The following is a 46,461-nucleotide window of genomic DNA, read 5'->3' on the forward strand; positions in this document are numbered from 1 at the left end:
CTAATCGCCTAAGCCCTATAAGTGGGCAAAGCGGTATGTGGTGACAAACACCGAATTAACAAGTAGCCGTGTGCGGTGAAAAGTCGCAAGCACGGTTTTGAATGGGAGGGTAGAGGGGTGACTCTCTACTCGACCCCTAACATAGCTAGAGAAAAGTCTTTCTTAAGTGTGGTGAAGAGTGAAAAAGCTACAGATGTCAGGACGTTTTATCAAACGTTTCTACATCTGAGGTAAACGATGTTTATTTGTAGCACAAATCAATCCAACCAATATCACACCAGAGAAACAAGCTATGCAAACTATCGCCAAAATTGCTTCCCTTCTGGGAATGTCTGCTTTAATTGTAGGGATTCCTCTTGTTGCTGATGCACAGGTTGTGCCAAGATCGAGAATTCAAATCGATCCCGCAGTTGTAGAGGATTTGGAAATTAATCGATATAACTTTAGTCAATTTAGTGAAGCTGAGGTTACTTACGGTATTTATCAACCCGCTTATGGTGCTATTGCCTATAGCACTCAAACTTTACCTATAGGTGTTGGAGGCCCTGATTTAGAAGCAACTTGGCCTGACACTTTTGTTGTTAAATTAGGTGAAGGACAAGTAGTAACCCAACCAAATTACAGACAAGGAGACAATTTCCTGCAAGTAGAGTTGTTAAGATTTTGATCTCTTAAGCTAGGTAGGAAACCCCTAAATTGATTTCTCTGATTACTGGGGTTTCCTGTTAATTTTTGGTTCTGGCATTTTAGTTGTTTGATTATCTTGTCTATCTTGGGAATTTTTTCGGAAGATAATTAGATAGAAGATGATGGCTGCGATCGCACTACTTACTAAAGTGTATAAAGGATTTAATGTATAATTAAAAACTGGATAAGCAGGTAAAGCAGAATTAATGGGATTAACTAACAAAATAGTAAATAAGTTATTCGCCGCATGAACTCCTAAAGCTAGTTCTAAACTATTATCTTTAACAGTAATGAGCGCTAAGAAAAAAGCTAACCCTAAGTAAAAAAGAGCTAAAATAAAAAAATTTGATTCTACTTCGGGATTTCCTAAATGGATAGCTGCGAAGATTAACGATGAAAAGCCAACAGGAATCCAGCGTATACGAGTAATTAAGCTAGCTGTTTGCATTAGATAGCCTCTAAAAAAAAGCTCTTCAACGCTAGTTTGAATGGGAGTTAAAAGTAAGGCAAAAGGGAGAAATAGGAAAAATTTACTTGGGTTATAACTAAACTCATAACTCTGGGGAAACAGTGCATATTCGATCGCGCAAGCAATACCTAAAAGAATAAACCACAGCCAAAATCCCTGGACAATTCTGGAAATCTTAACTTGACTTCTGGGAGTAATTAAACTAATGAATTCTCGCTGATGTATAAACCTAACTGCAATATACAAAGCAAGTAGAAAAACCATAAAAGCAAAATGAATTACTAAATAATTCCATAATAAATCTATTCCGTCAAACCGATTTAGTTCCGAGTCAAAACTTGTGCGATCGTTACCATCATAAAATACTAAAAGTATTAAAGCTAAAGCAGGTATATTACCAATCACTAACCAGGAAAATAAAATCAAAGATATTGCTGACAGGTAACGCCACCATTGGTTTTTGCCGCGCTTAGCTAAAAATAAGTATGTATTTGCCATTATTTTTACAAGTATGTTTTACCAAAAAATATCATAACTAATAACATTTTTCCATATCTATAATAGGATTGATGTAAGATTATCTGTGTGATCCAAAATGAAAATCAATTTGGCTCGGATAGTTTGCCAATTAGTTAATGGGACATTAGGGGGAGTTTCGCTAATTTTATTACAGAGTCCGTCCCTATTAGCAAATACTATCCCTGATCAGGTAACTAACGGTTTATATCGTTCTAATTCTGAAGATTTCTTTCACCAAGGAAAGCGTCAATTTGAAAAAGAAATCCAGATCTTAATGCGACAACTACTGAGCGAACCTGAGTCACTGTTAAATATTAGTGATGAAGTCCAAATCAAAGAGGAAGAGGTTTTAGAAAACCATAATTTATCCCCAAATAATTCTGTTAATAATAAAAGTGAGAGGTAGTCTGATGTTTAATGCAATCATGGTAATTTTTCCCTACAAATATGAACAGACATGGGTTTTTGATGACGAAAGAGTAGGACTAGTAAAAGAACCTTTTGTTAGCGGTATACCCCAAATGATTGATGTTTTAGTACAGGATATTCCCCTGGCTGAAAATGGGTTTCGCTTATTATTTTCTAGTAATCCTTTTCCGGGATATCAAGCAGAATTAAGTTGGTTAAAAGAGGAATATGGGGGTAACTGGTATATTTGGGAAACCAAAGATATGGAAGGTTGGTTATGTCCAGCATTATTTAAATATTTTACAGAAACACCGCCAAAGATTTACTGTAAAGCCGAAATAATTTAATAATTTGTATTGGCGTAAATTTAGACGATCGCGCCAACCAGATGATTAATCTTTCGGTTCATCTCCCTTAATTAAAGCTTCTAAGAGGCGTTTCTTTTGATCGGTCTCTACTAATGCTTCCAAGGTAGTGGGAATTCCTAAAGTGGTAATTACTCCTTGAGTGCTAATGGTGAAACTATTAATTAACCATTGATTTTCTCGCCTGATAATTTGCATTTTTATTGTGGCTGAGCCTTTTTCAAAATCTGCTTCAGCAACATAGTTACCTAAAGCGATTTTGCCAAATTTCTGACTACTACCTAGATACATTTCTTTGCTTGATTCTGGGGAATGCCATCCTCCTACAGCACCTTTATAGGATTCTAGTTTGCCAAGTTGACGACAAAAAGCAACAATTTTTTCTGTTTCTTCCGAGTGGGATAATTCTAAAAATTGGGGTGTAGCTCTGTCGTAAAGCTTTTTAAAGTTCCAATCATTGACTGTTTCTAAAATTGCTGTATTTACATAGTCCTGTGCTTCCTCGTTTAACTCCATTGTTTGAGGCAGAGATTTAAGATATTTAGGTAGGAAGATAAATACAGCAATGACTATAGCTAAGACCGTTACTGCAATTAAAGCTATTAAAATTAAGAAAATCCCACCAGAGATCATTAAGAATTCTTTCATGGCACCCCCCTCTAATTGGACATGGTAGGGGAAAATAATAATGTTAATGGCTGACTACTTCAACGCCCAAGCTGCGATCGCCAGACAACTCCATCCTACTATAAAAGCTGCACCCCCAACGGGTGTAATTGCTCCTAGCCACTTGATCCCGGTTAAACTCAAAGCGTACAAGCTGCCAGAAAAAATTATTACACCCAAAATAAAAGCCCAACCAGATGTTAGCAGAAACGGTGTGGGTTTTTCAAATCGAGTCAGCAGCAACGCCACCAACACCAAAGCCAAAGCATGATACATTTGGTAACGAGCGCCTAGTTCAAAAATAGCGATCGCTCTTTCTGTAAGTTTTTCCTTCAAGGCATGGGAAGCAAAAGCGCCAGCAGCTACAGACACAGCCCCAAAAATTGCCCCAAACATTAAAAAAATCCGCATCATATTTTTTACTCACCAAGAAACGACTTCAGTCGTTACAACAGACTTGTTCGTTGTGACGACTTTAGTCGTTCTATTCTGACAAAGGAACGACTAAAGTCGTTACAACGAACTTAAATTAAGTTTATTTTATTTACGAGTTGCTTCTAGGATGCGAGAGAAGTAAAAACGAGTCTTAGTCATTGCTTGTCTTTCTATGGAAAATCCGCAACTTTCCAATATTTTCACAATCTCAACTTCTCGGTGCAAATAAGCGCGAGTTGTTTTACTAGGCCCTGGGAAAAAACTGCCTATTTTCTTCAACAAACTGAGACAAAGAGTTTTTGGTGCAAAGCTAATTATTAACCTTGATTCTGATAAAGAACTGAGATGATTAATCATATCAGCCGCTTTTTCTTGAGGATAATGAATTAATACATCCAAGCAAATTACAGTGTGATACTTGCCGCTTAATGATTCCAAATCTTGAACAGCAAAGGTGAGATTATGATTATTTCCTAGAACTTGTTGTGCTCTATCTTTAGCTTCACCGACCATTTTTTCGGAAATATCGCTAGCATAAACTTTAGCGCCAGCTTGTGCTAGGGGAATGCTGAGGCTACCCACACCACATCCAGCATCGCAGATAGATAAATCAGTTAAATTATCATCTGCTTTTAGCCAGCTAATTACCGTATCTACAGTTTGTTGGTGTCCGTTGCGAATGTCCAGTTGGACTTTGTTAACTTCACCATCCCCGTAAATGCGTCGCCATCTGTCAAAGCCAGTAGAATTAAAGTAGTTTTGAACAATAGTTTTGTCGTCAGCTGCGTTCATGAATTTGGGTTTGCCTAACAAGTTGCCAAAATTTAATTTAACATAATTGTGGTCAGCCAAAACCATAATATAAAATCTTGGTTAACAGTTAATCAACTTCAAGTAAATTTTATGGCAGATATCAACAGCAATCTATTTAAAATTCGACCCATGACTCTGGCTGATTTAGAATTATCCTTAGAATGGGCAGCAGCAGAAGGTTGGAACCCAGGAATTTACGATGCAGAAGCATTTTATGCAGCCGATACTGGTGGTTTTTTAATAGGTGAAATTAATGGCGAACCTATTAGTAGTATTTCTGCTGTTAGATATGATGACACATTTGGCTTTATTGGTTTGTATATTGTTAAACCAAATTGGCGAGGTCAAGGTTTTGGTTTACAAACTTGGAACGCAGGTTTAAAGCTATTAGAAAATAGAAATGTTGCTTTGGATGGAGTGTTAGCGCAAGTTGAAAATTATCGTAAATTTGGTTTTCAGTCAGCTTATCGTCATGTACGTTATGCAGGTTTGGGAATGGCTACAGATTATAATAAAAGTATTGTACCTTTATCCAATGTACCAATAGAAAATTTACTGAATTACGATCGCCAATGCTTCCCCACTCCCCGCCCGCAATTTCTGCAAAAATGGATTAATCAACCGGAAAATTCTGCTTATGGATTCCTCAAAAATGACAATTTATCTGGTTATGGAGTTTTGCGAAAATGTCGCAATGGTTTTAAAATTGGGCCTTTATTTGCCGATGATTTAGAAATAGCAGAGTCGCTGTTTCTAGCTTTGATTAACCATGCCCAAAATCAAGCAATTTTTCTGGATACACCAGATGCAAATCCCCAAGCTATTTTCCTAGCGCAAAAGTATCGGATGCAGCCAGTATTTGAATGCGTGAGAATGTACACTGGTGGCATACCAGAGTTTGATATTACAAAGGTTTTTGGAGTTACAACTTTAGAGTTAGGTTAAGAGTCTTTGCCAACGTAAAAGAGGTTCATTAGTTGCTTGGGATTGACTAGTTTGCCAGCGTAATAATTGATAGCCAGATTGCCCAATTATAGCTGGAATTCCCATTGCTTTGCGGGGAGAAACGGTGGCTAATGCGATCGCTTTTTCCTGAACACAAATCCCCCACCTTACCAAATTTTGTACTCCCGCTAATAACGGCAAAGTAGTCCCCGCTAGAACACCATCTGGCAACTTAGCGGTGCTATTTTTCACTTCAATTTCTCTGACATCCCAAGGATAAACACCATCAGGTAAACCTAAAGGCGAAAGTGCATCACTAACTAAAAAAATTCCCTTATCGTAATCACTAGCACGAAGCAATATTTGCATCATCGCTAAAGAAACGTGCTGTCCATCAGCAATTAAACCACATCTTACATTAGAATCAAGAATTGCTGCCCCTAATAATCCAGGTTCGCGGTGATGTAAACTTGGCATAGCATTAAAAGCATGAGTCACCATTGAAGCACCCAATTTAAAAGCCTTTTCTGCCTGATTGAATGTCGCTTGAGAATGTCCTAAACTGATGATAATTCCTAAGTCTTGTAAATAAGAAATTACTTCATCCGTTGGATCTAATTCCGGTGCTAAAGTAATAACTTTTACAACACTTGGGTAATCGCCCAAAACTCGCTTGACATTTTCCAGAGTTAAAGGCAAAAGATACTCAACCGGATGTGCCCCGCGTTTTTGGGGATTTAAAAATGGCCCTTCTAAATGAACACCCAAAACTTTGGCTGTAGGTTTATTTTCTGATTGGGAACTAACAAAATCTGCGAAAATTGCTAAACTTTGGTGAAAATTTTCCAGAGAAGTTGTCACCAAAGTTGGTAAAAAACTATCAACTCCTTGATGCCAAAGAAAATCACAAATTGCCGGAAGTTTGTCGCAATTGTCCGAATTTAATTCAGGAAATGCTAAACCAAGCGCCCCATTAATTTGTAAATCTACACCACCTAAAGAAACCCAGTCACCTGCAACATCTATAATATGTTGATTTGCTGTAGAACTTTGGGAATTAACGACACCCATTTGCTGAATTTTGGTAATCTTGCCTTGGGAGTCGATCGAGATTTTTTGTAGACCTTTGTACCCTGGAAATCTAACGTTAGTAATCTGCACCGGAAAAATCATTGGTTCTGTTTGCTACAACCTCTGTCAGAATAACTAATAACCTTTTGACTTGTCGAACTTTTGTACAATGACTGACCAACCATTAGTTGGTATTATCATGGGCAGCGATTCCGATTTACCAACTATGCAGGGAGCGATCGCCATTTGTGAAGAATTCAGTGTAACCTGTGAAGTTGCCATCGTCTCCGCCCATCGCACCCCTGAACGCATGGTAAATTATGCCCAAACAGCCGCCCAGCGTGGCTTAAAAGTTATTATCGCTGGTGCTGGCGGCGCTGCTCACTTGCCCGGAATGGTAGCTTCCCTAACTCCTTTGCCTGTAATTGGCGTACCCGTACCCAGTCGTCACCTCCAAGGCGTTGACTCGCTTTATTCCATTGTGCAAATGCCTGCAGGAATTCCTGTAGCAACTGTTGCTATTGGCAACGCCACCAATGCTGGACTCTTAGCAGTGCAAATTTTAGCGACTTATCAGCCTCAATTGCAAGAAAAAGTAGTACAATACCGCCAAAATCTCTCAGAATCCGTAATTAACAAACAAACCAAGCTAGATAATGTTGGTTACAAGCAGTATTTGCAAGACACACATTAGTTGGGAATAGGGAATAGGGTTTAGGGTTTAGGGTTTAGGGTTTAGGGTAAGTTTTCCATAATTTTCTCCCCTGCTCCCCTGCCCCCCCTGCCCCTGTGCCCCTCTGCTTACTGCCTTATGCAGGAAAATGTATAAATTGCTACAGAATTCTTGGACAAAAAGATTGACTATAGTCAGATTTGAAACCTAAAACGCATAGTTGTCCTAAGTAAAATTGGGGAAAAAATATCTAAAAATAATCCCCTCAAGTTACAATCACCAAACATTAGTCGAAAAAGTCTTGAGACGTTTTACACATCGGAAGAACAGCGCTTAAATCATGCCTAAATTAGTCCTCAGAAAGAAGAGGTCGAGAACGAAAGCTAGAAGACCATTTGCAAATAGACGGCTCGACCAAGTATTAAGTTCCAAATTTTTGCAGAAATTGCCAACGAGAGTAAAGAGGTTGTCTCCTAGTTGGCAAGCTTGTATTCCCTTAGCTTTAATGATTGTGTTGTCTTGGGGTTACATGGCGATCGCACAAGATGCCACACCCACTGCCACACCTACAGAGCCAGGAATTGTACAAGAAGCTACACCAACGGCATCACCTTCACCGGAAGGCACAACTGCACAGGATGGCACAGCCGTTCCATCGCCTGTACTTACACCTGTTCCGGTACCAGCGACACCAGCCGATCCCGCAGCCGCTAGCGCAGCGGTACCTGCTGCTGGCCCTACAACTGCCGAGTTAAAAGTAGCATTAGATACATTGTGGGTAGTAATCGCTGCCTTTTTAGTATTCTTTATGAACGCTGGTTTCTGTATGTTAGAAACTGGCTTTTGTCGGGAGAAAAACGCGGTTAACGTTTTAGCGAAAAACCTAATTGTATTCGGTCTTTCCACCCTGGCGTTTTGGGCAATTGGTTTTAGCTTAATGTTTGCCGACGGCAACGACTTCATTGGCGGACTAGGTGGAATGTTCCTCAATGGACAAGATAACAGTCCAGCCACAGGAGACGCTTACAAAGGCATTTTCAGCGCTTTGAACTGGACAGGTGTACCCTTAGAAGCCAAGTTTTTGTTCCAATTAGTATTCGCAGGAACCGCAGCCACGATCGTATCTGGGGCTGTGGCGGAAAGAATTAAATTCCTTGACTTCTTAATCTTTAGCATTTTACTTGTAGGTATTGCTTACCCAATCACAGGACACTGGATTTGGGGCGGTGGCTGGTTAGCAAAAATGGGATTCTTTGACTTCGCTGGCTCCACTGTAGTTCACTCAGTTGGTGGCTGGGCAGCGCTGATGGGTGCAGCATTTTTAGGGCCCCGGATTGGCAGATATCAAAGTGGTGGAACTGTGGCTTTACCCGGTCACAATATGAGTATTGCCACCTTGGGTTGCTTAATTTTGTGGTTGGGTTGGTTTGGATTTAACCCCGGTTCGACAATGGCTGCTGATGGTAAAGCGATCGCACACATCGCCCTCACCACCAACATGGCTGGTGCTGTCGGTGGCATCGCTGCTACTATTACCGCTTGGCTGTACCTTGGTAAACCAGACCTCTCCATGATCATCAACGGGATTTTGGCAGGCTTAGTTGGAATTACAGCCTCCTGCGCCTACGTCAACATGGGCAGTGCTTTAATCATTGGCTTAATAGCTGGGGTGATCGTCGTTTTCGCTGTTACCTTCTTCGATAATCTCAAAATAGACGACCCAGTAGGTGCTACTTCAGTTCACTTAGTTTGCGGGACTTGGGGTACATTAGCCGTTGGGCTATTTTCCGTTGGCCCAGGTGGTTATCCCTGGATGGTTGATCTGGCTGGTAAACCAATCGGCCCACATGGATTGTTTATGGGTGGCGGCTTCACCACACTCTGGCCCCAAATCGTCGGCATTCTTAGCGTCGGAGGCATGACCGTTTTAGTAAGTTCCCTCTTTTGGATAGCACTCAAAGCTACTTTGGGTATTCGTGTAACTCCCGAAGAAGAAATCGTCGGTTTGGATATTGGCGAACATGGCATGGAAGCCTACAGCGGCTTTGTTAAAGAAGCTGGCCCTTCCAATTTGGGAGGTAAATCTGGAGGAATTTCTAATAATCCTGGTGGCATAACTACTAACTATTAGTTAATGCTTAACTAATTGCAGCAACTACATTCACTAATTTGTTAATAAACTTACCGTCATAACTTCAGAAATTTTCTGAAGTTATGACGGTAATTTATGTTTATAATTGATGAATTATACTGAATTTCAATAAACTAACAACTAGAAAAAATTATAAAATTTTAAATTATTTCGGTTGAGAAAACACAGAAACCATATACTTATAACTCGTTCAATAAAATTCATTTCTGCCAAATGCTTGCTTGGTAATAGAAGGAAAAGGTAAATGTTGAAAAAATTTATTATTCCTTGTCTAATTTCGGCTTTGGTGTTGATTGGGCCAACGGCAATCCAATCTTGGGCGCAAACATCGCCTTCACCAAGTCCGACACTCACGCCGGAAGCATCCCCCACGTTAGTCTCTCCGAGTCCGGCAGTCTCGCCGGAAGCCTCTCCTACGTTAGTCTCTCCTACCCCGGCATCCCCAGCACCAGAATCACCTTTACCAGATGCCTCGCGTCAGGAAACAACCTCACCAGCAGCAGAGGAAGTCTCGAAAATCGACACAGGGGATAGTGCTTGGATGCTAATGTCCTCAGCATTAGTGTTGTTGATGACACCGGGATTAGCGTTTTTCTATGGTGGGTTGGTGCGATCGCGCAACGTCCTCAACACCATGATGATGAGCTTGATCTTAATGGCAGTTGTTGGTGTCACCTGGATTTTGTGGGGTTACAGCCTCGCCTTTGCCCCCAACGAACTGACACCAGGAGGCAATCCCCCTTACATCATGAATCCCATTTTAGGCAGCTTGAAATGGGCATTTTTGAATGGTGTTGCCTTCGATCAACCAGATCCCATTGGCTACACACCCACCATTCCCCATCAACTATTCATGGTCTACCAGATGATGTTCGCCATCATCACCCCAGCGATCATTTCTGGAGCAATAGTTGAACGAGTCAGTTTTAAAGCTTTCTTCTGGTTTATCATCCTTTGGTCTACCTTTATCTATTCCCCCTTAGCTCACTGGGTTTGGGGCAAAGGTTGGATCGGTACTATGGGAGCCTTAGACTTTGCTGGAGGAACCGTCGTACATATCAGTTCTGGTGTCTCTGCTGTAGTCGCTGCTTGGATTTTAGGCCCCAGGAAAACTTACCCCACCCAACCCGCTGCTCCCCACAACGTCCCTTATGTTTTACTGGGAATTGGTTTGCTGTGGTTTGGCTGGATGGGTTTCAATGGTGGTAGTGCTTTAGGTGCAGGCCCATTAGCTACCGTAGCTTTTGTTGCCACTACAGTAGCTACCGCAGCTGGAGGTCTAACTTGGACTATTGCAGAATGGGTATTAAGAGGCAAACCCACCGCGATTGGTATTGCTAGCGGTTTCCTCGCCGGACTAGTAGCTGTAACTCCCGCCGCAGGTTTTGTCACTCCTTTGGGAGCAATTTTGATGGGTTCGATCACTGCTTTCTGTTGTTTTTGGGCTGTGAGCTTGCGGGCGAAGTTGCAATTCGACGATTCTTTGGATACTTACCCGATTCACGGCGTAGGCGGTACTATAGGCGCGATTCTCACGGGTGTTTTTGCAACTAAGGCAGTTAACAGTGCGGGAAATGATGGGTTACTATATGGCAATCCCGGATTAATCGTTACCCAAGTAATTGGTGTGATAGCTACATATATCTTTGCTGCTGTTGGTACACTAATTATCTTGAAGCTTCTGGGTTTGGTGATGCCGTTGCGGGTGAAACCATTGGCAGAAGACCAAGGTTTAGATATCAACGAACATGGCGAAGAAGCTTATGGAGAAGAGTTTGCTTCCGGGTTGAGTCTAGGCGAGTAATTTATACTGTTTTGGATTTTAGATTTGCTCTATTCTGAACGAAAAAGGAAAATCTAAAATCTAAAATCTAAAATTTCTAATCGAATGACCGATCGCACTCTCAAATCAGAACCAAACACATTGAAATCGAATCGGGTATTAAATTCCCTCAAGAATTACCCGACTTGGGCTTTGCTGTCTCTAGCTGTTAATGCTTTACTTATACTGGTGGTTGGCTGGCTACTACGCGATAGTTGGTGGCCCGTTGATTATCAGATTAGTCCTTCTGTTGCTAGAGAAAGTCTGTTGTCAGAAGCTTCTTCTACCACTCCCGGTTTAGGAAAAAGACATCAATTGACTTATCAAAAGTGGATGAATATTTTGCAGCAGGAGGCGAAAGTTGCTGCCGAAAAACAGCCTGAACATTTAAATATTTTGTTGGGTGATTCCTTGAGTCTTTGGTTTCCGCCAGATTTGTTACCAACAAACAAAAATTGGTTGAACCAAGGAATTTCCGGGGAAGTTTCCCAGGGTTTATGGCGGAGGTTGGGGTTGTTCGATCGCACTCAGCCGCAAAGAATTTACATCATGATCGGGATTAATGACTTAATTCGAGGAGTGGACGATCGGACTTTGTTGCAAAATTACCGCAAAATTCTCCGACGGTTGCGACGAGTTCATCCCCAAACCCAAGTCATAGTACAGTCGATTTTACCTCATGGTGGGGAAGAAGCAACTTGGGAAGGGCGCGATCGCTTAATCGCAATTCCCATCACTCGCATTCAACAGCTTAACCAACAATTAGCTGTAATCGCCCAAGAAGAAGAAGTAAAATTTTTAGATTTATATCCTTTATTTACCAATGCTCAAGGTCATCTTCGCGCCGATTTAACCACAGATGGATTACATCTTAACCGCCAAGGTTATCTAGTTTGGCGATCGGCAATCCAAATGTACACACAGTTAGTTTTGGGGGAGTAGGGATCTCTCGGTGCAGGGGTGCTCTCGGTGCAGGGGAGAAAATTATTCAAAACTTATCCTACACCCTACACCCTACACCCTACACCCTATACCCTATCCCCTGTTCCCTGTTCCCTGTTCCCGGAAAATCGCATGACAATGGTGCCTATTTCCCGGTAGTCTGAAAACATCTGCACTTGGACTTTTCAGACAAGGGACAACAATGGATACAAAAGCTTTTAAACGTTCACTGCAACAATCAGAAAACTACCATCGTAAAGGATTCGGTCATCAAGAGGAAGTCGCTGGAGTTCTGAAATCCGAGTATGAAAGCAGTCTGATTCGGCAAATCCGCGAAAATAACTATACCCTGGAACGGGGAGATGTTACCATTCGGCTAGCTGAGGCGTTTGGCTTTTGCTGGGGTGTGGAACGTGCGGTAGCAATGGCTTATGAAACTCGTCAGCATTTCCCAACGGAACGAATTTGGATTACTAATGAAATTATCCACAATCCTTCGGTAAATCAAAGATTGCGGGAAATGCAGGTTGAATTTATTCCTGTAGAAAAGGGTAACAAAAATTTTTCTGGCGTTGGTAAGGGTGATGTGGTAATTTTACCCGCCTTTGGTGCTAGCGTCCAAGAAATGCAATTGCTTTCGGAAAAAGATTGCACAATTGTTGATACTACTTGTCCTTGGGTATCAAAAGTTTGGAACACTGTGGAAAAGCACAAGAAAAAGAGTTACACCTCAATTATTCACGGTAAATATAACCACGAAGAGACGATCGCCACAAGTTCATTCGCTGATAAATATTTGATTGTGTTGAATATGGCACAAGCTGAATATGTAGCGAATTATATCTTGAATGGTGGCGATCGCGAGGAATTTTTAGCTAAATTCAACCGTGCTTATTCTGAGGGTTTCGATCCCGATGTAGATTTAGAATGTATCGGTATTGCTAACCAAACTACCATGCTCAAAAGTGAAACCGAGCAAATTGGGAAATTGTTTGAACATACGATGATGAAAAAGTATGGCCCTGCTCAGTTAAACGAGCATTTCCAAAGCTTTAATACAATCTGCGATGCCACTCAAGAACGGCAAGATGCGATGTTTAAATTAGTGGATGAAAAATTGGATTTAATGGTAGTAATTGGCGGATATAATTCTTCCAATACTACGCATTTACAAGAGATAGCGATCGAAAGAAAAATTCCCTCTTATCATATCGATTGTGCTGAGAGAATTGGCCCCGGAAATCGCATCGAACATAAGATTTTACACGGTGATTTAGAAGTAGTAGAAAATTGGCTACCTGCTGGCAAAATTGTCGTGGGAATTACCTCTGGTGCTTCGACACCGGATAAAGTTGTGGAAGATGCGATCGAACAAATCTTCCAATTAAAAGCTGCCGTAGCAGTTTAAAAGCTCATCATAAAAACCAGATCCCCGACTTCTTGAAGAAGTCGGGGATCTATAGATCTAGCTATACGTAGGGTGCGTTAACGCCAGTGTAACGCACCATCCCACTGAATGAATTTAACTTTTACATAATATTTGAATGTAGCGATGAGCTTGATTAATCAGCTATATTCGTATCAATAAATTTATATTGAATCACCATTCATCTTATGACAGGAATAGAACTTTTAGCGGCACAAGCTATTAGCGGCATAGCAGTTCCAGTTTTCCAAACACTTTGGGGAGGAGGCGGAAAATTTCTGGGAATGTTTGGCAGAACTTTAGATGAAAAAACCAAACAGTTAATTTTTAATGCTTCTCAGCAATATGCTCAGAACTACAAAGAACGACATGGCATTTTAAAAGTTTTGGGAATGCGTGAATTTGTAGATTTGGAATCTATTTATACATCTGTACTATTTTTAGATGATTCAGCTATTCGTAGTTTTGCATCTATTGAAACATTAGAAGAAGCGTATCGCGAAGCTAAAAGCCGAAGATTTGAAAATAAAGAATGTCCCAAACAAGAAGGAATTAAAGTTGCTAATGATAAACAATATCTTATGGTACTTGGTGGCCCAGGTGCAGGAAAGTCTACATTTTTGCGAAAGATGGGATTAGAAGCACTGAAGGGTAAAAAAGGAAAGTTTAAACATAGCTGCATTCCTGTTTTTATTGAATTGAAATTATTTAATTCTGGCGATATCAACATTGAGCAAGTTATTAGCGAAGAATTTCGGATATGTGGTTTTCCAGACCCAGACAAATTTACAGCCAAGGCATTAGAACAAGGCAAATTATTGATTTTATTAGATGGACTGGATGAAGTACCAACAAATAACTTGAATCAGGCAATTACCGAAATTCAAAACTTTGTCGATCGCTAGGATAAAAACCGCTTCATTGCCTCCTGTCGCACAGCCGCTTATCACAGTGGTTTTCGCCGCTTTAGCGATGTCGCAATGGCTGATTTTGATGATACTCAAATTCAGCAATTTATTCAGAATTGGTTTCAATCAGATTCAGACAAACAAGCAAAAACCGGAGAAAAATGTTGGGAGTCGCTACAAAAACCAGAGAATGAAGCAGCGAAAGAGTTAGCCCATACACCTTTATTATTAACGTTTCTCTGTTTAGTTTACGATCGTTCGCAAAACTTTCCTGATAATCGCAGTGTTCTTTACCGCAAAGCACTGCGAATTTTGTTAGAAGAATGGGCATCAGAAAAACGGATTCTGCGAGATGAAATTTACCAAGGGCTGCATACAGAATTAGAAGAGATACTACTATCTGAAATTGCTTATACAGGTTTTGAAGCAGATCGGTTGTTCTTTCCTCAGCGAGAAATTGTACAGCAAATCAAAACCTTTTTAGCTGGTAATTTGAATGCACCTCAGCATTTGGATGGTGAAAAAGTTTTGAATGCCATTGCTATTCAACAAGGGATTTTGGTAGAACGAGCAGAGGATGTTTTTTCCTTCTCCCATTTAACGCTACAAGAATATTTAACCGCCCAGTACATTGATGACAATAGATTGATTAATCAACTGGTTAGTCAACACCTGAAAGATGGACGCTGGAAAGAAGTATTTTTGTTGGTGGCTGGGTTAATGCGTGGTGGCGCAGATGAGTTGTTGTTGTTGATGGAAAAGGAAGCACAAAATTACATTATTAGTCCGAAGTTGAAAGATTTATTGAGATGGGCAGAACAGGCAACAAATGGTTCACCAGCAGATCTAAAACCTGTGGTTAAACGTGCGATCGCCTACGCCAAAGCCTATGCCATCGTCTACGCAAAAGCTAACGCAAAAGCTAATGCCAAAGTTAACGCCAAAGTCTACGCCATCGCTTACGCCAACGCCATTGCCAACGCCAACCCCAATGCCAACGCCTACGCCATCTACGCCATCGCCTACGAAATCGCCTCCACCAACGCCAAACCCAATGCCTACGCCATTAATGAGGCTATTAAGCTTGCCGAGGAATTAAAACAAATGCAAATTTTTCATGCTTTAAATTTGACTACATTAATTGCTAGATTGAAAGCCCTAAAAGCTCAAAGTCCTGATGATAATGAACCACTTACAGTACGACAAAAATTTGTGGAACGTATTCTAGAAACTTGGCTAAATGCTCTCAATCTTAGGCCGGAACTAATAAATTTATCTGAAGAAGAAGCAGTAACACTCAAAAACTATTTCTATGCAAACAATCTAATTTTGCAATGCAAACAAGCCGCAGTGCGAGTCTCACCAAAAACCTGGGAAGGAATTGAAGAAAGAATGTTGTTACCGCCAAACAACTAAAATACTAAAATTCCACCTCAACACCAAAAAGCAAAACCAACGTGAAAACCGACTCCATATTCTACCGCCTATTCAAAACCTTCCCCCGCATCTTTTTTGAATTAATAGGACAACCAAACATCGATATCAACACCTATCAATTCGTCTCAGTTGAAATCAAACAAACCGCCTTCCGAATAGATGGCGTATTCATCCCCGTTCCCAACACCAACGCAGAAACAGTATATTTCACAGAAGTCCAATTCCAACCAGATACAACATTTTACCGCCGCTTATTCTCCGAAATCTTCCTTTACCTCCGCCAAAACGAAACCGTAAACCTTTGGCGTGCGGTAGTAGTTTATCCCACTCGCAGAATAGAAACAGCAGACACAATACCCTATCAAAGTTTGCTTTCCACTCCCCAAGTACAACGCATCTATTTAGATGAATTAGGAGAAGCAGCAAACAACACTTTCGGATTGAGAATTGTACAATTAATAATTGAAAGGGAGGAAACAGCAGTTACCAGCGCCAGAGAATTAATCTCTCAAGCGCGAGAACAAATAACAGATGCCACAACCAAGCGAGAAATTCTAGAATTAATAGAAACAATCTTAGTTTACAAATTCACTCAATTAAGCAGGGAGGAAATCCGCCAAATGTTTAACTTCACCGAAACCGAATTTAAACAAACCAGGGTTTATCAAAGTATTAAGCAAGAGGTTGAACTAGAAACCAAGTTGGAAACTGTATCCCGTTTACTAGCTTTGGGTTTAACTGTGGAACAAATCGCCCAAGCACTTGAATTAACTGTAGAACAAGTGCAGCAAGTAACTGAGAATCAAAATAACTAACTCAAGTTGCTAGTTACGTTTAGTAGGGTGCGTCAGAAGCCGAAATTTAGTGATCTCTCTCCAATTTTTTGCTATCTGACGCACCCTACAACTAACTCAAGTTACTAGTTACGTTTAGTGGGGTGCGTCAGAAGCCGAAATTTAGCGATCTCTCTCCAATTTTTTGCTATCTGACGCACCCTACAACTCAAAAATTGTTCACTCGCCAGCTTTTTTACCATTGGAAATAGCGACGTTATCGTTGTATTTTTCTTGGTCATAATAGTAAAGCGTGCGGATAGGATAGGGAATATTAATTCCTGCTTTATCGCACGCTTCTTTTAAGGCAATTATTACTTTGGTTCTAGTGCGGCGAACGTGGATTTTTTGCGGTAAAGTCCAATAACGCACGACAAAATCGATCGAACTTTCCCCAAAACCTAATCCATCTACTTCTGGTTTTGGTTCAGCTAAAACACCCTCGATTTCTGATACTGCTTGTAGCAAAACATCTACAGCTAAACGTAAATTAGTATTGTAATCTACACCTATTCCTAAATCTGTGCGCCGCTGACGTTGGGCGGTTAATACTTGTACTGGGTTAGTAAATAAAACAGCATTTGGGATTACGACTATTTCCCCTTGATAGGTGACAATTTGTGTAGAACGAATCGCAATATCTTCTACTGTACCTTCATAATCTTGGACAATTATTTGGTCGCCAATGCGAAAAGGTTCTTGCAATAATAGCAAGATTCCTGCTAAAAAGTTTTTGAATATATCTTGAAAAGCAAAACCAAATGCAACCGAACTTAACCCTAGTAAACCAATTAAATCTCCTAAGCGTAAATCAGGGAAAGCAATTACAGAAGCAACCAGAATGCCAACTACCCAAACTGTAACATAGCTGGTTTGGATGAGGAGCGATCGCAAAGATAAACTTTTAATAGTACGTGCCCCAATCCTTTTTACTCCCTGTCTGACTACATTAGCAATATAAGAAGTTAAACAAACAACAATAAGCGCCGTCAAAAAAGCGGGGAAAGCTTCCACACCATGACCAATTAGTGTTAACAGACTCTCTTTTACTTGCTGATACAATGCCTTCATAAACATACAAACAATACAACTGGAAATGTTTATTTTTGGGAAAAAATAGCTAAGACAATATTGTAACCATGAGTTTGGTTCTCAGTCATACCTCTAAAGGTACTTTTTTGTTACAATTTTTAAATAACGGCTTGACAAAAAGCAAATTTGAACTGATAAACTCTGCGTTTCTCCTACCTGCGAAAGATGACAACAATTACTAAACCCTCAACTCGGAAAGCTTGGGCAAATGCGATTTCCCAACCAGCACAAGAATTTCCTTTAACTCCCTTGTCAATTATTGCGGGTAAAATTCCCGCAGGTTTGCGTGGTACACTCTATCGTAATGGCCCCGCTAGATTAGAACGTGGTGGCGAAAAAGTTGGGCATTGGTTTGATGGTGATGGGGCAATTCTGGGCGTAAATTTCAGCGATAATGGCGCTACGGGAATTTATCGCTATGTGCAAACTGCTGGATATTTAGAAGAATCAAAAGCTGGTAAATACCTCTATGGTAATTATGGCATGACTGCGCCTGGGCCTTTTTGGAATCAGTGGTTTAGGTCGGTGAAAAATTCTGCTAATACTTCAGTTTTAGCTTTGCCAGATAAACTTTTAGCACTTTGGGAAGGCGGAAAACCTCATGCTTTAGATTTAGAAACTTTGCAAACTCAAGGATTAGATGATTTATCTGGTTTAGGTGAGAATTTAACTTTTTCTGCCCATCCAAAATGCGATGCTAAAACCGGGGAAATTTTCAACTTTGGCGTGAGTATAGGAAAGAATTCAACTCTCAATATTTATCAGAGTGATTCAACTGGTAAAATCCGGCGAAAGTCTAGTTGTCCTGTGGATGGAGTTCCTTTAATTCATGATTTTGTCATGGCAGGTAAATATTTAATATTTTTTATTCCACCAGTACGAGTAAACTTATTGCCAACCCTTTTTGGTAAGAGTTACAGCGATGTAATGGAATGGAAACCGCAGTTAGGAACTCAAGTTTTAGTTTTCGATCGCACAACTCTATCCCTAGTAAGTAAAAGCGAAGCTGAACCTTGGTATCAATGGCATTTTAGCAACGGTTATGTAGATAATAACGGAGAAATTGCGATCGATTTCTTTCGTTATCAAGATTTTCAAACTAATCAACGTCTCAAACAATTACCTAGTGGAGAAATTCAACTTCCTGCTAAATCAACCTTGTGGCAAGTGCGTCTCGATCCTGAAACTGGTAAGGTAAAATCAAGTGAAGAATTGCTCGATCGAGATGGTGAATTTCCTATTGTACCCCAGGAAAATGTCGGGGAATTTTCTCGTTACACTTTCATGTCTTTGCATGGCAAGAATTCGGACACTACTAGGGAAATATATAGTACGATCGCACGTTTCGACCATCAAACCAACACCCTCCAAGAAGCAAACTTAGGCGAAAATCACTATCCTGTAGAACCAATTTATGCACCTGATTCCCTACATCCTCATCAAGGTTGGGTGTTAACAGTTGTCTATGATGGTAACAACAATCAAAGCGAAGTTTGGGTATTTGATAGCGAAAGATTAGATGATGAACCTGTGTGTAAATTAGGATTACCTAGCGTTGTTCCGATGGGATTTCATGGTACTTGGAAAGCAGGGTAAGTGTTCATCAGTCTGGTTTTTCAGCAATAATTAACTAACCCTACTCAACAAAAATACAATGTACTGATTTAAGCTAACATTTTCCTGGGGCGGGGAGGGTTCCCCCCCCACAAAAATTACAACATTATTTTGGGGTGGGGCACCTGCCCGCCATAGTTTTTACTTTATTTACATCGACCTCCTTACTATCATACTAATCGAACCTCAGACAAATTTTACCAAAATGTGCCCCACTTGCCAAATATTCTAAAGCTTCCCTTGCTTCTGTAAAGTGAAAAGTGCGATCGACAATTGGTTTAATTCCATGTAATTCGATCGCCCGATTCATCTGGTCAAACATCTCACGGGAACCAACATAAACACCTTGAACAGTAACAGCTTTATGCAAAATAGGTAAAGGGTTAACTTCCGCCGTGTTACCCGTGAGAACCCCAATTAAACTAATATGTCCACCCACAGAAACGGCGCGGAAAGATTTAGGTAAAGTTCCCCCACCTCCCACTTCTACCACATAATCAACACCGACACCATTTGTTAATTGATAAACCTGTTCATCCCAATTAGGATTTGTTTTATAATTAATTCCATCAGTTGCACCTAATTTCAGCGCTTTTTCCAACTTTTCCTCACTGCTGGAAATAATAATAACTCGCGCCCCAGACATTTTTGCAAACTGCAAAGCGAACAGAGAAACACCACCAGTACCTTGCAAAAGTACAGTGTCTCCAGCTTTCAAATTACCACCAGTTATTAAAGCATTCCAAGCAGTGACAGCAGCACAAGGTAAAGTTGCAGCTTCTTCATCGAAAAGATGTTGCAAAACTGGAATTACTCCATTTTCATCTAACACAATGTATTCTGCTAATACACCATCTACAGGACTACCTAAAGTTGAGCGAAATACTTCTTTTGAGGGTTTTCCCGCTAACCATTTTTGAAAGAAGATACTGGCAACTCTTTCACCTACTTTAACTCGCGTTACTCCTTCGCCAACAGCAACTATTTCGCCTACGCCATCGGAAAGGGGAATTAAGGGTAATTTTTGTTTGGGATTATAACGTCCTTGTACTACTAATAAGTCTCGATAATTTAGGGAAGCAGCGTGTAATTTTAGTAAGACTTGTCCTATACTGGGTGTGGGGATTTGCCGATCGCACAACCGCAAACAATCTAAACCAAAGTTATTTTGTATTTCTATCGCTTTCATTTTTTCCGCCATTGTTCTAAGGAAACGTATTCGCCTGTGATTTCATCTTGCACGGTAATCCTTTCTTCTGGCATATTAACGCGAAACCAATAAAGTGTGACAATGCGATCGGGATGATCTTCAAAAAGTCTCACCGTGTAAAAAGGTTCAGTTTTAGTTGGTGTACTTTCTATCATTAATTTAACTCTTATTTTGCCATTTGATAACCTTCTGATTTCTGCCGCTTTTTGCTGTACTTCTGGAAGTCGCCAAACTAAATCCATTACTTTTTCGCTATCATTATTAGTAGCTTGTGTCATCAAGAAAGATTGATTAGCTAAAGCTTTGTTTTCTCTGGGCGAGGTTAGAGGGATTAAAAGGAAAAAAGCGAAACTTAGGACAATTGTTAACTTTTCCATTTGAAATATCTCAAGCTATTAGACAAAAGGTTTGTCCTGTGCGTCAGACTGTAAAATTTGGGCAAGTCACAGGAATTTTTAGTTCTGACGCACCCTACTTTATTTATTTACACCTACTTATCTCAAGTAGAGTGCGTCAGACTGTAAAATTTGGGCAAGTCACAGGAAGTTTTAGTTCTGACGCACCCGAAGGATGATAACTATACTCTGCACGGACACAAACAGTTATTTTGGATTTGTAGGGGCGAAGCATTCCGGCAAATATCTTTTGGTTCAACCAACAAATTACTACCGGAATGCTTCGCCCCTACTGGCTATGACCGTGAACAGTATAGCAACTTGCGTTATTAGACAATAGTGGGACAATTTGGTGAAGCAGGGGAAATCTTAACAGTGGGAAGTTCTGAGTTTTAATTCTTAAGTTTTGAGTTGGTAGCCCTATCAGATCCGTATTTCCAGGTATTATTGATCGTTAATAGTAATGATAAGAGTGCTGAAAAGCCGGAAAATTCCAATGCCAGAGAGAGCAGCATGAAATATAGAGTGTATCACCTGTTACTACCCTACCTGGTGGCGATCGCTTCCACAGGAATCGCTCTGTTGCTGACAATCTGGATTAAGCCATTAATGACCCAGACGAATAGCGCGTTTTTCTACGTCGCCGTGATTGCGAGTACTTGGTATGGCGGCATTTATCCCGGTATTGTATCTGTTGTTCTCTCTGTGCTGGCGATCGACTACTTCTTGATTCCCCCCTTCTACCAATGGACACCTGCTTTTGACCATCTGCTGCGGTTAGGAATTTTTACCTTCGTTGCCCTAATTATCAATCTCCTGTGCGCCAATTTAAAGGCGAGCAAATACAAACTTGAACGACTAAGCCAGAAATTGCAAGAAGAAAGTGCCCAACACCTAAAAACAGCCTTAAATGCTGCACAAATGGGGATGTGGGATTGGGATATGGTGACGGGGAAAATTATTTGGTCGCCAGAACACGAACAGTTATTTGGTTTAGCGCCTGGTAGTTTTGATGGGAGATATGAAACCTTTGATAGTTATCTTTATCCAGACGATCGAGAAGGATTAAATCAGGCGATCGACCAATCCTTAAAAAACCACACTCCCTACGATTATGAGTACCGAATTGTCTGGGCAGATGGTAGCATGCACTGGGTTGAAGGGCGGGGAAAAGCCTTTTATAACCAACAAGGGCAACCTGTGCGAATGTCGGGAACAATTATGGCGATCGATGCCAGAAAAGAAGCTGTAGAGACGTTGCTTGCAACGTCTCTACAGCTGCGACACCAATTTGAACAACAGCGGTTGGTGTCAGAAATTACCCAACGCATACGTAATTGGCTCAATTTACAAGATATTCTGCAAACCACAGTAGATGAAGTGCGGGAATATCTCAAAACCGATCGCGTCACGATTTTTCGATTTTCTCCTGGCTGGGGCGGAACGATTGTAGTTGAGTCGGTGGCAGATGAATGGATGGCAATTTTACCACTCCAGATTTACGACCCTTGCATTGGCGAAGAGTATGTCGAACCTTTTAAACAAGGCTTAGTTACAGCCAAATCTGATATTTATAATTCCGGTATTAGTCCCTGTCACGTTGAATTTCTGGCAAAATTACAAGTAAGGGCAAATTTGGTTGTTCCCGTTCTCAAAGGCGATCGATTGTGGGGGTTACTCGCTGCCCATCACTGTGCCGCACCGCGCCAGTGGCAAGATTCAGAAATCAACCTTTTGCGGCAGTTAGCCGCCCAAGTCAGCGTCGCGCTTGGGCAATCTGCCTTGTGGGAACAAGTGCAAAGGGAACTGGCAGAACGCAAGCAAACCGAAGCTCTCCTGCGGTTATTTGCTCAGTATGCGCCTGCTGGGATTGCGATGTTCGATCGGGATATGCGCTATATCATGGCAAGCCAGCGTTGGGTAGATGAATATAACCTTAGTTCGCTGGAATCTCTGATTGGTCGATCGCACTACGAAATCTTTCCCGAAATTCCCGAACGTTGGCGACAGATTCATCAACGTTGTTTGGCAGGGGCGATCGAGAAATCTGAAGAAGATTTGTTTGTCCGGGCAGATGGATCGCAGCAATGGCTGTTCTGGGAGATTCATCCCTGGCATACTGCTAAAGGTGAAATTGGTGGGATTATCCTTTTTTCTGTTGATATTACCCAGCGCAAACAAGCCGAAGAAGCTTTACAAAAACTAAATGCTGAACTTGAGCAAAGAGTAAATGAACGAACCGCCGAATTGAATCAAGTGAACGATCGCTTACTCAAAACTTTATTTAAAGAGCAACAAACTCAATTCCTGTTATCAGAAAAAGCCCAATTGCTAGATTTGGCTCATGACACCATCATGACTTGCGATTTGAATTGGGTAATTACTTTCTGGAACCAAGGAGCCCTAAGAATGTATGGTTGGACTTCAGCCGAAGCCTTGGGAAAGGAAGTTTATACTCTTTTGCAAACTCAATTTCCCCAACCATTAGCAGAGATTCAAGCCCAATTATTTGAGCAAGGCTACTGGGAAGGAGAACTAGTACATCAACATCGGAATCATCAATCTTTAACGGTAGCTAGCCGTTGGGTGTTGCAAAAAGACGCGATGGGTAGACCGATTAAAATCCTAGAAATTAACAATGATATTACCTCCCGCAAACAAGCCGAAGCAGCTTTGCGTCAAAGTGAAGAAACATTCCGCTCTTTGAGTGAGTTTTCTCCCATTGGCATTTTCCTCTGTGACGTTACAGGAAAATGTATCTATAGCAATCCCGTCTATCAACAAATCATCGGTACATCAGCTGAGGAAGCGTTGGGGGATGGTTGGAAAGAATTTGTTCATCCTGACGATCGCCAATGGGTGTTTCAACATTGGTCAGAGGTAGTAGCCGCAGGTAAGGAAGGAGTATTTAACGAACTGCGCTACCAAGATCGTCAAGGAAAAATCTGTTATACCCAAGTGCGAACCGCACCAATCAAGTCAAGTGATGGAAAGGTGATTCTGTTCGTTGGGACTGTGGAAGATATTACCGAAAGACGCAAAATTGACCAGATGAAACAAGAGTTTATTTCCATAGTCAGTCATGAACTCAAAACGCCTTTAACTTCAATTTACGGTTCTCTGGGTTTACTTGCTGGTGGCGTTTTTGATAAAAAACCGGAAAAGATGAAGAATATGATTGACATCGCTGCTAGACAAAGCGAACGCCTAGTACGCTTAGTCAATGATATTCTCGACTTGCGCCGCTTGGAATCAGGACACACAAAGTTCAACTTCAAGCAATGTGCTGCTGCTGAGTTGATCCAGCAATCAGTTGATGTGATGCGAAGTCAAGCCGAACAAAACCAGATTACTCTGTCTATTATCTCCTGTGCGGTTGAAGTTTGGGCTGATGGTGATGCGATCGTCCAAACAATAACCAATCTTCTCAGTAACGCCATTAAATTCTCCCCGCCAAATTCCACAATTACCATCAGCGCCGAAGTTATTCCTAATGATTTATTAACCCAAAAAGAAATCCCTTCATCTGTGCTTTTCTCTGTCCAAGACCAAGGTCGAGGGATTCCAGAGGATAAGCTAGAAAGCATTTTTGAACAATTTCAACAAGTCAATAGTTCAGACTCTCGTGAAAAAGGCGGGACTGGCTTAGGGTTAGCTATTTGTCGTAATATTATTGAACATCACAGCGGCAAAATTTGGGTAAAAAGTGTGTTAAACCAAGGCAGTACCTTTTATTTCACACTGCCAAGTCAGCAAGTAACAATGTAGTCGGAAAAGTGTAAAGAGCGATCGCAATTTTTTATGAGGCTAGAAAAACGAAAAGCCAAAGGCGTTACAACTGAGCGAAAACGAGATTATTTAAGCAGGAGACAGAATGATTAGTGATGTAGAAAAATACATTAAAAAACGCCAAAAAATTGCTCCTGAGTTTGCTAAAGGTTTTGAGTCTGGATATGCAAGGTTCAAAAAATGCTTTTTGTAAGAAACTTATTATAGAAATTGCCTGAGTTTCAGAACTATAGGCAAAAAAAGCGATCGCTTTTCCACGTCAGCCAACAACTAAATAATTGCTAAACTTGAACGGTCTTCCGCCGCGCATTCCTCCTCCAAATCAAAGATTTGGGGGAGGAATGCGCGGCGGTCAGGATATTAAAACACGCATCAATCAGGTTCGTCTTGGTGCAAGGATATAAGTTTTGAAGATTTCTAATGGCGCTCCACCTGCACTAATTACACAATAAGCGCCAGTCCAAAAAACAGGTAGAGAGTAAAACTTATTAATGTGTTCTGCAAATTCTTTTCTAATTAAACGGCTAGAAACTGTTTTTAAGCTGTTCACTAATTTTGTAGGATGGTTTGGCTTTATGAGGATATGAAGGATGTTGTACCAGAGTATCGTAGTTGGTTGTATTAACGACTGAAGTCGTTACAACGGACTTGATCTACAATAACGACTGAAGTCGTTACAACGGACATTTTTAACTGTTGCCAATTAGAATGAAAGGTGCCCAGTAATATGGGTGGGTTAAGCGTTGTATATTGTTGATGGGGGTGGCTGGTTGGATGATTAATTGTTGCTGTTTTACTGATGGTTGATAGTTACCAGTAATTAGGGCAATTTGCGATCGTCTTAAAGCCTCTGCTTTGGTAATATTTCCTGTCTTTAATGCTAGATAAAATGCGTCTATTAAAGCTTGGGTTCCGCCATCGGAAACTGCCCATAATGAAGAAATAGAAGCTAAAGCGCCTGCTAATTGGATTTGATAACCAAAACCTAAAATTTCTTCTCCATTGCCTAATTTTCCACCTAATCCTGTTTCGCAAGCACTTAGTACTACTAAATCTACCTGAGACATTGACCAAGTTTCGACATCTCGTAGAGTTACAAATTCACCATTTCCAAATAGGATAAATGAGTCTTCTGGTGAACCTGTTAAAAAGGCGGCGTGAGTGGCTAAATGTACGATGTTGTATTCATTTAAACTAGGAATTATTTGTGCGGGGCTAAAGTCGTTATCTAATAATTTAGTAGTATTAGGAACGGTAGCTGCTAAATTGTTTACTTCCTTTGCAGCAAAGGGTAATCCTGAAAAAGCTATTTGTCGATTTCCCGCTTTTACTGTGTAATTTCCCTGGCTAAAAGCTGCTGCTAAAATGCGCGGATTCGGTTTGGGTGCTGCATTAAAGTTACTCAAAGTTGCGGCGGTGATATTGTTAATTTGAAAGCGCTGCACTAACCATTGTTTCCCATCAAAAAGGGCGGCTAAAGGAATATAACGTAATTGTCCATCTGGGGCGTAAAGAATGGCTTTTGTTTCTGCTTGAATTAGTTGATTTTCTATTGGTTTAATTAACCAATCATAAAACTTTATGGCTAATATTTTAGTATCTACTTCCGGGTTTTGCAGTGCGCCACGAAACTTGACAATTTCTTGATTGAGTTGTTCACGTTTAACAGGAATTGAACGCCGAATTGGTGGAGAATAAGCGGTAACTAATACTAATTCTATGCGATCTTCTAAGATTAGCGGATAAAGAATTACGGTTGATTGGGGTAATTGTTGTAAGGAACGTTGCAAGCGATTCAGATTTGGCAAATCTAGGTTTTGACTTTTAGATGTGCGACTCAGTTCTTGTGAGAGGTTAACTATTTCCGGGGAACGAATGAATGAGTTAAAATCGGCGCGAATTTGTTGTTGAATTTTCTCTAATTCAGCTATTCTTTGTTGTTGTTGTGGCGTTCTTTGATTATCTGGAATGTTGCGTAATTGTACAAGTTCTTTACCCAGTTTTACTGCTTGGTTATACTTTTCTGTAATCTGTTGTTCTTGAGATAATAAATCAACTCCTTGGGCGGTTTTTTCATTTCCGCGCACGTTTCGCAAGTAATCATTTAATTCTTGTACTTTGAGTAAGTCTAAAACCTGTTGTGCTTCGAGAACTCTATCTTGTTTAAGCAATAAGTTAGCTAAGTTGCGATAGGTATCGGTAATTGTATTGGTAAATGATTGTTGTTGTGCGATCGCTAATACTTTTAAGTCTTTGCGAATTGCTTCTATAATATTAACCGCTTGTTTATAGAAAACAATTGCTAATGTTGGTTGATTTTGTTGTTCTAATACATAGCCAATATTGCTTAAGGTAATACTCTCGCCGCTTTTGTCGCCTACTTCTTGAAGAATAGCTAATCCTTTTTGTAAGTTTTCTAAGGATTGAGGATATAGTTTTAATTTTAATTTAAGGTTAGCAATACTGTTAAAAGTTCGCCCTTCTCCGGCTTTGTCGCCTACTTCTTGACGGATAGATAATGATTGACTTAAAAGCTTTTCAGCTTGAGAATATTCTCCTAAATTTGTGTAGATACTGCCTATGTTTTCTAATGTGTTGCCTTCGGCTGCTTTGTCGCTAATTTGTTGAGAAATCCTTAAGGCTTGGCGATAATATGCTAATGCTTGATTATACTGTTTTAGTTGTTCGTAAATATTGCCGATCGCATCTAAATTTTTCCCTTCCCCCGCTTTATCCCCAATTTGTTGTCGTATAGTTAAAGCTTGCTGCAAATATTTCAATGCTTCGGAATATTGTCCTAAGTTAAAGTAAACTCCACCCAAGTTATTTAAGGAATTTCCTAAACCTGATTTATCACCTATTTTTTGCCGAATTGTTAATGCTTCTTGATATGATTTTAAAGCTTGAGCGTATTTTCCCTGACTATATAAGATACCACCAATGTTATCTAAAGTATTGCCGATTCCGGGGCGATCGCCAATTTCTTGAGCAATTTGTAAAGATTGTTGATATGCTTCTAAAGCTTGTTCATACTTTCCCTGATTTTCATAAATAATTCCCATACCATTTAAGGTATTACCTACACTAGCTTTATCACCTATTTCTCGCAAGATTGGCAAAGCTTGTTGATAAAATTCTAAAGCTTTTTCATAGTCACCTAATTGACGATAAATTAAAGCAATATTACTTGTAATTCTCCCGATACCCGCTCGATCGTTAACAGTTTTACGAATCGTCAAAGCTTGTTGATAGTAATTAATTGCTGCTTGATATTCCCCTAAGCTAAAATACACGCCGCCAATATTGTTGAGAGTACGTCCTTCATCTCGTTTATCTCCGACTTGTTGACGAATAATTAAAGCTTGTTGATATAATTCTAAAGCTTGATTGTAGTCACCTTGCGCCGCATAAACAGCAGCAATATTGTGTAATGCTTCCCCTGCAATTGCAGGTTTTTTAATTTGTTTGGCAATAGCTAAACTTTGTTGATGTAATTCTAAAGCTTTGGGATATTCACCTAACAAGCGATAAACTAAACCAAGATTATTTAAAGTTTCCCCAATTCCTGCTTGATCTTTGAGTTTTTGCCGAATTGTTAATGCTTGTTGTAAAACATCTAAAGCTTGATTATATTCACTTAAACTTGTATAAACTTCACCTATATTATCAAGACTTTCAGCAATACCAGCTTGATTATTTAATTTTTTTTGCTGTTGCAAAAGCTGTTGGTAAGTTTGTAAAGCCGTTGAAAATTGACCTGTTTGATATTGTTCAATTGCTTGTTGAAATAATCGATTTATTTCGGTTTGTTGCGCTTGTACTAAATGATTTGTTGTTAAAGGTAGTACAACCAAGAGAATTACAGTTAAAAAAATACTGGAAAAAGCTTTTTTTATCTGTATTAGAACTCTTGCAAAATATAGAAAATCTCTAGTATTCATCGGTGTTCATCTGTGTTTATCTGTGGATATCTGTGGTAAAAAAACAAGATTTCGGACTTGGGCAAGAACTTTAATGATAAATCCAACTTCCGGGCGCTTGATAATCCATTAAAAAAGTTCTGTTTCATCTTGTTTAATTCCCTAATTTAAACTCTTTTAAGGTTTAGCTAATTGCCAAATTTTTACTGTGCCATCTGCATTACCACTAATCAAAGTTTGCCCATCCTTACCAAAAGCAAGTGAGAAAACTTCTACAGGGAAATTTTTGCGATCGCGCACATCCAAACTATGCAATAATTGTCCAGTATGCAGGTTCCAAATTTTAATAGTACCGTCATAACTGCCGCTAGCAAGAATATGTCCAAAGGGATCGATCGCCAAAGCAGCAATAGTCCCCGAATGTCCTTTTAAAGTCCGTAATAATTCGCCAGTATTCCGATTCCAAAGTTTAATAGTCGCGTCATCTTGAGTACTACTTTCTCCTCCAATCAGGTCTTTATTACTATAATTTCCACTGGCAATAGTTGACCCGTAAGGACTAACGGCAACCGCTCTAATAATGTTTAAATTTCCGCTAAGAGTACGCAGTAATTGACCTTTACTTACGTCCCAAATTTTGACAGTTTTATCGGTACTGCTGCTAACAAGAGTTTGGCTATCTGAACAAAAAGCGATCGACCAAATATAATTAGAATGCCCGGTCAAACTGTGTAACAATTTTCCTGATTGCAAATTCCAAATTCTAATCACTCCATTGTCTACGCTACTACCAGCAGCAATCATTTGTCCATTTGGACTAATAGCAACAGATACAACTGAACCCGGGCTTTCTGTTAAAGTATGCAGCAATTGTCCATTTTGAAGATTCCAAATTTTAACCGTTTTATCTCGACTACCACTAGCCAGAATTTGCCCATCGGGACTAATAGCAAGGGCATCAATAGTGCTAGAATGTCCAGCTAGAGTACGCAACTCTTTCCCAGTGTTTTTGTTCCATAATTTAATGTTGCCATCTGCTAAACCACTGGCGATCGTTTGTCCGTCTGAACTAATAGCAACTCCTAAAACTTTTTTATTGTCAGGCAAAGTATTTACTAAAGTAAAATTATCACCTAAATAAGTTAGGTTAATTTTATTTTGCGTAGCGTTTTTCAAGAATGTATTAATCGAAATTGCTAAATTAAATCCCGATTTCACATCAATTGTTCGCCCAGTATCAGGATTAAAAATTGCTTCTCCTTCCGCCCTACCGTGAATCCCAACCACGCGCCCTTGACTATCCAAAACAGGGCCGCCACTCATGCCAGAACGAGTAACATTAGTGTAAACTAATTCATAGCCATCTTCTAAAGTTGCTAATGGACGACCGGAAACATTACCTTTAGTAATTTGGTAAATTCTGGCGGTCATTGCAGGCCCTGGATGAGGCCAACCTGATATATAAACTGTTGCGCCTTCTGTAATATTAGTGGAATTTCCCAGTTGAGCAACCTGGTAATTTTTATCACTAGTAAATTGCACCAAAGCTAAATCAACACCGGGAAGTTTTTGCACTTTGCTGTAATTTAAAGGGTGTTTAATAGCATCAGAAGTGACAATTTCATATTCGTCTTGAGTGGCGACCACGTGCTTGGCAGTGAGTACATAATAAGTGTTACCTTGTTTGGCAATAATTACGCCGGAACCGGGATTTTGTCCGTTAATTACTACTGTAACTTCTTTCGCCATACTAGCGATCGCTTGTTCCTCTACAGAACTTTGCGAAACTACCATTAACGGTTGCGAAATTACAATCGCCGCCCCAACTAATGCCGCCGATAATTGATAATAAAGTTTCATTTGTTTTTAACCGTCATTGGGGAGAAGGAGCAGAATTAGGAGTAGGTTGAGGACGAGGATTTGGTCTATTATTAGGATTTAAACTGGGATATCCGCCATTGAGAAACTTGTCTAAGCTAATGTAAAGACGTTCGGTTGTTTCATTAATTGTCGCACTAGAAACAACGCGAATCCGAAAAATTCTTTGTAAAGCGTTTCTCGGATTTGTTTCGTTAGGATTTAAGGGAAACAATACACCAGTGCAAGGTTCATTTTCTTTGGTGGCAAAACAAACTACTAATTGTCCATTTATTCGCTCTGTAGTAATGTAATTGAAACTGCCTTCATTACGATAATTTTGAAAATTAGTAGAAGCTTCTTCGCAGCGTTGTTGTGGACTACTTCCTTGACCGGAGTTAGTAATATCCCAGATAATTAACGGTATTTCTTTTGTGCCAGTACGAGCAATAGTAGCAGGAGAACCATCGCTAGTGCCACAGAAAAAAGTAACATTTTGTGCCAAGCTAGGTTGAGGTGTGACGATCGCACTAACAAAAGCGATCGCCGTAGATAATTGTAACCAAGGCAGATTTTTCATAGTTAAAACAGTAGTAAATTTGTCACACTGACACATTTTCAAAAGGGAAAGTTACTAATTTTAAACGATCGGGATTAGCAATAAACTCCTTCGCTAATAAATAGCCAGCGATCGTCCAAGTTTGGAATTTCCTAGCTTCTTTACCAATCAATCTGCCATCTTGTCCATCGTAATATTCCGGCCATTGATCTTTCAAGAGGCGACGTTCGGCGATCGCGATCGCATGATGTGCTAATTCACCTCGATCCATTTTTTTCGCTGCTGCTGTTAACATCCAAAGTAAAACAGGCCAACTTCCACCATTATGATATGACCAAGGACGATTTTTTGGATCGGCACCAGTAACAATTCTCCATTCTATATCTTCCAAAGCTGGATAACACAATTTCATTGGCATATTACTTATTAAATCAGTCCAGCGCAGTTCAATCAAATTCAATATTCTATGTGATTGTAGTTCATCAGTTAAGGAAACAATAATTGCCATTAAATTACCCAAAGCAAAGAAGCGACTATCCAGTTGCGAAGGGCCTAAATTTCCGGCTAAATAACCAGCTGCTTCCGGCAACCATTTTGCTAATCTGTAAAACGGAATCGAGTCAGAATAAATATTAAACTGATTGAGAGCTTGTTCCCCGTATTCTTCAACTTGATAGCGATAAATTACATTCAATCTATCAATATCTAACCAATAATTTTCGCGTAATTGCTTTAGTAAAGGAGGCAACCGAGAATGAACTGCTTTAATAATTAGTTGATTCTCTTCATGAGGAATCAAAAGTTCCAAACTGGCGCGAAGTGCTGCATAAAATAATGATTGAATATCCAAAGGATGTCCGTATAATCCCATGCGACGATCGATCATACTAGCTGCATCAGGAACTAATACCATTGGATACATATCAAATCGAGTCACTAAACAAAGCTGCAAAATTAAGCGAATACCCTCTTGAAAATCTTCTCTTTCTGCTAAAGAGCGATCGTCAGTAGCAATCACATAAGCCCGTAATAAAATAATCCACCACAAACCAGCATCAGCTGGTGCAACTCGACCGATCGCGTGTTCACCAAAGTCAGGTTTTAAATATTCTTGCCCATTAACTACAGTAATTTTAAAACTAGCTGGCATTAAACCACGACTAGGGGTTGAGGAATCTAACTGCGTTTTTTTCGGCTGTAATTTCAAAGTTTCTTCTAAGAAATTACGCACAATATCACTTCTGTCGTTAATTAAAAAAACCAATGCAGAAGAAACAAAGTCACGAATAAAACACTGATCGTAATTTAATGCTGCAATATCAGGATCGCAAGCTGCGATCGTCCCAATTGGTCGTCCTTGGTAATAAATAATTGACTTTTCCAGTGCTATCCATGCTTCTTCTACTAAAGTTTTATCGCTCAACTCTCAGACCTCTCTAAATTACAGAATTAGAATTATTATAAAAGTTTATGAAGTGCTGACAACGAACTAGGTAACTAAAATGTCAATTCGAGAGTATCAGCCCTCAGATGCAGAAATTTTAGCAGCAATTTATCGAGATGCGGTAATTGGTATCGGCGCAACTGCTTATAATGCCAAACAAATCGAAGTTTGGTCATCATATCCCGAAGACTTAGAAGAATTTCGCCATTTACTGGGTCAAGGTTTAACCATTGTGGCACTTGATGAAGGACAATTGATAGCTTTTGGGCAATTAAATCCATTAAATCATGTTGCTTTTCTTTACACAGCTACTCGCGTCGCCGGAAAAGGTTACGCCACAAAGATTTATCAGCAATTAGAAGATTATGCGATCGCTCAAAATGTGCAGCGCCTACATACCGAAGCTAGTCACATATCGAAACATTTCTTCTTAAAAATGGGTTTCTGGGTGGTGGAAATGGAAATAGTCGAGCGCAAAAATACTCAATTTGAACGATTTAAAATGGAAAAAATTATCTTGCCATCTGCCGCTAGGCTTTAATAACCTTTCACTAGTCTAAGTAACTAGATTGATGTTTGGAATCAAATCTAAAATCTATAATTTCCAGTGATCTAGCACACACCAACCCAGTGTACTAGATCAACGGTGCAGTCTTTTTGCTGTCACATTAAGTTTGTGGGAAAGATCAACACCGAAATCGATTTTAGTGAGAGAATAGAAGTGTGAGGAAATTTAGTAAACCCAATTTTGGATTAAGGGGGAAGATGATGAGACTATTTCATTTGGCGACATTAAACCTACTCGCACCCCTGTTTTTGACTAGCCCAGTACTGGCTTTTAATCCGCTTCATGTCCAACAATTATTGTCAACTGGGGAATGTTCTCGCTGTGATTTGTCAGGAGCAGATTTGCGTGGCGCACATTTAATTGGTGCTGATTTGACAGAAGCTAATCTCAAAGGTGCTAATCTCAAAGGTGCCAATTTAGAAGGAGCCGATTTATCTGGCGCTAATTTAATGGGAGCTAATTTAACAGAAGCTTTTCTCACCAACGCTGATCTGCGCCAAACTAATCTCGACGGCGTAAACATGGCTCAAGCTACTATCAATGATGCGAATGTTTATGGCGCTTCCATGAATGATTTAAACATCACTGATGCGACTATTTATAACACAGCAATTGGCGTTGGTGGAGACGATTTAGAAGAATATAAAGGTTGGCCCTAAAAAACTATGAAAATCCCCAGTCCGTTGTGATGACTTCAGTCATCCTAGCTAGCAAGAATTGTAGGGTGCGTCAGACACAAAACTTGATCGAGACAATCAGAGTTTTCGCTTCTGACGCACCCTACTTATTGTGCTAACCGAGTGAAGTCGTTACAACGGACTTGGAAATTAGCGAGTTGCTAAAATCTTTTTGATATGAGGAAGTACGGCGTGAATTTCTTTGCGGGAAGCAGTTGTTTGTTGAAAACTTTCTCGCGTCTGTAATCTTTCTAACCAGTTATTTAATTTGGGGTAAATGTCGATCGCAATTCCAAACATAGGTAAAGATTCTAGCAAAGTTCCCGCTACAACTTCAGCTAAACTAAACATTTCTCCCGCAAAATAAGTGTTGTCACCCAACAAATTTTCGTAGAACTGCAATATTGTATTAATGCGTTCTTTTCCTGCTTCTAATTTAGCCGATTCCACCTCTAATCCAACCATTTGTTTAGTAATTAGCACAGTCGCAGGTTGAATTTCATTGACAGCAATCATTTCTACCATGCGAACTTTTGCGATCGCTTGAGCTTCTTGCGGCATCAAAGATGGCGTGGCATATTTCGCTTCTAAGTAATCTAAAATCGCCAAAGATTCCACTACTGTAAAGCCATCATCAACAATTACAGGAACCCGTTGCAAAGGGTTAATCGCCGTAAATTCCGCTTGAAAATGATCTCCATCTAACTTCATTTGCACAGGCTCAAAAGCAATTTCTTTTTCTAACAAAGCCACCCAAACACGACGAGCATTTACCGAAATCGGACTAAAATAAAACTTGACCATTTAATTCACCTCAATAACTACAGAAATCTTATTTAAATTGTAAACACCTCCTTCTCTTTCCTCTGCGTTCTCTGTGTCCTCTGCGGTTTAAAAGATTAGCTTTCCCACTCACTTTTAAGAATGGCATATTTTACAGTATCTTCAAAATTTCCCCATTTCAAAATATGTTGACGCAGACAACCTTCATAACGCATTCCGATTTTTTGCATCACTCGACCAGAAGCCGGATTACTAGAAAAATGGGAACAATGAATGCGATGTAATCCCAAAGATTCAAAGCCGTATTTTACTACAGCTAAAGCTGCTTCAGTGCAATAACCATTTCCCCAAAAAGGCTTACCAATCCAATAACCTAATTCAGCACGATTATGCTCTCGATTTATTGCTAAACCAATTGCGCCACATAACATATTAGTTTCAGGAAATGCGATCGCAAAAACAACCTCTTTCCCCTCTGCAAAACTTTTTGGATGGGTTTTAATCCAATCTTGAGCCATTCGATCTTCATAAGGATGGGGAATTGTTAAGGTAACAGCTGCAATTGCGCGATCGCCAGCTAACCTTTGTACTTCTGGCGCATCCTCCAGCATAAAAGGGCGCAAAATCAATCGTTCTGTGTAAATAATTGGCTGTTGTTTCTCTTGACTTAAATTCATAAAGTTCCCAAGTTGAATCAGTCTGGAAGTAAAATTCGCCCCTGAAATTTTATTAAATTTAAGGTAAAGTGAAAGTAGAAACATTAGCTAATTGCTGAATCTACTAACTTTGCCCTAAATACCATGACCACATCCAAGCAAGAATTTGAAGTTACTAAAACCGAACAAGAATGGCGAGAAATTTTAACGCCTGAACAGTTTAATGTGTTGCGGAAACATGGCACAGAAAGAGCAGGCACCAGTCCATTAGATAAACTTTATGACAAAGGAACTTTTGTCTGTGCTGGTTGTGAGTTACCCCTGTTTACTGCCGATACTAAATTCAACAGTGGTACTGGTTGGCCTAGCTTTTTTGCGCCGATTGATGGTGCGATCGAAACAACTGTCGATCGCTCTTTTTTCATGACAAGAACTGAAGTTCATTGTCGCCGTTGTGGTGGGCATTTGGGTCACGTATTTAATGATGGCCCAAAACCCACAGGTCTACGTTACTGCATGAATGGAGTATCGTTAAAGTTCATTCCCGAACAAACTTCTGAACAGAATAATTAATTCCATTTGCGGTTAAAAATTGTAGGGGCGATTCATGAATCGCCCCTACAATTTTTTTTAGATATACTGCACTACTTCTTTAGTGGGAAAACGCACTTTTGGCATGACAGCATACTTATCATCTGCTGCACGATAACCCAGGGGACACACTACAACTGCTGAATATCCCTGCTCTGTTAATCCTAACAATTCATTGTATTTAGCCGGATTAAATCCTTCCATTGGACAAGTATCAATTTCCAAGATTGCCGCACAAGTCATCAATTGACCCAAAGCAATATAAACTTGTCTAGCAGCCCATTCATCAAGTTTGACAGGAGGATTTTTTAGGAAATTTTTAACTACGTTGCTGAACCCTTGCAAAGCATCTACAGGCACTTGACGAACTTCAGACATCCTTTCTATGTAGTGGTCTACATCTGCGTCATTTATATCTTTTTTAATCGCCAAAACTACCAAATGGGAAGCTTCAGCAACCTGTGTTTGTCCCCAAGAATGTTCGACTAATTGTTGGCGAAGTTCGGGATTATTTACTACGAAAAACTTCCAAGGTTGTAACCCAAAGGAGGAAGGTGCTAGTACTAAGCTTTGTTCCAGCGTTTGCCAAACTTCAGCAGGAATCTTTTTGTTTGGATCAAACTTTTTGGTAGCATACCGCCAATTTAACTGTTGGAGTACCTGATCGGGAGCAACTACAGTACTAATCATGATGTTTAGTTTTGTAAAGTTACCTTGATTATAGTAGAAAACTAATTGCAAAGCATAGTCTGTAGGGTGCGTCAGAGATCGCAATTTAGGCAAGCACACTAATTTAAAACTTCTGACGCACCCTACGCAACATAATTAGCAATTTATGTTAGTAGAAAACCCACCTCAAAATGCAAGAGCTATTGAGTAGAATTTGCCCCTAATTGCAAAGCATAGAGATTAGCATAAACTCCTTGTTGCGCCATCAGTTCTTGGTGAGTTCCCCGTTCGACAATTTCGCCTTGTTGAATTACTAATACTTGATCTGCTTTTGTTACTGTGCTGAGGCGGTGGGCAATTACAAAACTAGTACGTCCTTTTAGTAGACGTGCGATCGCATCTTGCACCAAAGCTTCGGTTCTAGTATCAATACTACTCGTAGCTTCATCTAAAATCAGAATTCGCGGATTAACTAATACCGCACGAGCAATACTAACTAACTGTCTTTGTCCCTGACTTAAAGGCGCACCTCTTTCGCCCAATTGTGTCATATATCCCTGAGATAATGAGGTGATAAATTCATGGACATTGGCTAATTGTGCAGCCGCTTCAATGTCAGCTTGTGTGGCATTTGGACAACCAAAAGCAATATTTTCTGCCACAGTACCACTAAACAAAATATTATCTTGTAAAACAATCCCCATTTGACGACGTAAACTCGCTTGAGTCACACTTCTGACATCAATATCATCAATTTTTACTGCTCCATCAGTAACATCATAAAACCGCAAAATTAAATTAATAATTGTGCTTTTTCCTGCTCCTGTTGGCCCAACTAATGCGATCGTTTCTCCTGGTTGAGCGTGTAAATTTACTCCTTTGAGGACTGGTTGATTAGGAGTATAACCAAAAGTAACATTTTCAAACTTTACCTCACCTTTAATCGCTGGCATTTCTTGAGCATTAAGGGCATCTTGGAGTTCTGCTGGTTCATCTAATAAAAAGAAAATTCGCTCCAATCCTGCCATTGCAGATAGAGCTTGAGTGTAAAATTGACTGAGGATTTGAATTGGGCGAAAAAACTGTTGCACGTAGATTAAAAAAGCAGTTACAACTCCCACAGTAGCAGCGCCAGTCACCGCTAAATAACCGCCATAAGCTAACACTGCGGCAGTGGCTAAAGTGTTGAGAAAATCAATTGAAGGTAAAAAGGCAGAAGTAATTGCTACTGCTTGAATATTGGCATCACGATTAGCTGCATTTAATTGAGCAAACTCTTGAATATTCAGGTTAATGCGATTGAAGGCTTGGGCTTCTCGGACACTGGTAATTCCTTCTTCTAATTTAGTAGAAAGTTCGCCAATAGTTTCCCTGGTGGTGCGAAATTTACTTCGCGCCCAACGGGAGAAAAACCCTGTGCTGAAAATCATTAAAGGCACAACTAAATTACTCAATAAAGCGAGTTTCCAGTTAATAGCAAACATGGCAATAATAATGCCAACTAAGCTTAACAAGTTACCCAACATTTGGGCAACTGTTTGTCCAAATGCCTGATTAACTGTGTTCACATCATTAAGTAAACGGCTCATTAAATCGCCTGCTTCGCTGCGATCGAAAAAACTCACTGGTAAACTCTGAATTTTCCGGAAAATATCTTGTCTCAATTGCGCGAGTAGTCGTTGCATAGTCCAGCCTATTCGGATAATTTGCTCTCGAATTGCAGCGATACTTAAAATATAATTTAGTACCAATATTCCCAACAGTAAGAACAATCCGCGCACGTTTCCTTTGGCAATCAAATTATCAATTGACCAACCAATAAAGAAAGGGCCAACGGATTGTGTTGCTGCACCGAGCGATACAAAAATTAGAGCAATGAAAATATCTTTACGATAGGGTCGGAAGTACTGAAAAAAACGCCGTAGCGTTTTCGATTGGTGAGTTGCTTTTTGCTCAGATACAACAATTGAAGTGGGACTTCTCATTCTGACTCCTCATAAGTTTTTAACAACACACTGCGTCAATCCGGCTGCTCTTTTCACCAACTTTTCATCAAATGTGTAGAATAGAGCTTTCTTTGGAAGAATTTATGTTTTAATTGGTTGCTTTACCTGGGATTCCAAAATGGCTCCATATAAAGGACTAGTTCTCATCAATTCTTCATGAGTTCCTTGTGCTACTAATCTTCCTTTATCCATTAACAAAATGCGATCGGCATTTTTCACGGTACTAATTCTTTGAGCAATCACAAAAGCTGTACAGGTTTTTTTCCGCATTAAATAATCGAGTTCCTCTTGAATTTGCGCCGCAGTTTTCGCATCAACCGCAGAAGTACTATCATCTAAAATGAGAATGCTGTAATCTGTTAATAAGGTACGAGCGATCGCAATTCTCTGCTTTTGTCCCCCAGATAAACCTACGCCTCTTTCCCCAACAATTGTCTCGTAACTGTCAGGTAAACTCACAATAAAATCGTGAATTTGAGCAGTTTTGGCTACCTCAATTACTTGTTCCATTGTGGCATGAGGATTGGCATAAGTAATATTTTCCCGAATCGTACCAGAAAATAAAGTAGTTTCTTGAAAGACTATGCCAATGTGCGATCGCAAACTTGCTAAACTAAAATCTCTCACATCTCGCCCATCAATCCTCACTGCGCCCGAAGTAACATCATAAAATCGAGGAATTAAGTTAATAATTGTACTTTTCCCCGAACCAGTCATCCCTAAAATAGCGATTAATTCTTTAGGTTTGGTTTCAAAAGAAATACCTTTCAAGGCTTCTGTAGTCGCTCCTGGGTAGCGGAAACAAACATTTTCAAAGGTAATTCTGCCACCACAAGTTTGAAATGGGATAGCATCGGGGCGGTCGCGAATTTCAACTTTCGCATCCACTACTTCATAAACTCTTTGAGCAGATGCAGCTGCTCCAGCGATCGCGGGAGCCGCAAAACCAATTAACAAAACGGGTTGCAAAATTAACAATAAATAAGAGTTAAACGCCACTAATTCCCCAATGGTAAATCTATCTTTAATTACTGCAATACCGCCATACCCAAGCACAACTACTGTCACCAAATTACTGAATAAAAAGATGAAAGGAAAAGTATTCCGAATGGCGAGAATAGTTTTCATATTGGTTTTCAGCAAAACATTATTGAGCCTTGTATAACGCTCGGTTTCTGCTGATTCCCGGACAAATGCTTTTACCACGCGCACACCAAACAAATTTTCTTGTAATACGGTGTTCAGGTTTCCCAATTCTTGTTGTACTTGTCCGAATAATTTGCTATTTTTTAGCAGAAATCGCACCAATAACCATGCCGACATAGGCACAACAGTTAAAGTAATTAATGCTAATTCCCAATTCATTAATAGCAAGATTGTCGCAATAGTAGCTAGGGTGACTAAACCACTAATTACCTGCATTAAACTCGTACTTAAAAAGCTGCGAATTTGTTCAATATCGCTGGTAACACGAGTTAATAATTGAGAAGTTTGTGCTTGATCGTGATAGCTAAAACTCAGGTTTTGGATTTTAGTAAAAATCTGATTTCGCAGATCGTAAACAACTCCCTGAGATGCCATTTCTGCCCAAAAACTTTGCCCAAAGTTAAATAAACCCCGTGCGATCGCCGCTACAACCATCCATGCCGCACTGTAAAATACAATTTTCAGGTTGGTTTTGGTAATACCTTCATCGATCGCCCAGCGAAACAGTTGCGGAGTTGCTGCATAAGCTGCTGTTAAAAGCAACGAACTGAGTAATGCTCCCCATGCAGTCCAACGGTAGTTGCTGAGACTTCCTAGCACGCGCTGGAGTGGTAGCATCGATGAATTATCTTGAGATTCTGGTTGCTGCAATTGATTCACCTTTTTTTGCTAATAAAAGACTTTCATTCTAAATGCTTTTATGCCAAATTGTATAAAGTTTTAAACCAATTTACAAACTTCTGAGCATTTGGATGACATGGATTTAAAATACGTTCCATAATTGCTTGATGCAATTGTCGTCCAGGTGGACTTTGCCAAGCTAACCAAGTATAAATATTTGCTTTATCAATATGAGCATCTGTAAACACTGCTCCTCTATTTTTTGCTTCTACAACTACTTCTTGAGCAAATTGCCACATCGATTCACTAGGATCTGGAATCATGTATGCTAAAAAAGTTTCTAACATCCCTCGTATTTGATTATCTGGCATAATCCAAATACCGAATTTAACATTGTTAGGAGCAACATGAATTAGACCTGCTTCTGGTAAAGTTTCGGGAATATTGGGAATACTTTGTAAGCAGGCATTTCTAATACTTTGCCATCGTCCTTGAGGATTATCATCAGCATCAATAATAATTCCAAGATTGGTAAGTTGAGAAGCTTGTAATTCAGCTTGGATTACATCTGGATCTACCAATGGATCGTAGCCATCAAATTCTTTAATATACACTATAGGATTCGTTCTTGTTCCCCAATTAACACCATTTGCTTCCATTAATTCTGGTATAACTCGAAGGTCTTCTTTTCCCTCTACTAAAAGTACGCGGGGATGAGTTTTATTAACCATTTTCTAGCGCACCTCAATTCCCCGTTCAGCAGCAATGACAATTTGCCGTTCATTGAAAACAATGCTACTAGATTTATCTCGTTCAATTCGCTGAATCGTAATGCCATCTTCGCTGGGATTTTCCGAATTGGCAATCGCATCTAAGCTTTTCCAACAATCGCTGCTATGTGTTGTGGCAAAAACTTGAACATTCAAATCTTTTGCTGTTTTCCAAATAAGTTTCCACATATCAGACATGGCGCTAAAATGAAGACCAGTATCAATTTCATCAACCAATAAAACACCATTTCTAGCATTAACAAGTGCTAATGTCAGCCCTAAAATTCGCCATATCCCATCGCCCATACTACCAATTGGTATGCGTTGATTACTGTTAGTGAGTCTTACCACAAAACCGCTTCGTGAACCTAAAATTCTGTATTTTTCCGCGCTAAATGAAGCAATACGTTCAATACTAGGCTCAATTGTATTCAGTGCTTGTGTAATCAGAGCTTCTTCAGGTTGTAAAACTACTTGATCAAACAACTCAATCATTTTTTCAGTTGTTAGGGAGGATGAAGTCACAAATTGGGTTTTGACTAAATGATTTTTAGGATCTCTACGAAAGCGGCGGGCATAATCGACAGGAATACCTAAATTGGAAGATAAAGGTAATGGAAAAGAATCTTTTTCCTTACCTAACCACTTAATATGTAATACAATTTCTTGCAAATCTTCAGATAAGTTTAGTTCGCTATTTGGTTTTGATTCTATGGATATAACCAGGTTTTCATCATCACTATCATTTTTACCAGATATTGACAATGTACTACCTATATCAATTTCGTGACCATAAAAAAGGTGACGAACATCAAGTTCACGTTGCAATCCTCCACGTTGCCATACTCTTTCCTCAGTAACTTCTGTTAAAACAATATATTCTCCTCGATTAATTATTATGTCGCGCCATGTTTCTAAGCTTGCTCGTGAACAGAGAAGTTGAATTGCTTCCAAAATTGAAGTTTTGCCACTATTATTCGTGCCAACTAACAAGTTGACTCTACCAAGCGGGTTAAGCTCAAAAGATGGGAAACATCGGAAATTTTCGATTTTTAACGACTTCAACATAAATCTACTGGTAGGAATAAGCAAGAGAGCATGACTGATATTAGGATAAGCTATTTTTACCTAAAATACTCTACTCTAATGAGTTGTGTTAGTTGCTTTCATTAATAGTGCGATCGCTCTCTCCCCATAGAGACTGCAACCTCACCTTATAGTATCGTTAAAGTTGAGTTATTTTGCTATCTAAACTTATGAACACAGCCAGACAAGAATCTAATTCCGGGTTGGTATTATCGATCGCAACTCTAACCGCCATCTTCGCCACCCTGATTGTCAACATCCTATCAAATTTCTTCCCTCCCGGAGGCATAAATATTGGTGAAATTGCTAACACAATTTTGCAGGGTGTACTGATAACTCCCGCTAATTATGCCTTTGCGATTTGGGGATTAATTTACTTAGGATTAATAGCATACAGCATCTATCAGTTTAGTCCTTACCAGCGTGGTAGATCCACTATCCAACAAGTTAATGCTTTAGTAATTCTGGCAAGTTTGGCGCAAATTCTTTGGGTATATTTGTTTACCTTGCAGTTGTTTTGGCTTTCCGTAGTGGCAATGTTAATTATTCTCTTGCCACTAATCAGAACTTATTTACTATTAAGAAGTCGCCGATTTCCATTATCACGCGAAAGAAAATGGTTCGCGCAAATTCCCTTTAGTATTTATCTGGCTTGGATTTCCGTAGCAACAATTGTAAATATTGCCTCGGCGCTTTACATTTCCGGTTGGAATGGTTGGGGTATTAATGATAGTGGATGGACTGCTATTATGCTGATTATCGGTACAGTTATTGCTGCCATTGTTGCCATCCAAAGAAGCGATTTTGCTTTTACATTAGTGTATGTTTGGGCTTATGTAGCAATTGCTTTGCGTCATTTAGATAACCCTGTAATTTGGATTACTGCCTTAGCGAGTGCGATCGCCTTACTAGCACTATTAATCTTCAAAAAAATTAGAAATCCCAGGCAAATTACCACATAAATCAGATTTCAAAACGGAGTTTTTGCTTGAATAGTTAAACTTTCCCCTAACTGGGGATGCTGAAAACAAATTTCTTTGGCGTGTAAATGTAAGCGATTCACATTAGCATTACAACCATAAAGTCGATCGCCTAAAATCACCATTCCCAACCCTTGCTCATCAGCAGCATGAACCCTAATTTGATGAGTACGTCCTGTCACTGGAAAAAACTCCACACGAGTGTAATTCTCTTCCCTAGAAATCACCTGAAAATGAGTTACACTCGGTTTACCATATTGCCAATTAACTCTCTGAAACGGGCGATTTTCTGGATCTCCCCAAAGCGGTAACTCAATTATACCTTTGTCAATTAACAAAACCCCAGAAAGCACCGCTTCATAAACTTTCCGAACTTGTCTTTTTTCAAACTGTTGACTTAATTGGCGATAACTTTCTCGATGACGTGCTAACAACAAAACACCCGAAGTTTCTTGATCTAAACGATGTACAGCAGTCAGCATCATTCCATCTGGTAAAACTTGACGCAACCGACTAATCACACTATCCTGGTTATAGCTGTAACGTCCAGGTACAGAAAGTAATCCCGCAGGTTTATTGACAGCAATTAACCATTCATCTTCGTAAACAATCTCAAGTTTTTCCCTGGGTTTTCCCCCAATCATTCCCGATAGCAAAAACCCCATTAATGGTTGACAGCGTTCAACACAAGCACCATAAAATTCTCCAGCAATTTTATCCCCATTCACCGAACTTTTCCCCCACCAAAATTCAGCCATTGCCAAAGGTTTCAAGTTATGAGTTGCAGCATAATGTAACAATTTCGGAGCGCAACAATCACCCGTTCCAGTAGGTAAACCTCCCGGCATTAATTGTTGTAAAGTGAGAGATTTTCCCGAAAAATTAGTTAAGGAGTAAACAGCGTGCATTTGCGTTTGTAACTGACGAGATAATTCTTGACGCTGCTTTTTTAATTCGCGAATTTGGGCATCTGCTTGAACAATTAACTGTTTAATTGGTTGTAAAACAGCATCTCTTTGGCGTTTAAATTGTCGCTTTTCAATTCCTTCTAAACGACTTTGATTATTGAGTTCTTCTAAAGCTTGGTTGAGTGGTTCTCCGGTGAGAGTTTTGCAGAGAAGTTGGCGTTTTTCTTGGCGTTGTTGTTTAGTTTGTTGATGGCGATCGCTAATTTCCCCCAACTTCCCCTCAAACTCCCCAAACAGCCTTTCATACTCTTGTCTTTCCGGGAGTTGCTTCAGCCTAATTAATTCATTTTTAATCGCTTCTAATTGCTCTAAAGTGCGACTTTCTTCTAATAATAATTCCTCCCTTCCCGGAATAGGCGGAACCCAACCTTCTACCACACTACAACCATTAAGAAGTCCTGAAAAAGCTTTTAAAACTCTTTGTTCGCCATTGGGCAATTCTACAATTAATATGCCATACATTTTGCCTTCACGAGAAAAGCGATCGTCTGTCTTCATTTGTTGCATTAAACTATTTGCGATCGCTTCCGAAAGAGGCGTGCGAGGTAACTTCAATAAATCCCCTGTTTGGGGACAATATCCTTGATACCAATAACTAATAGATGAATCACTGACAGCAAAATTGCTCTGTATAAAATCAGCAAATTGATGAAGAATTACCATATAATAGTGTGTGACAGCTAAGTAATAATAGTTTAGATCAAATGGTACGGGAGTCGATCGCAGATTTTGAGTTTTGCAAGTGTGCGAGTTCGGGCGTGAACAATTAGGGGATGTAAAACATGATCAACACATCTTTTCAAGAAATTTTAGATTCTATAGAAAACCTCTCGATTGATGACCAAGATTATTTGTTTGAACTCATTAAAAAAAGAAGAGTTGAAAAAAGACGTTTGGAAATTGCTGCCCATGCCAAAGCTACTCTAAAGTCTTTAAAACAAGGAACAGCAAAAAAAGGAACTGTGGATGATTTAATTGCTGATTTATTGGATGATAAAGAGGATGAAGATAGTTTGGGATAATCGTTTTAAACGCGCTTTTAGGAAAATTATAAAAAAAGAATCCAGAATTTCAGGATAGGATTATTAATGTTTTATATTTATTGGAAAACGATCCTTTCACTCCCTCCCTAAAATCTCATAAACTAACAGGTTCTCTGGAAGGTTTGTGGTCTTGTTCAGTAGCCTATGATTGTCGGATTATCTTCACTTTTTCTCAAGATGAAGATTCACAAGAGTCTGTGATTGTTTTGGTTGATATTGGCTCTCATGATGAAATTTATTAATGCAAGAAGCTCTATACATAAAGTGGTTCTGTCATTAATTAAGAAGAAAACTTTTGGTTAGTGGCGATCGCATCTTCACAAAAAATAAGGATGGGGTGTTTTCCCAGTCTAGGAATTGGACGAGGTTGAGAGTAGGGGCGTTACTATGTCATAATAAGGCAATTAAATTAACCTTTAACTATGACAACTAACATTGAAGTTAACGAAGAATTGATTAAAGAAGCATTTCGCTTAACCAATTGTAAGACAGAAAAAGAACTAATTGAATTTGCATTACAAGAACTCATCCGCACTCGGAAAAAGCGAAACCTTCTTGATTTAAGCGGACAAATTCAATTTTCGACTGATTACGATTATCAGGCTTTACGGGAAAATCGAAATGTTTCTGATTGATACATCTGTCTGGATTGATGTTTTACGAGACAAGACAGGTGCAGTACGTCGATCGCTCGAAGCAATAATCAACAATGAAAGCATTTTTCTGAGTCGATTTACTCAGATGGAACTTTTGCAAGGTTGTCGAGACGATCGCGAGTAGACCCTATTAGAAACTTATCTTCAAGATCAAGACTACATCGAGCCAACTTCTAAGCAAATCCATTAAGGTTACGGTTACAATCAAGTTTGAAAATATACATCTATCAGTAAATGCAAGGGACTCAACGGGCGCAAAATTTGTTTCTAGATCTTGACTATGCTTTCCAAAGTCAGAAAATAATTAAGGTTTGGAAAAATACAGTGCGTTATGGTCTAAGAAAACAACCTTACGCTTATTAGCCCATGCTTACTTATTCAAGGTTGACGAAGAACTGGAGAAAATTACAAATGGGGATTTTGTTCGATGGATGGATGATCTTGATGATGAGCTTAATGCAGGACTAACATTTTCTTGAAGCGGACTGAACGGCAAAAGTTGATTAATTTAAGATTATCTGCTGCCACTCAATACCATCGTTTCAAGAAAACCAGGCTACTTAGAGCTTGCTGAAAAAGTCTGTTGGTCGGGGTAGGGACACGGCATCATTAATATTTGCAATTCCTACGTTATCTCTTTCATGCCGTGTCCCTACAATTTCCGCAGAAATTGGCAAGGATGAAAGCGCCAAAAGGTCTGAAAAACTGGCACTTGTTTTGAGCAAAAAAG

At 39.7% G+C, this 46,461-nt stretch carries 41 protein-coding genes and 2 pseudogenes; 22 read left to right on the forward strand and 21 right to left on the reverse strand.

Going from position 1 to position 46,461, the window contains the following annotated elements; all coding sequences use genetic code 11:
• Positions 1–292: 292 nt before the first annotated feature.
• Positions 293–667 carry a hypothetical protein gene (locus ACE1CC_RS17795; protein WP_413271769.1) on the forward strand — a complete coding sequence of 125 codons (375 nt, stop codon included), beginning with the start codon at positions 293–295 and terminating at the stop codon, positions 665–667.
• Positions 668–709: 42 nt separating this feature from the next.
• Here ACE1CC_RS17795 and ACE1CC_RS17800 read toward each other — a convergent pair whose 3' ends face one another.
• On the reverse strand, positions 710–1,654 hold the full coding sequence (locus ACE1CC_RS17800) for a CPBP family intramembrane glutamic endopeptidase (RefSeq protein ID WP_413271770.1): 945 nt from the start codon (positions 1,652–1,654) through the stop codon (positions 710–712).
• 97 nt (positions 1,655–1,751) lie between these two features.
• Here ACE1CC_RS17800 and ACE1CC_RS17805 point away from each other — a divergent pair, with 97 nt between their 5' ends.
• The gene (locus ACE1CC_RS17805; protein WP_413271771.1) at positions 1,752–2,081 is read left to right on the forward strand and encodes a hypothetical protein; all 330 of its coding nucleotides are present in this window, start codon (positions 1,752–1,754) and stop codon (positions 2,079–2,081) included.
• Between the two features lie 4 nt (positions 2,082–2,085).
• Positions 2,086–2,430, forward strand: a complete 345-nt coding sequence (locus tag ACE1CC_RS17810) for a DUF6717 family protein (protein ID WP_413271772.1) — start codon at positions 2,086–2,088, stop codon at positions 2,428–2,430.
• Positions 2,431–2,475: 45 nt separating this feature from the next.
• Here the strand turns inward: ACE1CC_RS17810 and ACE1CC_RS17815 are convergent, their stop codons facing one another.
• The 3 genes from ACE1CC_RS17815 to bchM all read right to left on the reverse strand — a co-directional run bounded on the left by ACE1CC_RS17815 (position 2,476) and on the right by bchM (position 4,341).
• A complete protein-coding gene (locus ACE1CC_RS17815) occupies positions 2,476–3,096 on the reverse strand; it encodes a hypothetical protein (protein ID WP_413271773.1) in 621 nt (206 codons plus the stop codon).
• Between the two features lie 54 nt (positions 3,097–3,150).
• Positions 3,151–3,528 (reverse strand): DUF423 domain-containing protein, encoded by a 378-nt coding sequence (locus ACE1CC_RS17820; protein WP_413271774.1) that lies wholly within the window; start codon positions 3,526–3,528, stop codon positions 3,151–3,153.
• A gap of 126 nt (positions 3,529–3,654) precedes the next feature.
• A complete protein-coding gene (gene bchM / locus ACE1CC_RS17825; protein ID WP_413265122.1) occupies positions 3,655–4,341 on the reverse strand; it encodes a magnesium protoporphyrin IX methyltransferase in 687 nt (228 codons plus the stop codon).
• A 120-nt stretch (positions 4,342–4,461) separates the two neighbouring features.
• Here bchM and ACE1CC_RS17830 point away from each other — a divergent pair, with 120 nt between their 5' ends.
• Complete coding sequence (locus tag ACE1CC_RS17830) at positions 4,462–5,307, forward strand: GNAT family N-acetyltransferase (protein ID WP_459563868.1); 846 nt, start codon at positions 4,462–4,464, stop codon at positions 5,305–5,307.
• Here the strand turns inward: ACE1CC_RS17830 and nagA are convergent.
• Positions 5,299–6,480 carry an N-acetylglucosamine-6-phosphate deacetylase gene (nagA, locus tag ACE1CC_RS17835; RefSeq protein WP_413265120.1) on the reverse strand — a complete coding sequence of 394 codons (1,182 nt, stop codon included), beginning with the start codon at positions 6,478–6,480 and terminating at the stop codon, positions 5,299–5,301. The two genes, ACE1CC_RS17830 and nagA, sit on opposite strands and share 9 nt — an antisense overlap.
• Positions 6,481–6,547: 67 nt before the next feature.
• Here nagA and purE point away from each other — a divergent pair, with 67 nt between their 5' ends.
• The 8 genes from purE (at position 6,548) to ACE1CC_RS17875 (ending at position 16,553) form a co-directional block, all read left to right on the forward strand.
• On the forward strand, positions 6,548–7,072 hold the full coding sequence (gene purE / locus ACE1CC_RS17840) for a 5-(carboxyamino)imidazole ribonucleotide mutase (protein WP_413271776.1): 525 nt from the start codon (positions 6,548–6,550) through the stop codon (positions 7,070–7,072).
• Between the two features lie 445 nt (positions 7,073–7,517).
• Positions 7,518–9,182 (forward strand): ammonium transporter, encoded by a 1,665-nt coding sequence (locus tag ACE1CC_RS17845; protein ID WP_459563867.1) that lies wholly within the window; start codon positions 7,518–7,520, stop codon positions 9,180–9,182.
• A 265-nt stretch (positions 9,183–9,447) separates the two neighbouring features.
• Positions 9,448–11,007: an ammonium transporter gene (locus tag ACE1CC_RS17850; protein ID WP_413271777.1), complete on the forward strand. Its 1,560-nt coding sequence runs from the start codon at positions 9,448–9,450 to the stop codon at positions 11,005–11,007.
• An 84-nt stretch (positions 11,008–11,091) separates the two neighbouring features.
• Positions 11,092–11,967 (forward strand): GDSL-type esterase/lipase family protein, encoded by an 876-nt coding sequence (locus tag ACE1CC_RS17855; RefSeq protein ID WP_413271778.1) that lies wholly within the window; start codon positions 11,092–11,094, stop codon positions 11,965–11,967.
• A 202-nt stretch (positions 11,968–12,169) separates the two neighbouring features.
• Positions 12,170–13,375, forward strand: coding sequence for a 4-hydroxy-3-methylbut-2-enyl diphosphate reductase (locus ACE1CC_RS17860; protein WP_413271779.1), 1,206 nt, complete (start codon positions 12,170–12,172; stop codon positions 13,373–13,375).
• 206 nt (positions 13,376–13,581) lie between these two features.
• Positions 13,582–14,298: an NACHT domain-containing protein gene (locus ACE1CC_RS17865; RefSeq protein WP_413271780.1), complete on the forward strand. Its 717-nt coding sequence runs from the start codon at positions 13,582–13,584 to the stop codon at positions 14,296–14,298.
• Positions 14,299–14,373: 75 nt separating this feature from the next.
• Positions 14,374–15,717, forward strand: coding sequence for an NACHT domain-containing protein (locus ACE1CC_RS17870; protein WP_413271781.1), 1,344 nt, complete (start codon positions 14,374–14,376; stop codon positions 15,715–15,717).
• 41 nt (positions 15,718–15,758) lie between these two features.
• Positions 15,759–16,553 (forward strand): Rpn family recombination-promoting nuclease/putative transposase, encoded by a 795-nt coding sequence (locus tag ACE1CC_RS17875; RefSeq protein ID WP_413271782.1) that lies wholly within the window; start codon positions 15,759–15,761, stop codon positions 16,551–16,553.
• A gap of 198 nt (positions 16,554–16,751) precedes the next feature.
• On the opposite strand, the gene ACE1CC_RS17880 is transcribed toward ACE1CC_RS17875, so the two are convergent.
• Positions 16,752–17,642, reverse strand: coding sequence for a mechanosensitive ion channel family protein (locus tag ACE1CC_RS17880; protein ID WP_413271808.1), 891 nt, complete (start codon positions 17,640–17,642; stop codon positions 16,752–16,754).
• 186 nt (positions 17,643–17,828) lie between these two features.
• Here ACE1CC_RS17880 and ACE1CC_RS17885 point away from each other — a divergent pair, with 186 nt between their 5' ends.
• Positions 17,829–19,259, forward strand: a complete 1,431-nt coding sequence (locus ACE1CC_RS17885; protein ID WP_413271783.1) for a carotenoid oxygenase family protein — start codon at positions 17,829–17,831, stop codon at positions 19,257–19,259.
• A 193-nt stretch (positions 19,260–19,452) separates the two neighbouring features.
• Here ACE1CC_RS17885 and ACE1CC_RS17890 read toward each other — a convergent pair whose 3' ends face one another.
• On the reverse strand, positions 19,453–20,466 hold the full coding sequence (locus ACE1CC_RS17890) for a zinc-dependent alcohol dehydrogenase family protein (protein ID WP_413271784.1): 1,014 nt from the start codon (positions 20,464–20,466) through the stop codon (positions 19,453–19,455).
• Positions 20,463–20,864 (reverse strand): hypothetical protein, encoded by a 402-nt coding sequence (locus ACE1CC_RS17895; RefSeq protein WP_413271785.1) that lies wholly within the window; start codon positions 20,862–20,864, stop codon positions 20,463–20,465. The genes ACE1CC_RS17890 and ACE1CC_RS17895 overlap by 4 nt, the downstream gene beginning before the upstream one ends.
• A gap of 531 nt (positions 20,865–21,395) precedes the next feature.
• On the opposite strand from ACE1CC_RS17895, the gene ACE1CC_RS17900 reads away from it, so the two are divergent.
• The gene (locus tag ACE1CC_RS17900) at positions 21,396–24,650 is read left to right on the forward strand and encodes a PAS domain S-box protein (protein WP_413271786.1); all 3,255 of its coding nucleotides are present in this window, start codon (positions 21,396–21,398) and stop codon (positions 24,648–24,650) included.
• 397 nt (positions 24,651–25,047) lie between these two features.
• Here ACE1CC_RS17900 and ACE1CC_RS17905 read toward each other — a convergent pair whose 3' ends face one another.
• The 5 genes from ACE1CC_RS17905 to ACE1CC_RS17925 all read right to left on the reverse strand — a co-directional run bounded on the left by ACE1CC_RS17905 (position 25,048) and on the right by ACE1CC_RS17925 (position 32,430).
• Positions 25,048–25,278 carry an IS200/IS605 family transposase gene (locus ACE1CC_RS17905; RefSeq protein WP_413271809.1) on the reverse strand — a complete coding sequence of 77 codons (231 nt, stop codon included), beginning with the start codon at positions 25,276–25,278 and terminating at the stop codon, positions 25,048–25,050.
• An 82-nt stretch (positions 25,279–25,360) separates the two neighbouring features.
• Positions 25,361–28,525, reverse strand: coding sequence for a CHAT domain-containing protein (locus ACE1CC_RS17910; protein ID WP_413271787.1), 3,165 nt, complete (start codon positions 28,523–28,525; stop codon positions 25,361–25,363).
• Between the two features lie 243 nt (positions 28,526–28,768).
• Positions 28,769–30,451 carry a WD40 domain-containing protein gene (locus ACE1CC_RS17915; protein WP_413271788.1) on the reverse strand — a complete coding sequence of 561 codons (1,683 nt, stop codon included), beginning with the start codon at positions 30,449–30,451 and terminating at the stop codon, positions 28,769–28,771.
• Positions 30,452–30,464: 13 nt separating this feature from the next.
• On the reverse strand, positions 30,465–31,028 hold the full coding sequence (locus ACE1CC_RS17920) for a COP23 domain-containing protein (protein WP_413271789.1): 564 nt from the start codon (positions 31,026–31,028) through the stop codon (positions 30,465–30,467).
• Positions 31,029–31,050: 22 nt separating this feature from the next.
• On the reverse strand, positions 31,051–32,430 hold the full coding sequence (locus ACE1CC_RS17925) for a glycoside hydrolase 100 family protein (RefSeq protein WP_413271790.1): 1,380 nt from the start codon (positions 32,428–32,430) through the stop codon (positions 31,051–31,053).
• Between the two features lie 79 nt (positions 32,431–32,509).
• Here ACE1CC_RS17925 and ACE1CC_RS17930 point away from each other — a divergent pair, with 79 nt between their 5' ends.
• Together ACE1CC_RS17930 and ACE1CC_RS17935 are read left to right on the forward strand one after the other, a co-directional pair.
• Complete coding sequence (locus tag ACE1CC_RS17930; RefSeq protein ID WP_413271791.1) at positions 32,510–32,992, forward strand: GNAT family N-acetyltransferase; 483 nt, start codon at positions 32,510–32,512, stop codon at positions 32,990–32,992.
• Between the two features lie 227 nt (positions 32,993–33,219).
• Positions 33,220–33,678: a pentapeptide repeat-containing protein gene (locus ACE1CC_RS17935; protein ID WP_459563869.1), complete on the forward strand. Its 459-nt coding sequence runs from the start codon at positions 33,220–33,222 to the stop codon at positions 33,676–33,678.
• Between the two features lie 168 nt (positions 33,679–33,846).
• Here ACE1CC_RS17935 and ACE1CC_RS17940 read toward each other — a convergent pair whose 3' ends face one another.
• Positions 33,847–34,500, reverse strand: a complete 654-nt coding sequence (locus ACE1CC_RS17940) for a glutathione S-transferase family protein (protein ID WP_413271793.1) — start codon at positions 34,498–34,500, stop codon at positions 33,847–33,849.
• A 95-nt stretch (positions 34,501–34,595) separates the two neighbouring features.
• On the reverse strand, positions 34,596–35,156 hold the full coding sequence (locus ACE1CC_RS17945; protein ID WP_413271794.1) for a GNAT family N-acetyltransferase: 561 nt from the start codon (positions 35,154–35,156) through the stop codon (positions 34,596–34,598).
• 90 nt (positions 35,157–35,246) lie between these two features.
• Between ACE1CC_RS17945 and msrB the strand changes: the two genes are divergently transcribed.
• On the forward strand, positions 35,247–35,708 hold the full coding sequence (gene msrB / locus ACE1CC_RS17950; protein WP_459563870.1) for a peptide-methionine (R)-S-oxide reductase MsrB: 462 nt from the start codon (positions 35,247–35,249) through the stop codon (positions 35,706–35,708).
• A 57-nt stretch (positions 35,709–35,765) separates the two neighbouring features.
• Here msrB and ACE1CC_RS17955 read toward each other — a convergent pair whose 3' ends face one another.
• The 5 genes from ACE1CC_RS17955 to ACE1CC_RS17975 form a co-directional block, all read right to left on the reverse strand.
• Entirely contained in the window at positions 35,766–36,416 is a 651-nt protein-coding gene (locus ACE1CC_RS17955) for an NAD(P)H-dependent oxidoreductase (protein ID WP_413271796.1), read from the reverse strand.
• A 179-nt stretch (positions 36,417–36,595) separates the two neighbouring features.
• Positions 36,596–38,380 (reverse strand): ABC transporter ATP-binding protein, encoded by a 1,785-nt coding sequence (locus ACE1CC_RS17960; protein ID WP_413271797.1) that lies wholly within the window; start codon positions 38,378–38,380, stop codon positions 36,596–36,598.
• Positions 38,381–38,482: 102 nt separating this feature from the next.
• Entirely contained in the window at positions 38,483–40,225 is a 1,743-nt protein-coding gene (locus ACE1CC_RS17965) for an ABC transporter ATP-binding protein (protein ID WP_459563871.1), read from the reverse strand.
• Positions 40,226–40,305: 80 nt separating this feature from the next.
• The gene (locus tag ACE1CC_RS17970) at positions 40,306–40,959 is read right to left on the reverse strand and encodes a DUF3226 domain-containing protein (RefSeq protein WP_413271799.1); all 654 of its coding nucleotides are present in this window, start codon (positions 40,957–40,959) and stop codon (positions 40,306–40,308) included.
• Positions 40,960–40,962: 3 nt separating this feature from the next.
• Positions 40,963–42,066: an AAA family ATPase gene (locus ACE1CC_RS17975; protein WP_413271800.1), complete on the reverse strand. Its 1,104-nt coding sequence runs from the start codon at positions 42,064–42,066 to the stop codon at positions 40,963–40,965.
• A 188-nt stretch (positions 42,067–42,254) separates the two neighbouring features.
• Between ACE1CC_RS17975 and ACE1CC_RS17980 the strand changes: the two genes are divergently transcribed.
• Positions 42,255–43,046 (forward strand): tryptophan-rich sensory protein, encoded by a 792-nt coding sequence (locus tag ACE1CC_RS17980; protein ID WP_413271801.1) that lies wholly within the window; start codon positions 42,255–42,257, stop codon positions 43,044–43,046.
• An 8-nt stretch (positions 43,047–43,054) separates the two neighbouring features.
• Here the strand turns inward: ACE1CC_RS17980 and ACE1CC_RS17985 are convergent, their stop codons facing one another.
• A complete protein-coding gene (locus ACE1CC_RS17985; RefSeq protein ID WP_413271802.1) occupies positions 43,055–44,695 on the reverse strand; it encodes an RluA family pseudouridine synthase in 1,641 nt (546 codons plus the stop codon).
• Between the two features lie 119 nt (positions 44,696–44,814).
• Here ACE1CC_RS17985 and ACE1CC_RS17990 point away from each other — a divergent pair, with 119 nt between their 5' ends.
• The 4 genes and pseudogenes from ACE1CC_RS17990 to ACE1CC_RS18005 form a co-directional block, all read left to right on the forward strand.
• Positions 44,815–45,054, forward strand: a complete 240-nt coding sequence (locus ACE1CC_RS17990; protein WP_413271803.1) for a hypothetical protein — start codon at positions 44,815–44,817, stop codon at positions 45,052–45,054.
• A pseudogene (locus tag ACE1CC_RS36860) lies at positions 45,035–45,317 on the forward strand (type II toxin-antitoxin system RelE/ParE family toxin). The gene ACE1CC_RS17990 and the pseudogene ACE1CC_RS36860 overlap by 20 nt, the downstream one beginning before the upstream one ends.
• Positions 45,318–45,497: 180 nt before the next feature.
• A complete protein-coding gene (locus ACE1CC_RS18000; protein WP_413271805.1) occupies positions 45,498–45,710 on the forward strand; it encodes a type II toxin-antitoxin system VapB family antitoxin in 213 nt (70 codons plus the stop codon).
• Positions 45,697–45,852, forward strand: a pseudogene (locus tag ACE1CC_RS18005) (PIN domain-containing protein); the annotation flags it as partial. The gene ACE1CC_RS18000 and the pseudogene ACE1CC_RS18005, both read left to right, overlap by 14 nt.
• Between the last annotated feature and the right edge of the window lie 609 nt (positions 45,853–46,461).

The sequence above is a fragment of the Floridaenema aerugineum BLCC-F46 genome (genome assembly GCF_041929345.1).
GTDB classification, from domain to species: domain Bacteria; phylum Cyanobacteriota; class Cyanobacteriia; order Cyanobacteriales; family Aerosakkonemataceae; genus Floridanema; species Floridanema aerugineum.

Coding starts and splice junctions, on each gene's coding strand:
- ACE1CC_RS17795 (WP_413271769.1), top strand. CDS start 293: ATGCAAACTATCGCCAAAATTGCTTCCCTTCTGGGAATGTCTGCTTTA.
- ACE1CC_RS17800 (WP_413271770.1), bottom strand. CDS start 1,654: ATGGCAAATACATACTTATTTTTAGCTAAGCGCGGCAAAAACCAATGG.
- ACE1CC_RS17805 (WP_413271771.1), top strand. CDS start 1,752: ATGAAAATCAATTTGGCTCGGATAGTTTGCCAATTAGTTAATGGGACA.
- ACE1CC_RS17810 (WP_413271772.1), top strand. CDS start 2,086: ATGTTTAATGCAATCATGGTAATTTTTCCCTACAAATATGAACAGACA.
- ACE1CC_RS17815 (WP_413271773.1), bottom strand. CDS start 3,096: ATGAAAGAATTCTTAATGATCTCTGGTGGGATTTTCTTAATTTTAATA.
- ACE1CC_RS17820 (WP_413271774.1), bottom strand. CDS start 3,528: ATGATGCGGATTTTTTTAATGTTTGGGGCAATTTTTGGGGCTGTGTCT.
- bchM (WP_413265122.1), bottom strand. CDS start 4,341: ATGAACGCAGCTGACGACAAAACTATTGTTCAAAACTACTTTAATTCT.
- nagA (WP_413265120.1), bottom strand. CDS start 6,480: ATGATTTTTCCGGTGCAGATTACTAACGTTAGATTTCCAGGGTACAAA.
- purE (WP_413271776.1), top strand. CDS start 6,548: ATGACTGACCAACCATTAGTTGGTATTATCATGGGCAGCGATTCCGAT.
- ACE1CC_RS17850 (WP_413271777.1), top strand. CDS start 9,448: ATGTTGAAAAAATTTATTATTCCTTGTCTAATTTCGGCTTTGGTGTTG.
- ACE1CC_RS17855 (WP_413271778.1), top strand. CDS start 11,092: ATGACCGATCGCACTCTCAAATCAGAACCAAACACATTGAAATCGAAT.
- ACE1CC_RS17860 (WP_413271779.1), top strand. CDS start 12,170: ATGGATACAAAAGCTTTTAAACGTTCACTGCAACAATCAGAAAACTAC.
- ACE1CC_RS17865 (WP_413271780.1), top strand. CDS start 13,582: ATGACAGGAATAGAACTTTTAGCGGCACAAGCTATTAGCGGCATAGCA.
- ACE1CC_RS17870 (WP_413271781.1), top strand. CDS start 14,374: ATGGCTGATTTTGATGATACTCAAATTCAGCAATTTATTCAGAATTGG.
- ACE1CC_RS17880 (WP_413271808.1), bottom strand. CDS start 17,642: ATGAAGGCATTGTATCAGCAAGTAAAAGAGAGTCTGTTAACACTAATT.
- ACE1CC_RS17885 (WP_413271783.1), top strand. CDS start 17,829: ATGACAACAATTACTAAACCCTCAACTCGGAAAGCTTGGGCAAATGCG.
- ACE1CC_RS17890 (WP_413271784.1), bottom strand. CDS start 20,466: ATGAAAGCGATAGAAATACAAAATAACTTTGGTTTAGATTGTTTGCGG.
- ACE1CC_RS17895 (WP_413271785.1), bottom strand. CDS start 20,864: ATGGAAAAGTTAACAATTGTCCTAAGTTTCGCTTTTTTCCTTTTAATC.
- ACE1CC_RS17900 (WP_413271786.1), top strand. CDS start 21,396: ATGAAATATAGAGTGTATCACCTGTTACTACCCTACCTGGTGGCGATC.
- ACE1CC_RS17915 (WP_413271788.1), bottom strand. CDS start 30,451: ATGAAACTTTATTATCAATTATCGGCGGCATTAGTTGGGGCGGCGATT.
- ACE1CC_RS17920 (WP_413271789.1), bottom strand. CDS start 31,028: ATGAAAAATCTGCCTTGGTTACAATTATCTACGGCGATCGCTTTTGTT.
- ACE1CC_RS17930 (WP_413271791.1), top strand. CDS start 32,510: ATGTCAATTCGAGAGTATCAGCCCTCAGATGCAGAAATTTTAGCAGCA.
- ACE1CC_RS17935 (WP_459563869.1), top strand. CDS start 33,220: ATGAGACTATTTCATTTGGCGACATTAAACCTACTCGCACCCCTGTTT.
- ACE1CC_RS17940 (WP_413271793.1), bottom strand. CDS start 34,500: ATGGTCAAGTTTTATTTTAGTCCGATTTCGGTAAATGCTCGTCGTGTT.
- ACE1CC_RS17945 (WP_413271794.1), bottom strand. CDS start 35,156: ATGAATTTAAGTCAAGAGAAACAACAGCCAATTATTTACACAGAACGA.
- ACE1CC_RS17955 (WP_413271796.1), bottom strand. CDS start 36,416: ATGATTAGTACTGTAGTTGCTCCCGATCAGGTACTCCAACAGTTAAAT.
- ACE1CC_RS17960 (WP_413271797.1), bottom strand. CDS start 38,380: ATGAGAAGTCCCACTTCAATTGTTGTATCTGAGCAAAAAGCAACTCAC.
- ACE1CC_RS17965 (WP_459563871.1), bottom strand. CDS start 40,225: ATGCTACCACTCCAGCGCGTGCTAGGAAGTCTCAGCAACTACCGTTGG.
- ACE1CC_RS17970 (WP_413271799.1), bottom strand. CDS start 40,959: ATGGTTAATAAAACTCATCCCCGCGTACTTTTAGTAGAGGGAAAAGAA.
- ACE1CC_RS17975 (WP_413271800.1), bottom strand. CDS start 42,066: ATGTTGAAGTCGTTAAAAATCGAAAATTTCCGATGTTTCCCATCTTTT.
- ACE1CC_RS17980 (WP_413271801.1), top strand. CDS start 42,255: ATGAACACAGCCAGACAAGAATCTAATTCCGGGTTGGTATTATCGATC.
- ACE1CC_RS17985 (WP_413271802.1), bottom strand. CDS start 44,695: ATGGTAATTCTTCATCAATTTGCTGATTTTATACAGAGCAATTTTGCT.
- ACE1CC_RS17990 (WP_413271803.1), top strand. CDS start 44,815: ATGATCAACACATCTTTTCAAGAAATTTTAGATTCTATAGAAAACCTC.
- ACE1CC_RS18000 (WP_413271805.1), top strand. CDS start 45,498: ATGACAACTAACATTGAAGTTAACGAAGAATTGATTAAAGAAGCATTT.